Here is a 57671-nt window from a genome sequence, read left to right as displayed (position 1 = left end):
CTTATAAACATTGCCGTGGATGAAGACAAAGCGATTGAATCGACTGAGGCAATCAGAGAGATTATAGGTGAAGAGGCGGCCATGACCGGCTCTACCGTGAATACCGCCATCGCTACGACTAACTCGGTTAATGAGATCATCATCGTAACTATCATCGGTGTGCTATTTACAATACTGATACTGATTTTAACGACTGATGCATGGATTGAGCCCGTCATCATCATGCTTTCGCTAGCGACTGCCATACTTATAAATGCGGGCACGAACATCATCTTCGGAGAGATTTCATTCGTGACAAACGCCGCGGGCAACATACTTCTACTCGCCGTGTCCATGGACTACACTGTCTTTGTGATGCATAGGTTTAAAGAGGAAAAGCTCAAGACGAATGACAAGAAGGTGGCAATGATTGAGGCGCTTGATGTGTCGTTCTCGTCGATACTTTCGTCGGCTCTGACTACCATCATCGGTTTCTTGGCCCTTGTCTTTATGCAATTTAAGATAGGTCCAGACCTTGGTCTAGCGCTTGCAAAGGGCGTATTCATCTCGCTTCTGACTGTATTTACGCTTGCACCCATCATTATTTTGCACTTTGATAAGTACATCGACAAAACTAGCCACAAACGCTTCATTCCAAGCTTTGACGGCTTCGCGCGCCACGTTTTTAAGCACAAAAGAGCTTACATCATAGTCTTCTTATTATTAATAGTGCCAAGCTTTTTAGCGGCGAGCAAAAACTCATACTACTTCGGCACTTCACACATCTTTGGCCCAGATACCAAGCTCGGCCAGGACAATATCGCCATCGAGGAAAAGTTCGGCGCTGAAGATAACTACGCGATCTTGGTGCCTATTGGTAACTTAGAAAAGGAAAGGCGTCTTTCTGATGATTTGAGGTCCATGAGCAAGGTTAAGAGCGTTATCTCTTATGTAGACATGGTTGGAGAGACGATACCGACTAGCTTTTTGGACGAGAGCGACCTAAAGAAGCTAAACTCTGATAATTATACTAGGATGATAGTTTCGGTCGACGCGGACTTCGAAGGCGAAGACACTTACAAGCTCATCGACGATATCAAGGCCGCGATAAGTAAGTACTACGGCGAATACTACCTACTTGGCGAAGGCGTATCGACTTATGACCTTAAAAACACTGTAACAGCGGACATGACTACCGTTAATATCATAGCCATCGCCGCCGTATTTATAGTTTTGTTGCTTACAGAAAAGTCTCTTAGTTTGCCTATACTCTTGGTTGCAGCCATCGAGACAGCTATATATATAAACATGTCGGTGCCTTACTACCGCTCATCAAGCGTCTTCTACATCGCCTACCTGATCATTTCGTCAATACAGCTTGGGGCGACAGTCGATTACGCGATACTTTTGAGCGAGAGATACCTTGAAGAGAGAAAGTCCTTGAACAAGGCGGACGCAGCCATTAACACAGTGTCAATGACGGCCGTTTCGATACTGACTTCAGCTACCGCGATGATAGTTGTCGGCATATTGCTAGGAAAGTTCTCAACTCACGGCCTGATCTCGCAGCTGGGCTACCTGCTTGCGATAGGAACGACAGCTTCACTAGTCATAGTGCTCTTCGTTTTGCCGGGCCTACTATATAGTCTCGACGGACTTATTCAAAAAACTACGAAAAACATAGAATTTGTTAATTAAGAAAGGTGATATTATGGATAAAAAGAAAAGATTATTCGCGGGCGTTTTGTGCCTCGTAATGATATTTATGGCTACGGCGCCCATCTTAGCAGCGAGTGATAATGCGAAGGAAGAGGTTATCTACGCTAGTTTAGGAAGCGATGGCGAGGTCAATAGCCTTAGCATTGTGAATATTTTTGGTAAAGGCGCTAAGGAAGACTACGGACGCTACACTAAGGTCAAGGCCTTAAACTCAGAAGCTTCTGTGAAGATGAACGCTGATAAAATCACATTTGCCAGCGATAAAGATAGGTTCTACTACCAAGGCGACATGGACGACAAGACTCTTCCTTGGCTAATTAGCGTAAAATATTACATCGATGGCAAAGAAATGAGCGCTGACGAGATCAAGGGCAAGTCAGGCGAGGCCGAGATCAAACTTAGCATCAAAGAAAACCCTGCCATGGACAAGGAGTTCTTTGAAAAATACACACTTGAAGTCTCGACTAAACTCGACACAAAGAAGTTTAAGAACATATCTTCAGACAAGGCCTCTCTTGCAAATGAAGGCGAGATGAAGCTTATAAACTTTATCGCTCTTCCAAACACAGGGCTTGAAGCAAGCATAAACGCTGACGTAGAAGACTTTTCATTCGAAGGCTTCTCCATCAATTGTCTTGATTTAAAACTTAACATCGACCTTGAAAGCCTTGGACTTGAGGAAAAGGCAGACGATTTGAAGAGCGCGAGCCAAAAACTTAAGGACGCGAGCTACAAAATCAATAAAAATACAAAACCCCTTGCCAATGGCGCAAGAGATATAAAGGCGTCGTACGATAAGCTTGAGGGCGCAAACAGAGCCTACATCGAGAAGAGCGTAGAAGTTTTTGATGGCGTAGCAAAACTTGATGCTGGGCTTGAAGCCATTGACGCAAAGTCTGATGAATTAAAGGTCGCTTCAAAGAGCGTGGAAGATGGTCTTGAGAAGATCGCTTTACTTGCGCAAAATGACAAGAACATGGCCCAAGCCATTGCCATGATAAAAGAATCATACAAAGCCTTTGACGCAGGACTTAATGAATACGTGAGCGGAGTGAATGAAGCTCTCAAGTCAAGCAAAATGCTAAACGCAGGCGCAACAGCCATGAGCGCAAAAGCAATTGAGCTAATAAGCGCAAACTCTAGTATGACTAAGGGCATGGCGAGCTTCACGAAGAGCCTCTCAGACTACCTAGTCGCTACAGACAAGATTACAACAGGCTTTACGAAGCTATATGACGAGATAAGAACTAAAGAAAATGAAGTTAAGGACAAATTCGTGAAGAATGACAGCGCTAGCACTTATGTGAAGTCATTCGCTTCAGAGAAAAATGAAAACGTTAGATCCGTGCAATTCGTGCTAAAAACAGAAAAAGTGGAAGAAGAAGTCAAAGAAGAAGTCCACGAAAAGAAAGTAGACGAAAAGAAAAACGTCTTTAAGAAGTTTACAGAACTCTTTAGTAAATAGATTTAATTTATATATACTTGAAGGCAAGTCCTTCCAGATAAACCTCTCAAAAATAAAGGATAGAGAAAAGCAAAATCTCTATCCTTTGTTTTATGTGTTGAATTATTTGATTAATAGACAGTCTTATTAAAAATGGATACACAATAAAAGTGTATCCATTGAAATATTAAACCAAATTTTTACCACGTGTCAATTAATTATTCAATACTCTATATCTCTTCGCTCGAGCTTAGTTCGAAGAGAGAGTCGATGGATGGGACGAAGTTTAATTCCTTAATTATCTTGTAAAACAGTTTTTATAAATTTATCATCGCTTAACCCTTAGTTTGCAGATAAAACAAGATGATTTGACGTTGTGCAGAATTTTTTGGAGTGAGGTGTGCAAGTGCACTCCGCAGCGACAAAATAATTCGAAACTAGTCAAAGGGCTTGTTTTAGCGCGAAATAAGTTTGGCGTTCTTAATAATAGCTAGCGGAAACGGAATTTCCTCTGAATTATATACAGCCAATTCTCCCTCAACCGTTACCTCTTCCTTATCTTTCGGATATTTTGCGTTTTTATCCTCTAATATATACTGAAGGCCTTGTTGGCAGCAGGCTTGTCTATCGTTGATAAGGACGTAGTGATCGATGCCGGATGTATCTGTTGTCTCTAGATCTGTTGAGATGCCTTGTAGCTTGATCTTAACGCCTTCGAAGCTCTTTGGGTCTTCGGCTATCATGGCGACGATGACGTAGTTCATGTCTAGGTCATTGCCTGTTAAATCATAGTATTGGCCGCTTTCGTTTGCGTTTTCGCTTTCATCAGCACTATCATTTGTATCTGGGTTAATATTTTCATCAGAATTTTCATTTGTATCAATATTTTCATCTGAATTAGCATTTTCGTCTGAGTCAATATTTTCGTCTGCATCATCATTTTCAGTATTGGCATCAGCATTATCAGCATTTTTAGCTTTGGAGCTTTCTTTCATCTTGTTCACTGTCTCGTTGACGGTGCTATTGGGCATATAACGGTATATAACTTTTTTGTTTGTGAAAAATGCGAGTATCAAGACCAAAATCAAGGCCCCGACTATCCTCAAAATTCTCTTCCTTGTTTTATCCACGTTTCACACCTCCTACTATTGACATAATTATGAATATGACGAGATTCATCACGACGATTGTCGAGCCGACTGGCGTCGAAGCAAGTATTGCAAATATCGCGCCGCCAAGTGCTGAAATAAGCGAGATTATTGCCGAGGCGACGGCTATCTTTCTAAATGAATGGAAAACTTTCATCGCTGAAACTGCTGGGAAGACTATGAGTGCTGCGACTAGAAGTGAGCCCACGAGCCTGATTGCAAGTGTGATCACGACTGCGACGACCATTGACAAGACTGTGTTTAGCCTTTCGACTTTGATGCCTGAAGCGCATGCGAGGTCTTCGTCGAAGACTGTGATGTATATTTCTTTATAGTAGTAGATGAAGAAAAGTATCACGAGTATCGAGAGTGCCACGGATGTGATGACGTCTAGCTTTGTGAGTGTCAGGATGGATGTCGATCCGAAAAGTATTGTGCACACGTCAACTAAGACGTTTGGGCCGACTCTGAAGACGTTCATGACTAGGTAGCCCACTGCGAGTGCCGAGACTGAAACCATTGCGATGGCTGCGTCTGAGATGATTTTCTTGGAATTATTTCCTTGGAGTAGTATTAGCGCGAAAAATATTGTCATAGGTAGTGCTAGGACTAATTTTTGCGTAAAGCCAATGGCTGTCGCGATTGATAGGGACGCGAAGGCGACGTTTGAAAGTGAATTTGCGATGTAGGAGTAGCGTTTCAAAACGAGTATCACGCCCAAAAATGCTGACGCGAGCGCTATGAGTGAGGCGCAGACTAGTGCGTAGCGCACGAAGGGGTAGCCTAGGTAGAAGGTGAATTTGTTAATTAAGTCCATCTTTTTTGCCTCCTTCCTCGTAAATCGCGCGGCTGCCGTCAAGCTTAAGTACTTTGTTTGCATATTGTGTAGCTCTTTGGCTGTCGTGCGAGACCATGATGATGGCTGTGCCACTTGCGTTTATCTTTTCGAGCATCTCATAGAGGCTTCCTTGCGCCTCTGGGTCGAGGCCGGCAAGCGGCTCGTCGAGTATAAGTAGCTTCTTTTCTTCTACGAAGCTTCTTGCGAGCAAGACTCTCTGCCTTTGTCCGCCTGATAATGAGGAAAAGCGCCTGTCTTTGAGATTTGCTATGCCAAAATTATCAAGGCATTCAAGTGCTCTCGCCTTTTCTTCTTTTGTGTAGAAAAATCTTTTTTTGATCTTAAAGCCGGATAGAACGAGCTCCATCACTGAAGTCGGAAAATCGGCTGCAATTGAGAGGATCTGCGGTAGGTAGGCGATTTCGTCTTTTGAAATGCCATCTAAAACTATATCCCCCGATATTTTCTTATTAAGGCCCAAGATGGTTCTGATCAGGCTCGATTTGCCTGAGCCGTTTTCGCCTAGGATGACGATGTAGTCACCATCTGAGACCTCTAGGTTTATAAAGTCACTTAGGACTTGACCTTTGTAGCCAAATCCTAAGTCTTTTAGTATTAATTTCATTAGTTTAACGCCTTCTTTAAAGCGTCTAAGTTCATTTGCATGTAGTCAATGTATGTCTTGCCGTCATTTGAACTAGCATTTTCCATGGATGTCATCTCGATGATGTCTTGGTCCTTTGCCTTGCTTGAGTTTTTCACTGTGTCAGCGATTTTGCCATCTGAACCAGCTAGCTTAATTATGTGCTTTATATTAAGCTCGTCCACTTTTTGTGCTAGGAAGCTGATAGTTTCAAAGCTTGCTTCGCTTTCAGCTGAGCAGCCAACAAAGGCAGCGAAGTAATCAAGATCAAGGTCACTTACTAAGTAGCGGAATGGGAATCTATCCGCAACTAAGATAGTATCTTGCTTTGCAGCCTTTCTCATCTCGTCAAAATCATTTTGAAGCGCATCAAGTTTTGCTGCGTATGCTTCGTAATTTTTCTTGAATGTATCAGCGTTTTTTGCATCGATTTCGCAAAGAGCGTCAGCAATTGCCTTTGAAATAGTTTTTGCGTTCTTTACAGATAGCCAAACGTGTTCATCGTATTCTATTTCTTCGTGTTCGTGATCATGTTCGTGGTCATGTTCATGGTCGTGGTCGTCGTGGTCAGCATCTTCATGTTCATGGTCTTCATCGCCATGTTCGTGGTCGTGATCTTCATCCCCATGTTCATGCTCATGATCGTGTTCCATGCCTTCTTTTACTTCCTCTTCCTTAACAGCGTCACCTAAAATTTCAAGCATGTTAAGCACCTTGGCATTAGGCGCTTGTTTTGCTGCATCTGGAGCCCATTCGTCCGATTCACCGCCAACATACAAGAACAGATTTGATTTAGCAATCTTTTCGATGTCTTGAGCGGAAGGCTCGTAATTGTGTAGACTTACGCCATTGTCAGTAAGGTTAGTGACCTCTACGTCAGTACCTTCAGTGATATTCTTCACCCAATCATATGCTGGGAATGTGTTTGTTACAACGCTTACAGCGTCTCCGTCCTTTTCTACGCTGTCTGCTTTTTCAGCTGGAATAGCCTCAGGAGCTGGTTCGTCAGCCACTTCTGGCGCTTTATTTGAATTGCATGCCACTAGCAAAACGACTGCTAGTAGGCAGGCTATTAATTTATTTATATTTTTCATTTTAATCTCCTTTATATATTTTGTATATTTTGTATATATTTTGTATATTTTGTATATTCTACCGTTTATTAAATTTTGCCGTTATTATATAAAAAGAGATCTTTAATTGTTCATGCGCACCATAAGCTCGACTGGTGTCTTCGCCATATCCATAGTCATGGTAATGGTGATGAGCTTTATAAATACTAGTACTGCGAGCATGACTTGGGCTGCCGCGCGCGAATGGTTTAAGTGCTTTTCTAGGTCCGAGACCATATCCATGAAGCGGCAGATTGGGCAAGATGTGCGCTTGCAGACGTGGAAGGCGCTTGTGGCCGCGACGAAAAAGCTTAGTAGCGAGAATGCGACTAAGATGATGCAAAGTATTGATAATAGTTTTTTGATACGCTTTGGCATGTGGCCCTCCTTTTTTACATGCCTTATTATATAGCAGGGTTAATAGAAAGTCAATTTATATTGATTAAAATATATATGTAAAATTGTTTATACAACGTACGTAAAAAAAGAGAGCCGCAGCCCTCTTTAAAATAATTCTTCGTCAAATTCCACCGTCTCACCATTTTTATACTCATTCAAAACATCACGTTTTAATTTTTTCACCGAAATTGGCATGTTTTTTTTAATTCTTTTAAACTCATGAACTAGCTCTTCGCCTTCAAGACCTTCCTCAATAAGGTCTTTCATAATTAAATCATCAAACATCTCATCAACACTTTTATAAGTTTTGCCAATGGTCTTGTCCTTCTTCATCGCTTCAACTTCTTTTATAGCCTCGATAGTCTCAGCATTTGGAGCTTCATTTTGAATTTTATTTTTCTTGTCAATAGAATTAGTTTTAGTCTTTTTATTCATAATAGATCTCCTTTTCTTTTCAGAATTTTATCTATTTTCTCAATCGAGCCAAGCCAATAATTTTGTAGGAAAATTTGATGGATTGTGCGAAATGGAGCTTCGAGGCAAGCGGAATGTATAGTCATACCTGAGCATTGCCGAGAAGCGAATGAGCGCAAGGCGCAAATTTAACACAAAATTATAAACCCAGATTAGGATCAACCTCAAAAGCAAGATCCAGCCCCTGCTTATTCTTCAAAAATTCCAAATAGCCCTGTGCCCCTATCATCGCGGCATTATCTGTAGTATAAACGGCCTTCGGGTAATATAGCTTAAAGCCATGTGCCTGCTCTTCTTTAGCTAGCGCCTCGCGTAGCGCCTTATTATTCGATACGCCGCCCGCAAGTACTATCTTGTCATAGCCGAGCTCATCTTTCAAATCGACTGCCTTCTTTGCGAGTACATCGACTGCGGCCTTTTGAAATGAGGCTGCGACGTCGGCTTTATTCACTTCTTGACCCCTTTGCTCTTCGTAATGAAGATAATTCAAGACCGCTGTTTTTAGTCCTGAGAAACTAAAGTTGTAGTCGCCCGACTTCATCATAACTCGCGGAAGCTCGATGGCATCTGGATTTCCTTCCATAGCAAGCTTCTCTATCTCTGGTCCACCTGGATACGGTAGTCCCAAGGCTCTGGCGACCTTGTCAAAGGATTCGCCCGCTGCGTCATCAAGTGTCCTGCCGACCAAGTCATAGTCGTAGTAATCCTTCATATTGACAAGGTAGGTGTGACCGCCTGAAACGACTAGCGAGACGAACGGCGGCTTCAAGCCCTCTGTAGTTATGTAATTTGCTGCGATGTGGCCCTTCATGTGATTGACTGGCACTATCGGCACATCCATTGACATCGCTAAGGCCTTTGCAAATGACACGCCAACAAGCAGGGCTCCGATCAGTCCCGGTCCCCTCGTTACAGAGATAAATTCTATTTCGGATAAGTCAGTTTTTGCCTCAGCTAGTGCCTCTTCCAAAACTGCCGAAATCGCTTCGATGTGCATTCTTGACGCAATTTCAGGCACTACGCCCCCGAATTCTCTGTGCGTTGCTATTTGCGTTGCTATAACATTTGACAAAACTTCCAAATCGTCCAATATGGCGATCGATGTCTCATCGCATGAACTTTCTATCGCTAAATGTTTCACTTTCTCCTCCACATAATCGCCGCATCTTCACCATGGTAATAGTTTTTGCGGACGCTTTCCTTTTTAAAATCGTATTTTTCATATAAGCTTATCGCTTTAAAATTGCTTTCCCGAACTTCTAGGGCAATGGCCTTGCCTTCCGCTTCCTCAATCGCATGGGTCAATAGCCTTGCTCCTATGCCCTTTCCTCTCATTTCTTCCGAGACCGCTATGTGCATCAGGTCTGCCTCGTCATATAGAATCTTGATGTCTACAAAGCCTTGCACGGCTCCCTCTTCGTCCACGTATACAAAGGCCTTGGAGCTATCGCTTTTTAGCTCGCTCTCGACGACGCCAATGGTCCACGGATCGTCTGTCTTTGACAAAATCTCGTATATGGCCCTCGCGTCATTAGGCTTTGCCCGTCTAATCACTTTTTATCTTCCTCGGCTTGCGATGACTTCATATATATAGGTATCGCGCCATATCTATCTTCGGCTGTCATCTCGTCCAAGTGGTCTATAACGTAGTCAAGGACTTCCTTGGCGATGGGTTCGTTCTCTCTATAAACTCCAGAAATTACATTAGCCCCAAACTTTTCCTTATATTTTCCATAGAAATCGCCCGGCATAATGACAGTGCCTTCAAGTCCATTAACGAGGCTAATTAGCTCATCAAGCGTGTAAATCCCTTCGTCCTTTAGCATCTCAAATTGATTTTCATAGCTATAAAGCGCCGCGAAGGCTCTATCGCGTCTCGCGTCAATCGCTGGAACTATGTATTTAAGCCCCTTGTAGCGATAGCTCATCGCCTTAAGCGAAGACACGGTGTAAATTGGCTTATCGTCCTTGAAGCTAAAGGCCTTAATCATGGCGGCGGCTATCCTAAGTCCTGTGAAGGAACCGGGTCCCTTCGAAACGGCAAAGGCATCGATCTCGTCCACTTTTAGACCAAAGATGTCTAAAATCTCCTTGGCCATCAGGGCAAGCTTTTCGGAGGCGCTTCTGTCGTATGAAACGTTGAACTCGCCTCTCACAACGCCGTCAACTGCAAGCGCCGCGCTTATATATCTACTTGAACTGTCTAAACTTAAAATCTTCATATTACCTCTAATAATCAAAATTTGTTTCTAAAATTCGGCTCTCGCCGTCCTTAATTAGGCTTATCTTTTTCGCGTCTTTGAACTCATTTTCAATCACTTCAGGCCACTCAATTAGGCTCACTGCGCCACTATCGTATAGGTAGTCATCCAGTCCAAGCGTATCTATGTCGATGGACTTTGTTAGTCTATATAGGTCGAAGTGGTATATCGCCACGCCCTCTGCCTTATAAACGTTCATTATGGCGAAGGTCGGGCTTGTTACGTAGTCATCCGAGCCAAGCGCTTTGACTATGGTCTTGGTGATGGTCGTCTTGCCGGCACCCATTTCCCCTTTTAAAAGAATAATGTCGCCTATATCAATTTTCTTCGCTATACGCTCGGCGGCGCGCCTTGTATCATCCAGTGTTTTCAGTACTTCTCTCATATTACGCCTCCCTCACGTGATCAAGGTAGGCGTATATAAACTTGTCGATGTCGCCGTCAATGACTTTTTGCACTTCGAAATTCTCCACATCTGTCCTATGGTCCTTGACAAGCATGTATGGATTGAAGATATAAGAGCGGATTTGCGAGCCCCACGCAATCTGTGAGTAGTCGCCCGTAAGCTCATCTATGGTCTTTTTGCGTTCCTCTTCCTTCAGCTGAACAAGTTTGCCGTACAAAATACGAAGGGCTACCTCTTTATTTTGCTTTTGGCTCCTTTCGTTTTGGCAAGTTGCGACCACACCAGTCGGTATGTGCGTGATACGAACCGCTGAATCAGTGGTGTTTACGGATTGGCCGCCAGCACCTTGTGAGCGGTAGTAGTCTATCTTTAAATCCTCTTCCTTTATATCTATCACAATATTTTCATCTATATCAGGGAAGACGTCGACCGAGGCAAAGCTTGTGTGCCTCTTCTTTTGCGCGTCGAAGGGCGATATCCTAACAAGTCTGTGAACCCCGCGCTCCGCCTTTAAAAAGCCATAGGCGTAGGCACCTAAAACCTTGAAGTAAACGCTTCTTATGCCGCCCTCGGTGTCCGCTAGGTAGTCGATGACCTCAAGCTTGTAGTCATGATCCGCAGCCCATCTCGTATACATGCGGTAGAGCATCTCCGCCCAGTCTTGAGCGTCGGTGCCGCCAGTACCTGCGTGTATCGAGACGACCGCGCCATTCTTATCATATTCGCCGTCAAGTAGCGTTCTCACCTTGAGTTCTTCGAGCGCCTTGTCTATTGACTCCGCTAAATCATGTAGAGCCTTGTAATTATCAGGCCTTTCCTCTTCGTATAGCTCGATATAGACGCCCATGTCCTCAAGATTTGATCCTATCTCCTCGTAGCTATTTAGAGGCGTAGTAACGTCCTTAAGCTCGTCTATCACTATATCTGCGGCGTCCTTATCGTCCCAGAATGACGGCTCAGCCATCTTCCTCTCAAGCTTCGTCTTAGTCTCTCTTAGACCATCAGCGTCAAAGATAGTCCCCTAACTTGATGTATCTCTCATTAAAATTCGCGTAATCTTCCTTATACTCTTGTAATGTCTTCATTACTCATTCCTTCCACAGCAGTTTTTGTACTTCTTGCCGCTTCCGCATGGGCAAGGATCGTTCCTGCCAACTTTTTTAGTTTTTCTAACGTATGGCTTCTTCTTTTCGTCAGAACCCGCGCCTTCAAAACCTTCCTTTATATTCTTATTTTGCTCTCTTCTCTTAACCTTGCTTGGATCTTCAACGTGGAATAAAATCCTTAAAGTGTCTTCCTTGATCGCTTCATTCATCGCCTCGAACATGTCAAAGCCTTCAATTGCGTAGGCCCTAGCAGGGTCCTCTTGCGCCATGGACCTAAGTCCAATACCTTGCTTCAACTGATCCATCGCGTCGATGTGATCCATCCACTTGTCGTCAACAACTTGTAGAAGCACGATTCTCTCTATCTCTCTGAACTTTTCAGGAGTAAATTCATTTTCCTTCGCTTCGTATTTTTTAAGCGCGTGCTCTGTAAGCATGTCAATTAGCTCATCCTTGAGAATGTCCTTAGTGTTTAGACCCTTAATGTCTTCCATATCTATATCGAAAATGGCCTTAAGGTGCATGAATAAGCTCTTGAAGTCCCAATCGCCACAGTCTTCCTTTTCAAAAGTCATGGTATTTACAAAACCCGCTATGACATCCTTGATCATGGCAGTGATATTGTCCCTAAAATCAGCGCCTTCAAGGAGTTTCTTTCTCTCAGCGTAGATGACTTCCCTTTGCTTGTTCATTACGTCATCGTACTTAAGAACGTGCTTTCTGATACCGTAGTTGTTTCCTTCGACCTTTCTTTGAGCCGACTCAATCAGCCTTGTCAATACTGGCGATTTTATCGAGTCGCCTTCAGGCATCTTCATCATGTCGATGGCGTTTTTAAATCTGTCGCCGCCAAATAGACGCATTAAGTCGTCTTCAGCCGATATATAGAATGTCGATGAACCGGGGTCACCTTGTCTGCCGGCACGGCCACGGAGTTGGTTGTCGATACGTCTTGACTCGTGTCTTTCAGTACCGATGATGTGTAAGCCGCCTGCATCAATAACCTTAGCCTTTTCCTCTTGAAGTTCCTTCTTATATTGTTCAACGTATTCGTCGTATTCTTTTCTGTTCTTTAGAATTTCAGCATCCTTAGTGTCCTCGTGCGAGTCAACTTGCGCCATCTCTTCCTCAGATAGACCCTTTCTTCTCATCGCTTGCTTTGCCATAAACTCAGGGTTACCGCCTAAGATGATGTCGGTACCACGGCCCGCCATGTTAGTCGCTATCGTAACTTGACCCAAACGGCCCGCTTGAGCAACTATCTCCGCTTCTTTGTCGTGGAACTTCGCGTTTAAGACCTCATGCTTGATACCAGTCTTTTTAAGTAGCTTCGATAGCTCTTCAGACTTTTCTATGGATATAGTTCCGACTAGAACCGGTTGTCCAGTAGCGTGTCTAGCCTTGATATCATCAATAACAGCTCCGAATTTCTCAGCCTCAGTCCTATAAATCTCGTCAGGATTATCTTGTCTGATAACAGGCTTGTTAGTCGGTATCTCAATAACGTCCATGTGGTAGATGTCTTGGAATTCCTCCTCTTCAGTCTTTGCAGTACCAGTCATACCCGAAAGTTTTTTGTACATTCTAAAGTAGTTTTGGAAAGTAATAGTCGCCAAAGTCTTCGACTCGCTCCTAACCTCAAGACCTTCCTTCGCCTCAATCGCTTGATGTAGACCATCCGAGTAGCGTCTACCAAACATCAAACGGCCAGTAAACTCGTCAACGATGATGATCTCGCCATCTTTCACAACATAGTCCTTGTCCTTCTTCATAAGGCTCCTTGCCTTCATCGCTTGATTAATATGGTGAATGATCTCCATATTCTCAATGTCAGAAAGGTTTTCCACCTTGAAAAATTCCTCCGCCTTCTTAGTACCAAGCTCTGTTAATAGCACAGAACGGTCCTTTTCGTTGACAACGTAGTCCTTAGTCTCTTCCTCCTCTTCCTCTTGCTTAACAAACCTGTCAAGAGGGTCCACGTGCTCGTCAGGGTCTTGCACCCTAACCGATAGACGTGATACAAAAGTCTTCGCAAGCTCATAAAGATCAGTAGATTTGTCACCTTGACCAGAAATTATTAATGGTGTTCTCGCCTCATCTATTAATATGGAGTCCACTTCGTCGACAATCGCGTAGTTTAGCTCCCTTTGCACCATATTTTCTTTGTAGATAACCATGTTGTCCCTTAAGTAGTCAAAACCGAATTCGTTGTTAGTACCATAAGTTATATCAGATGCGTAGGCAATCTTCCTATCTTCCTTAGGCATGTCGTGCACAATGCAGCCAACAGATAGACCAAGATATTCAAAAACCTTGCCCATCCAGTCCCTGTCACGCTTAGCAAGGTAGTCGTTTACAGTAACGATGTGCACGCCCTTGCCCTCAAGCGCATTTAAGTAAGCCGGCATAGTCTCAACCAAAGTCTTACCTTCACCAGTTTTCATCTCAGCGATGCGGCCTTGATGCAAAATGATGCCGCCCTCGACTTGCACCCTGTATGGCGTCATGCCTAGAACCCTCTTCGAAGCTTCCCTAACAGTCGCAAACGCCTCCGGTAAAATGTCATCAAGCGTTTCGCCGCCCTTAAGTCTTTCCTTTAATTTATTAGTATTATCCTTTAATTCCTCGTCCGATAGCTTCGAGTAAGAATCCTCCAAAGCCATAACCTCTTCAACTTGTGATTTGTTCTTTTTAATAGCCCTATCCGAAGTAGAGCCAAATATTTTTGAGAATAATCCCATCTTTTCACCTTCTTTAAATTACTTCACCCTTTATTATACCTTATTTGAGATGAAATTACAAGAACTTGGAAAATATTTTATGAGTAATAGCCCTCACCACGTGCATGGCCTTGCCCCTTCGATTGATTTTGCTTGGCAAATGGCGGGCAGATGGTATACGCCGTGCAAATGGTGTATGACGGGCAGATGGTGCATAGACTTAACTGTATAAATGTACTCAAGCATTACACGAAGTAAATTTCTTCACATACACCGTTAGTTTGCAGAGCACTTGGATGAGATTGGCGTTGTACAGAATTTTTTGGAGCGAGTCGTATAAACATACGTCGCAGCGACAAAAGAATTCGAAACTAGCCAAGATCGCCAAGTGAATGCAAAATAACAAAAAAGAGAGCCCATAGCCCTCTCATAAACTATTTAATATTCAATTCCTTCTTCAAACCCTCAGTCAAAACCCTTGAGAAGTTAATATTCTTATTCTTAGCAAGCGCCTCAAGCCAAGTTGGTAGCGTCACCATCTTATTTTTGTAAACTTCCTTCACCAAAGAGAATTGATAAGGCAAGTAAACATTGACATAGACAGCTAAGTCGCCTTCTTTAAGATCAAGCTCATTCATATTAATGTCGTCTGGGTACTCAGTTTTTTCCTTCTCTTCATCGTATAGGCAAAGTGCAATGACCTCTTGTGCGTATCTTATGCCCTCTTCAAAAGTGTCCGAGCAAGTATAAGCGCCGTCAATGGCAGGCACGTCAATAGAGTAGCCACCATCACTTTCTTTGCTAAAAATAGCTAAATATGTTACACTATCTTGTTTTTTCATGTAAACACTCCTTTAACAAGTGATAATATTTACAAGACTATTATAACATATGTTAAACATTTGTCAATAGTTTTCAGTCGCTTACAAAATGTAGCCATCTCACCCCCCCCCCCCCACACACATAAAAAATAATCGCATATCAAATTGATATGCGACATAGTCATTAATTCTGTGTATTGCAACTTGCTGCAAGTTAAATTTTCTATTTTGACTTCATAAAAAGCTCTATTTCACTGGGTTTACATCATAAATCTATCCAAATAAATCATACATGTGCAACTTGCTGCAAGTTAAATCAAGCCCAAAAAGGAATATACTTCATATATCTCGGTGCTGTATTTTTATCAACAGGCTTAATAAGTTTTACTTCCAAAGTATCTTTAATAATTCTCGACGCTTTATATCTATCTTTATCATTTATATCAAATAAATCTCTAAGAGCATTATTTGTTACACACTCTCCATTAACATATAGAAAACAGGCTTGCATATAACAAGTTCTTATTCTATCTTCTTTACTTATCAAATCAAATGGAGCCTTCAGATATAAAGTTACTTTTGTAAATCTATCACTTTGATTTTCAATCTTAGGAGCAAGCATAGAATTTTTACTTGTAGCATATATTACTTTATCAAAGCCACTGCCTCTTTCTTCACAAATCCCACACTTATGCATGAATCCAGCAAGATTTTCATTCCTTGAAATCGGAACCGTATCTACAATACGATCTATTGAAACTAGTGGAGAACCAGCATTTGAAAATTCTATTCTATCCTTAAATAATTCAACCATCGGATTTGTACCTTTTTGTTCTATAGCTTGATGAATCATAATATTAGCAATCAGCTCACGTATAGCTATCTCTGGATAAGCAAACTTTGTTTTTCTTATAGATTTTTCAATTATTTCTTCCTGTGGAATGATAGTCAACACATATTCTACAATTTTATCATATGCTATTGCATATCCTTCACTAAATACTTTTTCTCTTATCGTGTCAAGTCTATTGTTCTCTTTGTACCAAATTACTCTTATAGACTTGTGCGATAGCCCCTCAAAGCTATTCAAGTCTTTAGAAATAAGTAATGCTCCCAAGTTAGTAATATCATAGTTCCCTGCATCATTTTTTCTTATAAATTTTTCATTAGTAAAATCATCCAATATCTTATTTTTATTTTCTGGTAGTGCAAATCCCACCTTGTCATAATATCCTGACACATTAAATAAGTTTAATACTTCATTAAACGAAATATTATCTTTTGCATTTCTTAATTCAAATGGAGTTGCATCAAATGCTTTCCATAAAGCTCTCTCTTTATCAGGAAACTCTTTCAAGTTCTTTTTGTTTGTTCCAATTCTAATATACTCTTCATTAGAAAACTTAATAGGTTGTTTTTCTGCACATGGAATCTCAAGCAAGGTTACATTTTTATCATCAATTTCTGTTTCATAAAATCTGAAATCTATTCTTGGATTTGTCATTCGAGATAGCCATGCTTCTAGTTCTTCTGAACCTTTTTTACTATTCCTATAATCAAATGTAGTTCCTAAAATTTTATGTGTACTATCATCAACACCCCAAATCAAATAGGCTTTAGGTCTTCCACATAAAGTCGCAGCATTTCCAAGAGCGGAAATATACTCTCCTATCATCTGAGGTTCACAATTATTGTGTTTAAATTCAACCCATTCTGTTTCATATGGTAAAGAAATCAACTCTCTGATTAAATTTTTAATATAATCTTGATTTTTTATTGCCATCTTCTTAATTCTCCTAACAATAACAAATAAGTTACTTATATTATAACATTTTTAGGGTATTTTTTCCACTCTAAAATTACTTGCCTATTACTTACAAAATGTAAGCACCTCACTTTTCCCCCACACACACACAAAAGAGAGCATATCATTTTGATATACCCTCTTCCTAATTACCTGCACTATTTTATTTTATCGACATGAGTATCAACTAAAATAGAACCTCTGTACTAGTTGTGATTATCTTAGCGGAATCCATCGCGTTAACCTCGCTGCCATCCTTATTCACAATAAGTTTCTTCTCAACGATACCAGCAAAAGCATTCTTCACAGCATCAGCGTCAAGACCCTCAGCAGGGTTTTGTAAACTCATGTTGTAAGCCTTACCATTCGCGCATTTGAACTTCATTTGTAGTCTCTTCATCATCTCACCCCCTTTCTAAAAATTCCCAAACACTATAACGAAATTACAGTGATCTTCTCAAGCTTAGTAATCTCCTTAGCTAAAAGCGTTCCAAACGCAGTTCTAAACATGCCAAGGTCTTCTTTGCTCGCATCCTTATTGATGTAGTTAACAGTTCTAGAGTAATTTCTCTTAGATCCGTCGCTGCCTTCACCAGTGAAGTACACCTTTACACTAATCTTATCCATCATCTCACCCCCTTCCGTGGGCCCTTGCCCTACACTTAATATATACAAAATCATGATATTATTTCCCATACATTGTCTAACCATAATTATGGAAATGGTGCAGCCAAACGTCCAATTGCACATCCATATGTCCAAAAATTGCATCAGTTTCCAAAATTTACGCACGAGATTGCGTTTGCCATGCCAATGGTCTTGCAGATATAATCGTCTTAACAATAGAGAAAGGAGAAAGACAGATGCAAATCAACTACGACAAAGTTGCGATGGAATACCAGTCGAGTGGACGAGTCGATCCCGTGGCAATGGAGAGGCTCAAACCCCTCATGATCACGATGATTAAGCGCTACTACCCGAACTTTAAAGAGTGGGACGACCTCATGCAAGAACTTAGAGTCATAACACTCGAGGCACTACTGGACTTCGATCCCGCACATGGCGCACACGCACTCGCACACATACAGTCACGCATGAAATACCATTTGCTCGGTAAGTATAAAAAACAAGTCGTCACCACCCCACTAGACGATGCCTTTTTAATAGAAGACGAGACCAGCATGGACGACTTCGAGGCACTATTCTACAACGACACACTCGGCGAAGTCTTTAAGGAGCTCACATACGAAGAAGAAAAGCTCATCTATTTAAGGTATTATACAGAGATGAACTACGAAGACATCGGCCGCGCACTAGGCTTTTCAAGAAACACCGCAGCAAGAAAGATAAACGCCCTCTTGAAAAAGCTAAGGCGCCTATATAAAAAGCAAAATAAACATACACCTAAAGTATGATTTTTAAGAAATTTCCATGAAAATGGTAAAAATTAGAACAAAGCTATTGACATAGCATGTATAAAAGACTATAATAGACTTAGTAATTAGGAGGTATAATATGAACACAAATAAGTCGTTGGCAGCCTTGATACCAGCTTATGATAAAGATGGAATGAACACGACGGTTGCCATATACGAGGACATGAGTGCAGAGAATTTGCACGTATCAATCAGAACAGCCATCTCGAGACTGTTTCAGGAGAAATTAGCAGACGAAAAAGGCTACAAAAAGTGGGCCAAGACCATCGCCAAGAAAAAGACCGGCCTCGCGCTTATGATCAAAGACACAAAGCTAGTCGGCATCAGGTGTAGAGAGGTTCGCTCCAAAGGCGACGGATCCATGATCTACCTAAACAGAGACCTAATCTACGACACAGAAGACGGCTACGTCTACATAAGAGGCCTAACAAGGATACCAGTTTTGGCGAAGAAAAGGACAATCAGAGACAGGATCAAGGACTGCGACAGAATCAGTAAAGCATACGAAGAGAAGATGCAAGGGTGAGTACAAAGGTGCCACCCCTTTTTTATGCCTTGAGATGATGATTATGGCTATGCTTATGGTTATGGCAATGGCAATGGCTTTGTGCCGATAAACTTGAGGTCGAAAAATTCGTCCTCAAGATAAATTGAAAGAAGAAGGGGAAACTGGACTCCTTGTTTCAAAAAAAGACGAGTTTCTGAAATATGAGAATAAAAAGAAGACCATTGTTTCAATAGTCTTCATATTCATAATTATTCAATTTAAAATAAACCACGCTTCAAAACTTTTCATAAAAAGCCAAAATTAAAACTAATGAAACTTCATATCTTGAGTCTCATCCTTATACTTTGTAGATAAGTACTTAATTCTGTTTTCAAAATCAGGGAACATATCCTCTTTAGTATAGTAAAACTCATACAACTTTTGACTTAGCTCATCATTTATATGTTGTAAACACTTTATTTGTACTTCATCCATGTGATCCTTAATAAAAGTTACCTTTTCTAAAAACTCATCAACTTCCTCAGGATCATTAACTATTTTTTTTAAATCCTTATCATTCTTAAGATCATTCTTAAAATCATTCAATAAATCAAACTGTTTATCAATAGCATTTTTATATTTTTCAGATTCAAGATGTAAAACTATCTTCACATAAGGAATTGCTTCAACTTCTTTTGTGCCACTTTTATTTAAAATAGCTTTTTCAAAATTTAAAAATGCACCCTTTTGCGCCAAAATTCTGTCATTAATATGACTTTTTTTAACCTCAGTAAATAAATTTAGCTTATTATCATCATCATAGTTGTTATTTATTTTAAATAAATAAAGCGTAGGCTCTTTATATTTGTCGATACTATCTCGTAGCATAAATAACATTGCGATATATGGATTTCTTGTTATATCTAAAAGAGATGTTTTTAAGCCAAAGTGTTGTAACAAAGATAAATCACTTTCTCTACAATTAATACTCTCGTCATCAACGAGCTTTGTATAATTAACCATATCAGGAAATTCAAAGGACATTCTTTTATATATGTTTTCAAAGTTTCTAAGATAGTACTTCGTTGTCTCCGATCTTAATACACCAGGTAGCAACGGATAATCACCCGCTTGTCCCCTGAAATAATTAAAATACAAATCGTCACCCAATAAAGTTTGTAATAATTCTTTATAAAGGTAGAAAATTTGCCATGATCCTCTGCTTAAATTGCGCTTAATAGATAAATTGCATCTCTTAATAGTATTGTTTAGTTTTTTATTATCAGCATATTTGCCATTATCAATTAATTTTATCCCTAATAGCTTATATTTTCTTTTATCATTAGGCTCCATGATATCTATATCAGGGCAATAAGAAATAACGATGGTGCTAGCAGAAAAATATTTCGACTCTTCATAAGAGCTCATAAAATCCTCATATATGCTTTTTTTTACATCTTCCATAACAGTTACCTAAATATATTTAAGTTTTTAAGTCTATACTTAAAAGACTCAAGCGATACATTCATTTTATTTGCAGTATTTACTGCTATATAATCAATGTCACTTTCAGAAAATTTACCTTCAGCGTTATAATCAAGCTCTGTCATCGTATCTAGCAAAGCCTCCCTGAGTAATATTTCAGGCATTAGTAATTCAGCAGCAAAACCGTTAGCACTTACTTCGTTCATCCTTTCAATAATGCCTTTGTAAACTGTATAGCTAGTGTCTCTATGCGAAACACCTTCATGGCCTAATAATATATGGCCAATCTCGTGTGCTATGGTAAAACGTTGCCTAACTTCAGGATCTAGTATATTAACATATATTGTCCCTATGTATAGGTCATTATTATGCTCACTTTTTTCCTTATTAGTCGAAGAATGTGAATTCACGCAAGATCCTGATACATTTAATATGTCACGTTTTATTCTTATCTCGCAAAGTTTTGCAATTTTTTCTACATCTACTTCAAACTCTTTTTCTAATTCCTCTCTTTCTACATCTCTTCTGTACTCACCAAACTTTTTTAAAAACTCTTCATCATAAATGTCACCATAAGTTTTTAATTTATCCATTTTTAATTTATCCATAACACTTTCACCTACTTTTAATTATACATTATAGCAAATTATTTACTACTTGTATACATATTATACCACAAAAGATACTAAATTTAAGCACTTTACAGTCAAAATTTTAAATTTTAATACTTTGTGCATAGAATTTATTTAAATTTCTTATTTAAACAAACAGCAAGATTTATTCTAGTGAACTTTGCTTTTTTTATAAAAAAACTTTTCTGACATATATATACCAGAGGCAATGACGCCTCTTTTTTATTTATGGAGGTGAGACCGTGGCAGAGAAACTAATTTCCCTACTTGCTATGACTTTAAAATTCATGTTCAAAGACAGTGCAAAAGACAAAGCAGAACTCGTGATGGCAGTAGCTAGCTTAGTACGTGAAATAAAAGATCTAGTCAAAGAATTGCGTAAGCAATATTAGATTAAATTCTTTGCTTAAATGAAAGAAGACCTATAGTGCCACTTATTTTATTAAGAGGTACTATGGGTCTTCTTTTCTAAATAAAACGCGTAGAGAGAGATTTGATGGGTGGGTTTTGAGTAAATCAATGGTTTTTATTTAATTTAATTTTATAATTCCTCAGTTATATTATTTCTCGAAAATATTAAATTGATCCTAAATCTTTTTGAATTTCATTTAAAAGCTTTATCTTTATTTTTAAAAATTCATTTATACCCTCTACATTATGATCTTCAGGTATAACTTTTGTAACACACACAAATCCTGTACATCTTTTATCAAAGGCATTTGTTACCATTAGGTTCAATTTTGTAAATTCTAATTGAACTTCAGCGCTAGAAAATTCATAAAAAGCATCTATATAGTTATCAACAAAGTAATTATATAATTCAACAGCTTCATCAATCTTATCTTCTATAAGTATCAATGCTTCCATAAGCTTCTCTAACCTATTTATTTCATCGTTATTAGTTTCTCTATTATTAGATAATTCAGTAATTCTATCCGTCAAAATTTTATGAACATCTCCGAATTTACAACCTATATAATCATAAGGATTATCTATTTGTAATAATATTTCTCTTGGTGATAACTCAGGCAAAGCTCGAACATATTTTCTTAAATTTTGATATACAGGTTCTAGCTTCTCTCTCCGTAATAACTTTTTCTCTTTCTTTTCCCTAATTTTATCGTTGATTAATGAGAATCCAAATTGAATAAATCCTCCGAGCATCAAAGTTATAACAGGAAAAACTTTTTCCCAAAATGCCTCATTCATGAATAGTCCTCCATAGTTTTTATAAGTATAATTAATATTATATCAACTCATAAACAATATTTAATTAATTACTAAATACATTTGCTTTTTAGAATTGATAGTTGTATTACATGTGTCTACCTGATTACTACGCCAATCACCAGCAATAACTATTATTGGATCATTTTGAAGATTATTATTAATATACTCTTTATATCTTTCATATAAATAATCTGTTTTAAATCTTAAAATAAATTTATATTTTATTGATTTACCTGTCGATTTGATAGGGATACCTTCTTTGATTGGAGCTTTTAAATAAATCTCTTTCTTATAATCATCATAAAAGTCATCACAAGCCTTTGCTTCAACTACCTTTTTATAAAAACAACCTCTAGGATACATATGCTTAGTTCTCTCATCTAGTATCATAGATCCAACTTTAGTATCACCATAGTATTTATCAATATCAGTTTCTTTACACATTTGATAAAGTTGCAAAATTGTATTTATTGTTAGCTTATGATTAACTAAATCACCTTTGTTATTATTTTTTGATTCGTCCACAGTATTTATGTCCTTATCTTTATCTTTATCTTTATCTTTATCTTTATCTTTATCTTTATCTTTATCTTTATCTTTATTTTTGTTTTTCTTCTTTTGTCTATCTGGTGCTAATATATTATCCATAGTATTTTCAAACTTAAACAGTGAATCATCAAATATACTTCTAATAAAAGGTACAGTATCGTTTTTATAAGGACAGTTTTTTATATGTCCTTTCGTAGGTAACGCTCTAAAATACGGCACTTTTAACCCCTCTTTTGAGCATAGGCGCATCTCGGCATTACACTCTTTATTCAAGCAATAATACGTAAATTTTCTATCATCCACAGCTGCTTGTTCAGCTGTTAATGCATGATTTCTTTCTACATCTCTAAAGGCACACTTAGCCATATAATCACTCCTTAATTTTATATTTTCTTAAATCTTTTACCCATATATCAATTTATCTAAACAAACTATTCTATGTACAAAAAAGGAAGGTCATACGACCCTCCTCTTTTATTCTAGTTAATTATTAACTATTTTGCTAATATTTTTACTTCTCCAGTAGCTACGTTAGCTGAACCATATTCTACTGCAACTTTGTATTCTTTTCCAGAAACTAGTGTTACAGCTGTAACTTTTACAGATTCAGTTGGATAAGTTTTTTGGATTTCTCTGTTAACATAAGTTTGTACATTAGCTACAGTCATTTCAGCTTCAGTTAATTCAGAAGCTGGAGATACTAATGCTAATAATTCTGGTAATCTCTTATCATTTTTAGCTTGTTCTTCTTGTGCTGCAGTTAACTTAGTAACTTTTTGGTTTGCTATAGTTACTACAGGTAAAGTAGCATCTTCTCTGCTTGATACTTTAACTGTAAATGGATTATTTGTGTCAACGTTTAAGTGAATCTTACCATTTTCAGCTCCGTTGGCATCTGTGCTAAATAAACCTGCTTTCTTAAGTTCATCAATAATTAAGCTTACATAAGCTTCTCTTTCAGATTTAGTTTCAGTTGAAGGGAAAACAATTTCATTATTAGTTGCTAATCCCTTAACTATATCTTCAGCTTTCTTTAAGTTAGCTTTTGCTTGTTCTTTAGCTGTAGGTGGTACAGCTGCACCTTTCTTACCAATAACTTTTGAAGCGTTATTGTATCTATCAGCTACAACTTCTACTTCACCGTTTAAGAACATAGTTTCGAATATTGCTAATCCAGCATATCCTCTGCCTACAAATTCTTCATGCATTCTGCCATCCATATCACGAACTATTCTAGTGTATTCAGTTCTAGGATCTACAGTGTATGATTTGTAGTAACCATTTTCTCTAACTGTAATATAAGAAGTTGAAGAACCATTGTTCTTTACATCTGTTAATATAGTTAATGTTGGAACGTCGTCAGGTCTAACAAATCTTACTACTTCTAGATAAGTTTTAGCATCATCTAGGTAATAAACTTGTGCGTAATCTCCATCGTTGTTGTTGAAGATTGTTGTTCCGCTGTACATATAAACTTCTTTTGTACCAATCTTAAATGTATTTCTTCCATCAACTTTTACAAGTCTGTCAGGTGTTTGTCCTGATGGAATTACAACATCAGCAACTCTACCAGTAAGAACTTTGTCCTTATTGTCTATAGTTTCTTTTACTAATTCTAGTAATACTATGTCATCAACACCGAAGTCTTTAGTACTTGGAAGTAGATTTACTACATATTCTTTTCCGTCTGCGTCAACAAATCTTGCATCAGTTAGTCTCTTGTTTTGAAGAGCTGCATATTTGTCTTTTGCTACAGCGTAAATTTCTTTAACAGCTGTTTTGTTAACAGCGTTTTGGAATATTACAACGCTTGCAATACCATCGTTATTGCTTAAGAATTTATAGTGTTCTATATCAAGGTTATCTAACTTTCTAGCAAACTCACCTTCGCTTAGAACATAAGCTCTTAGTAAAGTATTATTTTTGTTATCTTCGATAAACTTGTTGATATCTTTAACTTGTGTTAATTCGTTGTTCTTATTTAATGAATAAGCGTGTAGGTTTTCGAAGTGTCTGTATTGCATGTTACCAGCTTGAATGTATCTATAGTTAATAGATGCCTTCATTAATTTTAACATGTAATCTTGTCTATCAAGAATAACTCCCATACAGCCTATTTCTTCTTCTCCAGCTCCTTCGTAATAAACGATATCGCCATATTCAAAAGTATTTTGTAATGTATGGTTATTTAATATCTTATTATCTTCAAAGTAGTAAGTATTTCTACCTTCTTTAGCCCAGAAAGCATCTTCGCTTGAAGGTAATAATTGTACTTCACCGTTTGATCTAATTCTATTTACAGCATAGATACCATCTTTCCAAGACTTAGCTGATTCAACTAATTGAACTGAGTTGTCAAGAGCTAATAAAATCTTAACATCATCTTCAATAGCTAATCTTAAGTCATGTCTATCATCTACTACAAAGTAGTTCTTTCCTTCTAAGCTATAGATAGCTTTTAGGTATTTAGCAAATTTTAATAGATATTCAGCATCTTTAGTTACAACATAGCTTCCGTATGGATGTTGAACAGTTTTTTCAAATTTTGCTTTTACTGTAGCATCTTTTCTAACGATAGCGTTTTCATAGTTGTTGTAGAAGTGGATAACATCGTCTTTAACGATATCTTTTACTTTACCAACTGTGTAACCGTTCTTGTCATGGAATACAACTCTTTCATCTAAGTCAGATGCTTTTGATACTCTAGCGTCTCTTGAATCGTCTAGGTAATAAACAGTTTCATCTTTAACTTCTGTAACTGGTGCTACGTCGTTAAATTGATAAGCATCGATAAATACTACTTTACCATTCTTAATAGTTGCTCTAGCAAAATCGTATCTTACTGATTCATATTTTGCAGCAAAATCTTCATATTTGTAGTCCTTATTGTTTAGATATGTTCTGTAGATTCTTTCATCTTCATTGTCATATCTTTCATCAAATAAAGCAGTATATCTTCTGTCACCATTTAATTCAAACTTTTTAGAATTAACATCAACAATCTTACCTTCTACATAGTCGTAAGTCTTATCAACATTGATTTCAATAACGTTGTTATCTTTATCAGTTGTGATATCGATTACTTTACCAAGTAATTCTTCAGGGTCTCTCATTAATTCTTTGTCAAGTTTATATTTGTGTTGGTCGCCTCTCTTTGATCTAGTTGCGCCTACCCAGTTAGCTTCTTGAACAGGTTTAATAACTTCAACAACAATTTCGTCGTCATTCATCTTTTCAACTCTAGAGTTTTCTAGAACGATTGCTTTATCAATCTTTCTTTCGCCAAATTCTTTACAGTTAATCATGTTGTAAAGCATCTTGAAAACGTCTCCTCTAGTAGCCATGTCAGTGTAAGCTGGAACTTTTACGTCGTTAAATAGACCTAGTTGTTGAGCTTTTACAATGTATCCTGCTGGATATACTGTACCAACTTCTGCTTGGCCAAGAGCGATAGTTAACATTGTAGCCATGTCTTGGTAAGAGATTTGTCTGTCTGGTCTGAATGTTCCGTCTGTGTAACCGTTTACAAAGCCTTGTTGTTTAGCAACTGCGATGTAGCCGTTTGCCCAGTGGTTTGTAGGAACGTCTTTGAATCCTGTAGGAACTGTCTTAAGAGCTTCAGCTGATTTTTCAAGATTTTTTGCTCTAACAATCATAGAAGCAAATTCTGATCTCTTAACGTTCTTTTCTACCTTGAAGTCGTCTGAATCTGCTGAATAACCAGTGATGAAACCAGCCTTCTTAAGAACTTTGATAGCTCTTTCTAGAGCTTCGTCCTTAACAGGTTCTTCTTCCTTCTTTTCTTCTGTCTTTTCTTCAGTTTTTTCTTCGGATTTTTCATCCTTCTTGTCTTCTGTCTTTACTTCTTCTGCTTTTTTATCGTCAGCAGGAGTAGTAGTTTCAGCTAGAACTGAAGTAAATGAGCCTACTATCATGATCATAGCAAGTAGTAGTGCAAGTAATTTTTTACTCATGTCTAATGACCTCCTTTTGTATTTGTGTAGGATAAGCCTACACTCTTAATGTATTATACCACCTAAAAGTGAATATTGCAAGAACAAATCAACTTCTGTAATATAACTGTAACAAATGGTTAAATTATCTAATGAAGAAATAATAGCTTATGTGTTCTTTCTTTAGAAATATTCATAAGATACTAATCCATTTGTTGCGAGCTTGTAAGCGAGTGCCTTGGGTAAGGCCGCTCTAAATATAATTTGCAATAATTATTTCAGTTGATTGCGAGCTTGTTAGCCAGTTTCTTTTGTAAATCTGCTCTAAATACAGTTATTACAAATGTTATAAAATTTGTTTCTTGCTTCAAAACAATTCTAGTGGTACTTTATTTACAATTACATTATAACACAGAAAAAGCGTTTTGTTTGTTAAGAGTGTGTTACAAAAGTCGATTCGCGTGTAAAACGACTTTTGCGTTTTGCCTTTTACGCGCGCTTGACATATGCCGGGCGTATGACATATGCCAGGCGTATGGTATATGACGAGTGGATGATATGTGTCGGGCGATTGATATATGCGCTTGGGCGACCATTATCAGGGAGGGTCTATATAAAAGAAAATTTATTTATATAAATTTTCTTGCGATTCAAAATACTTACGTATTTTAAATCTAAAAATGGAAGATATATATTTGAATGTTTGGTATTAATAATTCAAATATTAGCTAAGTATGTGTATATTGCTTATGTTTACGAAGTGGCAAAACCATTCTCAAAGAATATTTACTCTATGTGGCTTGACAATGTCTTCCTTATATAATATAATACACTCTGTAGTTCGAAGTAGTTGCTAGTACACTGAACTACACGGAAAGTAATCTAGGGGGTTCTCCTTCGTAGGCTGCATGCTGGTCTTGATCGGTTTTGGATACGCATGTGGCTACCCAAGTCTCGCATCACGAACTTTTTACTTAAATCGAGGCTCTCGGGCAAGGGCTAGGCTCGAGTTTGGGTTTTTAAAGAAATCCTCCTTCATTAATAGATTTCTTTGCCCCTGAAATGGACTTTGGGGTCCTTGATTGCTTTCTTGTTTACTATTACCATCCCCAAAAGCAGTACGCCGTGTGTGTGCTGCTTTTTTTATGTGTATGGGTGGGGTGCGAAGTGGCGAGACCATTCTACACGCAAAAAAAGACGCCTCGTGTGAAGCGTCTTGATAATTGATTTATTTTGTTTTGATTTAATTTGTATTATATATATACAAAGGAAGATAGTTACTCGTCTAGTTCCCAGTGGCCATTGCTACCGCGGCCAATGTATTTAAGATTGTCGATTTCTTTTATTATTCTCTCTACAGTCTTTTTGCTTACGCCAAGCTTATCAGCTATGGATTGTCTAGTAACTTTATTATTATCCCTTATTTCTTGTTTGATAAATTCAATAATTTTTTCATTTTCCTGAGCGACATCCTGGGCGACATTTGCGGGCGACATTTTGTCTCCATTTTCCTGTGATGTAGTTATATGCTCATTTTCCTGAGCGACATCCTGAGCGACATTTACATTTCCATCGCCATTATCCTCTTCTTCTGAACCAACTTTTTCTGTAGCTATCCTCTTAAGTGGAACTATGGTTCTAAAGACATCGCCTTCCTCGAATATTGGATCTGTAGCGGAATATAGTCTTGTGTACTTATATGTGTTACGCATGCCTGAACCAAGCTCGTCTGCTAGGCCTATCTCTCTAAAGACTTTGGATATTGGCGGATTTTTGGGGAATGGCTCGAACTTTTTAATATCTAAAGCGCCGATGCCATGTGCAAGGTTACTGTTCTCAACAACTATTTTCTCGTCATCTATAATCATTTTAGCTGGAAAACCGCTTGAGTAATCTCTGTGAGCGAGTGTATTTGAGACTATCTCTCTAAGTATTCTGTCTCTGGCGCTCACGTTGACGATGCCATCTAGCACAAAGAGGTCGTTTAGGTGTTTTTGACCGAAGGCTATGAGCCTGTCGTATGAATCGATAAGGTTTGTGGTGATGACGTCTCTGTCGTCGTAACGGTCTTTATTAACTACTCTGAAGATGGCGTCTGTCTTATGCTGCGGGAGTACTGACATGATGGCGTTGTCTTTGCCAAAAAGCAGTATGGCTGCTAGTGTAAGGCCGTCTCTACCTGTTTGTGGGTCGATGAGTATCAGATTGGCACTTCTAAGTAGTTCCTCGTCTGTCATGTCTTTCCACGAATGATTTTGATTTCTAATTGAGGCTCTCTTTCTGACTCTGGCAATGATTGAGCTGTCTAGACAATCAAGTGTCAGATTGGGGAAGACTTTGTTAACGAAGTAGCTGCCTTGTTTACGAGCGTACATCTTATAAACTAGCTCGGAGCTATCTGTGATGTTGACGTCGCCCTCGTATGACCTGTCGAATATCTTCGAGCCGTGTCTACAAACTTGGTAGCCTTCGGGAACTTGTATGTGGATTATGTCTTTGCCATCGATCACTATGTGTTCTGGTGTGAGGTATAGGGGCGGATAGATCTTTTTAGGATTGTTTATGGCTGTCGTGAAATCTTTGATCATCTTATCTACTTTTGCTGGATTGACGCCGACTATCTCTCTTTTGTCATTAACGCCTAAGATTATATGGCCGCCTGTCCTATTATTAAATGAAGCAACTGTATCGTAGATGTCTTTATTGAGTGCATTTTTCGACTCTTTTAGCTCGACGTCTATCTTCTCTCCTGTTGCGATAAACTTTTTTATCTCTTCTATTGTCATTTTGACCTCCTTTCTTTAATATTGTCTTAATATTTTGAAAAATTGACGCTCCACAAGTGAAGCGCCATACAATTTCAGTCTTAGATTAAAATACCTCCGTATTTTAATCGCAGGATAATTTTAAAATAAAATTATCCTACTTAGTCAATCTATCATATACTATGCCAAGTGTTTCTTCTTTATATTTCTTGGAAGCGGCAAGCATGTCGTCGACTTTTTTCTTTGTTTCTGCTCTGAAGGCTTCGTCTTTAAGTGATTTTAGGTTGATTGTAACGTTTAGTAGTGCGCCTTCAACGCCTGTTTGTAATAGTAGGCAGCCTACGCCAACGTCTGTGATAGCGTTGATATTGCCGTTTTGCGCGAAGATCTTTTGCATCTTCATGGCTTCTAGGCCTAGTTCTGCGCATCTGAACGGTATTTCAAGTGCTACTTTATATCCTTCTTGGATCTTTTCTGATCTGATTTTCTTTTCTTCGTCTGTTTCTTTTGGCATCTTAAGTGCTTTGATTACGTCATTGAATGCTGTTGAGTCTGTGTCAACGATTTCTTCTAGCTCGGCTGATAGTTCTACTAGCTTTGCTGAGTAGTCTTTCATTGTGTTTTGGTCTGCTTCGGATAGTTCCCCGAAAGCTTTTTTGCCTTCTGTTAGCGCCATGACCATGTTTGTTAGGGATGCGCCTAGTGCTGATGAATAGGCTGCAACTGAGCCACCGCCTGGTGCTGGTGAGTCTGATTTAACTTCTTTTAAATAATCTCTTAGTGATTTTTCGATTAACATAATTTTCCTCCTTGATATTGTTTTGTTTGTGGAATGGCTGGGCCACGATAATAGCTGAGCCACTGTGTATATAATTTTCTTTTGTAAAAAGTTATCTTCCTTTAATATATATTAGATATTCAAGATACCATCCAAAGAAATACGTGCCGTCCCCATAACCGTAATAAACGCCGAATCCTTATCCTCAAGATAGCGCGTTTGTACTCTTGACGGTCTATTCATGGTCTCGCCTTGATGCATCCTAGCTTTGAGCTTCGTCGTTAGCTTATTCTTTATCAAATAGTATTGCAGCGCCGCATTAGCGTATGCGGAGGAGCTATCCTCTTCAAAAGCGAGGTCTTTTGTGTAATTCCTTACGTAGTAAAAACCATCTTCGGCTTCATTAAACAGGTGAACGTTGTCCACGCCTATGGTCTTGGCTGCATCTTTGAATTTAAATTCGTCTATTGTGTAGCCGTAAAGTGCCTGTATCGTCTTAATTGGTACTATAAGTGTCTTTTCTTCTGCTTCGACCACCATGGCCCTCGCGTCAAGACCATTCGCAAGGCCGATATCGGCTGTTGAAAGGCTCATGGCGCTGAGCATATTTGTTATGTCGGGCGAGCTATTTACAATTGCTGGACGGCTGACCTCTATCTCCAAATTCTCTATCTTGTAGTCTTTGTAATAGATGTAGACTTTTTTCTTTGAATTTTTATCGACTTCGTAGACGAGCTTGACACCATTCTCAATGGCTTTGATATAACCAAGGTTTGTAAGTACGTAGAATAGCGCAAGTGAGCCTTGTCCGGAGCCTTCGAGTTCTGTTTTACTTGTGAAGTATCTGGTTCTGAAGACGTCTTGGTCTACTGGCTCTGCAAAGGCTGTAAGGCCGGCTCTGAGCTCGTTTGCGATGATTTGGTAGTCTTCTTCTTTGAGGCCTTCTGCGTCGGCAACTACGCCGATGGGTGTTCCGCCGAAGCGGCATGTTGCGAAGGCGTCAACGATGTATACGTGTAGATCCATACTAATCCTCCGTGATTAAGTCTGTAAGCCTTGTTAGGTCGTCGTCTGTGTAATAATCGATGGTGATGGAGCCGCCGCGCTTTGTGTGCTTGATGGCAACTTTTGTTGAAAGAAATTCCTCAAGTCTCTCGCGGATGTCTTTGATGTAGATGTCTTCTGGCTTTGCCTTCTTTGGCTTACGTGTTCTTTCCTCTGTATGCCTAACTGTTAGGCCTGCGTCTTTTATTTTATGAGCAAGTTTTAAGCGCTCTTCCTTTGTATCTAATGATAGTATAAGTTTTGCGTGTGATACGGTGATCTCGCCATTCTTAAGCATTTCAAGTATCTCGTCTTCTAGGGATAATAGTCTTGTCATGTTCGAGATATATGGGCGTGATTTGCCAACAGCTTTGGCGATGTCATCTTGCTTTAGTCCGTACTTTTCCTTTAATTTTAAATATGCAATGGCCTCGTCGTATGGGTTTAGGTCCTCTCTTTGAACGTTTTCAACGAGTTGAAGCTTGTCGACTTCTTCGTCTTCATAGTCTCTGACGATGGCTGGGATCATGCTCTTGCCAAGCTTTTTAAAGGCTCTGTAACGTCTTTCTCCGGCTATGATTTGATACTTGCCTCCATCCATTGGCCTGACTACTATTGGCTGAAGTAGACCATTCTTCTCTATGGACTCTGCCAGCTCTTTGATGGTATCTTCCTTAAAAGACTGACGCGGCTGTGCCTCTGTTGGCACGACCATTGCCATATCTATATCCATAAGCTCGTTCTTAGACTTTTCTGTGATTTCTGTGATGCTTTCAACGCCTAGGAGGCTGCCTAGGCCCTTGCCAAGTTTCTTCGCCATATAATCACCTTCCTTGCTTTTGTAAAAATTCTTCGGCTAGATTCATGTAATTTTCGGCTCCTTTTGAGGCTTTATCGTACTCGAAAATGCTCATCGAGTAGCTGGGCGCCTCTGCAAGACGGATGTTGCGGTTAATGACCGCTGTGTAGAGCTTCGCGCCAAAGAAGTTTTGAACCTCGGAGAAGACTTCGGTGTGAAGATTATTTCTCGCGTCAAACATGGTAATCAGAACGCCTTCGATTGTAAGGGCCTGATTGTAATTTTCTTTGACTAGCTCTATGGTCCTAATGAGTTTCGAAACGCCTTCAAGTGCGTAGTACTCTGCCTGTATCGGGATGATGACTGAGTTTGCGGCCGCGAGACTCATGATTGAAAGGATGCCAAGTGACGGAGGCGAGTCGATGAAGATGAAATCGTAATCATTTTTGATCTCGTCCAAACGGCGCTTTAAGATCTCTTTCCAATCGCCTTTTTGTGCAAGCTCTATCTCAAGTCCCGCGATGTCTGTCGATGAGTCGATGACGTGGAGCTTATCTAGCTTAGTCGGCTTAATTAGTGATCTGATGTCTTTTGTATCGTCTGTAAGGAGCGTGTATGTGGACGAAGCCGCCTCGCTGTAGTCCTCAAGCAGGCCACTCGATAGGTTTGACTGAGCATCCATATCGACGCACAAGACCCTCTGGCCAAGCTTTGCAAGCGCATAGCTTAGGTTGATGGCTGTCGTTGTTTTGCCGACGCCGCCTTTTTGATTAAATATGACAATAGTTTTGGACATGAAATCACCTCTGATTTAATAATAGCACAAAGTGCCGTAAATATCAATAGCAATTTATGGACAAGTCAATTCTATAAAAATTTCGCCTAGAACTCGAACGCCCTCGTCACAGCTCCAATGTACTACTTGTACTATTTCGCCGTGAACGCGTTCTTATCTTCGTCCTATGCATAAATTTTTCCGACGAATTGATCTTGTCTTTTGGGGTGCGGTGAGTTTTTAAGAGGAATGTTCCACGTGGAACATTTTTTTGGAAATGGATTTGCGTCGATAGATGTTCCACGTGGAACATTTTGATTGAGCTGATATAATAGTTTTGTTTAAGAGATGATACTCGAAAAGTGATTTTTCTTTATGACTTATTTATTTAAGATCAAAATTCTGTTTTCACTATCAAATGACAGAAAAGTGTTATTAACGAAGTGACGCATCTGAGCAAATTGTGAAATTTATTAGCGAAACGAACTGCCCGAAAATCCATCTAGCTGAGCGTAGCGAACGAATATGGATTTTCAAGTGAGTGAGCTTTTAGAAATTTCCAATTTGTGAAGCCTAAGTCACGAGTAATACACTTTTCGTTAAATATTGCAAATAAATCACTTTTCGTTATTGAGCCAAACAAAAAAAGAGACCATATCAAATATGATCTCTTATATTATCATTCTCTTGACTACTTAGTAGGTCCGCTTCTTACAACGCATATAGAGCCATCTGGGTAAGTAGTCTTTTCATAATGTTCAGTCTTTATTTGTGGTTCTAGGTCGCTATACTTAGGGTTCATTGAATCCCAAAGCTCGCCATTTTTTAGTTTAAGTATTAGTTTATCTGCTGTTTCTTCATCGACGTCATTCTTTAATAGATTCTCTTTTACTTTGTCTAGTAGTTCTTGCGGTATATCTTGTGGGCCAGCACTAAAATTATCTAAGTCTGCTAAATCAAACTCACTTGCTTCTTCTGCTTCTTCATTTGTCTTTGCGCATCCAACGCTAAACGCCATTACTAAACAAAGCGCAAGTACTAAAAATAATCTCTTTTTCATAATTACATCTCCTTCATAATAATTAGACATCCTTATTATTAATATACCCAAATAAAGCAGTTCTTATTCAGCATTAATATTTCGTTTATTTATACTAAGGCAGCTACATTTATAAAATAATCAATGCTAGTCTTCTTATTATATAGTAGCAAGCACAAAAAAGAGACCCATAGGTCTCAATTATAAAATATAAATTCATTACGTAGCTTGGTTCGCAACGCAAATCGAATGCGAACTAGATGATTGGATTACTCTTTGCTAAATTTTTTCCCCTCGGATACTTCTTCGGTGTCGCTTTAACTTTTTTCACAATCACTATCGATCGATCAAACTCATCAAAGAGCCTATACTTGTGTATATCAACAATCTCTCCACCCATTGCCGCTATAGCTTTCTTTGCCTCCATAGCTTCTTCATCTATATCGCCAGACTTCATAGATAGCATAAATCCGCCAACTTTCACGAAGCCCATCATATACTCTGTAAGTGTGGATAGGCGAGCGACTGCTCTTGAGATGGCTACGTCGTAGGCCTCGCGATGACCACTCACATGAGCAAGGTCTTCGCTCCTTGCGTGAACTGTCTCTATATCTTTTAAATCCAAATCCATAATCACTTCGTCCAAAAATTTTAATCTCTTCAATAAACTATCGTTAAGTAAAATCTCTTTTTCTGGAGCGAGTATCTTCAGAACAATGCCAGGGAAGCCGGCGCCAGTGCCGACGTCTATTATCTTCTTCGCATCTTTTAGCTCTGAAAGAGTAAGAGGGTAGGCGCTGTCGGTGAAGTGGAGCCTGTCGACCTCATCTGACTCGGTGATGCCAGTTAGGTTCATTACCTTATTTTTCTCCACGAGCATATCCTTGAAGCGCTCTAGCTCAGCTATTTGCCCATCTGTAGCGTTTATATTAATCTCATTCAAATAATCTTTCAGCATATTTATCCTTTCAAATGTTCCACGTGGAACATTATTTTCTTAAGTGTAGTAAAACCATCTCGGGCGGGTTGTTTAGCCGCGGCACGAGCTTTAGTCCGCGCGCTAGGCCTCTCGAAACGACTTCGCATCTGCCGTTCGCCTCATATACGCCGCCAGCATACTTTGGAAATATTCCTTGGTTCGGCGCAAAAACTCCGTTATTTATAGGAGGCAGGCGCCACTGACCGCCATGCGCATGGCCCGCGATAATTAAATCTGCGTTTAAGTCCTTAAACTGATCCTTCGTAAGTGGCTTGTGCGAGAGAACGATGCGATAATCATTAAAATCCGTATCCGCATCGAGCCTCTTAGCCACATGCGCCGCGTAATCCTTCATTCGCCAAGGGTGCCTGTCTCTAAAGCCCCAAATTTCTATTTGCTTATCGTCAGCTTTGTAAATGGCCTTGCCATCATCCAAGACTGTGATCCCCATGGACGCAAGCTTATTCATGTGCAGCTCTGCCTTGCCGGAGATGATCTCGTTATTGCCTAGGATGTAGTAGCACTTGTATTTTTTGATGCCATCCACAAATTCATAGCCTTTTTTATCGTCGATCTTGTCATCAAATATATCGCCCGGCATTAGTATTGCGTCAAATGGAATGCTATCGACTATATCAAGCAGCTCTCTTTGATTTTCGCCAAAGTCCATCGAATGCAAGTCACTGAGCACGAGCAAATCCATATCCATGGGTGCCTTTACTGTGTACTCACTCACAACTAATTCTTTCTTCCACATAGTGAATAGGGCGAGTGCCATTAGTGCGGCGATTGCTATAATCACATAAATCATTTGCGTTTATTTACTTCCATATATATAATGATGTTGTTGATGTCGGCTGGTGTAACGCCGCTGATTCTCGAGGCTTGGCCAAGGTTTAACGGTCTAAACTTTTCGAGCTTTTCCTTCGCTTCGGTCTTTAGGCCCTTAACGAGGCTATAATCAAAGTCCTTAAGTGAACGCTCTTCCATCTTTAAAAAGTTCTCTATCTCTTTATTTTGCTTCTTGATGTAGCCGTCGTACTTGACAATTGTCTCGAGCTCAAGTATTTCGTCCGGCTTATCCATAGATAAATCCATAAACTTAGCTAAATTATTGTAATGTATCTCTGGGCGGCGAAGTAGCTCTTCAAGTGTTACTGCTGTCTTTAGTCCAGTCGTGCCAAGGCTTTCAAGGTAAGCGTTTGTCTCTTCCTTTGGGCCAATGGACTTCGACTTCAATTTTTCAAGCTCGCCCTCGATGCGTTTTTTCTTCTCAAGCATTCTATTGTAACGCTCTTCGCTCGCAAGACCAATCCTATAAGCATAGTCAGTGAGCCTCATGTCAGCGTTGTCCTGACGTAGACTTAGCCTATATTCACAGCGGCTCGTCATCATACGATACGGCTCGTTTGTGCCTTTCGTAACGAGGTCGTCGATCAAAACGCCGATGTAGCCCTCGCTCCTTTTGATAATGAAGGGATCCTTGCACTCAAGCTTTAGGTAGCAGTTGATGCCCGCCATGATGCCTTGTGCGGCGGCCTCTTCGTAGCCCGATGAACCATTGATTTGGCCCGCGAAAAATAAATTCTCATGCTTTTTGGACTCAAGGCTAAGCTTTAGGGAAGTGGGATCGATCGCGTCATACTCAATCGCGTAGGCGCTCCTCATAATTTCGGAGTGCTCAAGCCCCTGAATCATCCTATACATCTCAACTTGCATCTCCTCAGGAAGCGCCGTCGAAACGCCTTGGATGTACATTTCATCAGTGTCCGTGCCCTCTGGCTCGATGAAAACTTGGTGCTGATCCTTGTCCTTAAAACGAAGCACTTTATCCTCTATACTTGGGCAATAGCGCGGACCTTCGCCAGTTATGTCGCCAAGCGTCCTCGCCGAGCGATCCATGTGCGCTAAAATATATTCGTGCATTGGCTTAGTAGTGTATGTTAGGTAACAAACCTCTTGTTCTTTGAGAATAGCATCCGCCTCATTCATAAACGAGAAGGGGACTATTGTTTTGTCGCCCTCTTGTACAGCCATCTTTGACGTGTCAATGCTACGCCTATGGACTCTAGCTGGTGTACCAGTCTTCATCCTACGTAAATCAATGCCATGCTCATTTAACGATGCCGATAGATATCGAGCAGGGAAGCGGCCATCGGGGCCCGACTCGTAATTTAGCTCGCCCTCAAATATTCTTCCTTTAAGATAGGTGCCTGTCGCCAAAATGACTGCCTTCGCCTCAAGTACAGCGCCTGTAGTCATTCGTACGCCAGTGGCGCGGCCATTATCATCAAAAATGACTTCGTCCACTTCGCCTTGGATTATGGTAAGGTTCGGCTCCTGTTCAAGTGTCTTCTTCATCTCGCGGTGGTAGGCCTGCTTGTCGGCCTGAACGCGCAAAGAGTGCACGGCTGGGCCTTTTGAGGTATTCAGCATACGCGACTGAATGTAGGTTTTGTCGATGTTTTTCGCCATCTCGCCGCCAAGCGCGTCAATCTCGCGAACGAGGTGACCCTTGCCAGTGCCGCCAATGTTAGGATTGCAGCTCATTGCAGCGATTGCGTCGAGGCTGATGGTGATGACAGCAGTTTTCTTGCCAAGGCGGGCAAGTGCTAGCGCCGCCTCGCATCCAGCGTGTCCAGCGCCGACTACGACTGCATCGAACGTGCCTCTAATATATGTTTTTTCTCTTCTTTGCATAAAATCACTTCCTTTAGTCTATTTGCCGATGCAAAAGTTTTGGAAAATCTTATCAAGTATCTCGCTGTCGAGCTTCTCGCCAAGTATTTCAAGAAGGCTATCGAGAGCGGCTCTTATGTTGACTATGAGTAGATCGTAGACTTGTTTGTGCTGAGCATCATTTAATGCCTCGCTTATGGCTGTGTGTGCCTTATTAAGTAGATCCATCTCCCGTAGATTAGCGTAAACTAGGTCATCTTGAGTAATTTCGCCACCTAAAAACATCTCCTTAATCATGTCTTTAAGCGCTTCAAAGCCTTCGCCAGTCTTTAGGCTCGTTAAAATGTATTTTGCATTTTGCTCGAAATGGTCTAGGTACTCGCCATTCTCGCCTTCGTCTACCTTATTTAGTATATATATGTGTTTTTTCTCTTGAACCATGTCAATGATCTCTTTATCGCCCTCGGTCATAGGCTTTGAGTAATCAAAAACTGCTAGAACGAGGTCAGCGTCCTTGATTGCCTTCTTCGATATGGCGACGCCCATGCGCTCAATTTCATCCGATGCCTCACGAATGCCGGCCGTATCCATAAGTTTAAGGCTGATGCCCTCAAGGTCGATGTACTCGGTGATCATGTCACGTGTAGTGCCCTCGATATTCGAGACGATGGCCGTTTCTTCGCGGGTAAATGTGTTTAGAAGCGAGGATTTGCCTACGTTTGGTACGCCGACTATGGACGTTTTGATGCCGTCCTTAATAAGCGTCGATGTAGATGCGCGCCTGATGTGCTCTGCTAAGCTATCTTTCACATCTGTCAATGTATTCGTGATGCGCTCGTAGCTGATCTCCTCTATGTCTTCTTCTGGATAATCGATGGCGACCTCGATATTTGCAATGAGCATCTTAAGGCTATCTGCAAGGCCATTAATAAAGTCACGGACTGATCCATCAAAGGCTTTTAGAGACAGATTATAGCTCATGTCGGTCTTGGCGTTGATCATGTCAGCGACAGCCTCAGCCTGTGTGATGTCGATTCTGCCACCAATAAAGGCCTTCTTCGTAAACTCGCCGCGCTCAGCAAGTTCCGCGCCATTTTTCAAAAGCAGGTTAAGTATCCTTCTTTGACTAATTACACTACCGTGCGAATAAATCTCGACCATGTCCTCTGTAGTGTAGGTATTTGGCGCCTTCATAAAGCATATCAAGACTTCGTCGACAAAGCCCGCGCCGTCATAAATCCTGCCGAAGTACATATATTTATTTTTAAAATCATCTTTGCCGCTTGCCGAGCGAAAAATTTTCTTCGCAATAGCAAAACTATTCGCCCCGCTCATCCTGATGATGGCGATGGCGCCCGGCTGCATAGCAGTTGATATTGCACAAATCGTTCTCATTTCTTCTCCTTTGTATATTGTTTTTAGATTTTAAATATGTGAATATTTAAAATCGCAAGAAAAATTACGTAAGTAATTTTTCTTTTGTATTTTCAATTAGGCTAGTATTCTTGCCATGTCAATCAAAATCAATATCTCTAGTATTTTTGCCTTGTCTAGCAAAATCACTTTCTCTAGCATTCTTGCCTCGTCTAGTAAAATCACTTTCTCCATCAATTTTGCCTTGTCTAGCAAAATCACTTTCTTAAGCAATTTCACTCAGCATAGCATTTTCAGTCATCGTGGCAAGGCCATTGCCATTACCATAATCATAAAGATAAATAAAAAAGAGGCTATATAAGCCTCCTAATTACTTCGCTATGATACAAACTCTTCTGTGAGGCTCGTTGCCCTCAGAAAATGTTTTTACGCCTTCAATACCTGCTAAGGTTTCGTGAACGATACGTCTGTCATAGCTAGTCATGTACTCTAATGAAACCTTAGTACCATACTTTCTAGCCCTTTCACAACCTTGTATAGCAAGCTCTCTAACTTTCTCTTGTCTTTTCTTTCTGTAGTCGCCAACGTCGATGTAAAGCCTCTTAAACTCAGCCAGCGACTTGTTTAGCTGAATTTGCGCTATCGTGTTCATAGAGTCCAAAACCGCACCCTTCTTACCGATCAGTTTCGACGTGTCATCCGATGAGTCCCCATCAATCAAAACCTTGATCATATCGTCAGACTCATCAATCTTGTACGAAGCCTTTACCTCAAATAGCCTAAAGAACTCGTCCAAGAAGTTTTTTAATATAATTATATGTTCAGCGTCAGCACCATTGCCATCATCATGGATTTCGTGATTTTCACAGCCATGTTCATGGTCCTCGCATCCGCAGTGACACTCACTTACTTCTTCATAAGTAACCTCAATCACAGCGTCCTTTGCGCCGATACCTAAAAAACCTTTACTATCTTCATTTATTACATCAACAGTGAAGGCGTCTCTACTCATGCCAAGTTCAGTCTCAGCCTTGATTATAGCGTCTTCAATAGTCTTTGCTTCAAATCTACTTTTCACTTACAATTACCTCCTCTTTCTTAATGATCCTATTTTGTACAAATTGCTGAATTGCAGCAAATAGGCTTGATACAGCCCAGTACAAAGCTAGGCCAGCTGGATATTTAACTGTAAAGAAAAATGTCATTAACGGCATAAAATACTGCATCATATTCATAGACTTGGCTTGCTGCTGGTCAGTCATACCGACCCTTGGCGTAGTCACACTCATTAGAAGCGTTACAAGCGTTGCAATTAGTGGAAGACCATACCAATATGGGTCAGCTAAAGTTAAATCCTTGATCCAGAAAAAAGTCTTGTCCATCGCAGCGTACTTAGCCGCGCCAAACGCGTATATTGACGGATCCTTACATACTTGGAAGAAGGCAATCAAGATAGGGAACTGAATAAGCAGAGGCAAGCAGCCGCCAGTGATTGACGCGCCTTCTTGTCTGTAAAGCTCCATAACCTTTTGAGAGGCGATCTGTTGATCGTAGCCGTACTTCTCTTGAATTTCCTTAACCTTAGGCTGTAAGTCCGCAGTCTTCTTCATCTTCTTAGTAGAAGAAATTTGTAGTGGCAAAACCAGTAATTTCACGATAATAGTCGAGATAATGATAGTCATTGCCAAAAACGAGAAGTTTGCAGGCTCCGCGCCCATGCTAGCAAGCTGATCATATATGAAATTAAAAAGGTAACCTAAAATTTTACCTAACATATAAATCCTCCTTACGATAAATAAAGCCTAAAGGAAAACTATACAAGCGGGTCATAGCCGCCCTCTGACCATGGATTGCAGCGAAGCACACGCTTCACAGATAAATACAAGCCTTTGAAAAAACCATATTTCTCAAAAGCTTCTATCGCATACTCAGAGCAAGTTGGCGTGAAAATACAGCTGGGCCTCTTGTGAAAAATCTTATGTGCCACAAAGCGGTAAAACTTCACAACCATAACCATAATCCTACTCATAAGCTTTATCCTTTAAAACATTTATTTTTCTTAACAAAGAAAGAAATCTTTTTCTAATCTTGTAGAAATCGTAGTCAATAACCGTAGGCTTCACCGAAATCACAATGTCATAAGGCTTATCAAAATCCCCTGCGTGCGCCTCGATGATGGCCTTGAGCCTTCTCTTTAGTAAATTCCTCTTATTCGCCTTGCCGTACTTTTTACTAATAGCAAAACAAAACCTAGGGTGATCTAGGTTATTATAGCGGTAATATACCGTAAAAGACTCGTTAAAGGCCTTCTTCTTCGACAAGAAAACCCTGTTAATATCTACTTTCTTTCTTAAACTCAAATACCTTTGCATAAATTATGCAGTTAATCTCTTTCTTCCTTTTAATCTTCTTCTCTTTAAGACATTTCTACCAGACTTAGTTGACATTCTTTTTCTGAAACCATGTTCAACTTTTCTTTGTCTTTTCTTAGGTTGATAAGTTCTCTTCATTTATATACACCTCCTATAGTACATAAACTCCTATAGTAATTATAATTAATTAAGAGGCCTTTGTCAAGAGAAAATTATGAAAATATTAATATAATAGATAAATTAGTACTTTTACTATGTTTATAGAGTAGTTTTGTGGATAAAAAAGAACCTCACACATAAATGGTAAGATTCTTTAAGCTACATATTATGTAGAATTTTTTGGAGTGGCCGCAAATTTAATAAAATCTACGTTCACTTCGTTAATTTGCAAAGAAATTTAGATGATTGAAGAACCTCGTCCATAAATGGCCGAGGACCTTTACGCTACGCTTTTGTACAGAATTTTTTGGAGAGGCCGTAAGTTTAATCAAATCGACGTTCACTTCGTTCCGTCTCTTTGTAAACTCTGGCATAAATCATACATTACCAATCGAACTTAGCTTCGCTTGTTCTCTTGGTGTATGAAATTAACGTGTGCTAAATGCACTCCGCAGCGACAAAATAATTCGAAACTAGCGAAAGGGCTAAATTTAATGCGAATTAACATTAATCTCTTTTTAAAGACGCTTTGTAAATGGCATCAAACACTTGACTCATTGTGAATATACTCATAAGTAGAGCAGCGCCTCTGCAGATGATTAGAGCATCTGGATAAGTTGCAACACCAGGGATTTTAAAAGCAGCCGGCTTCAAATATAAGAAAAAGAAAGTCCCAGCTACGATGATCTTTAGTATAAAGTAATCCAAAAATGTCATCTTCTTCTTGTTGTTCATGATAAACCTCCTTTGATTATAAGTTTATTATAACACAGCAGGGGAAGTAGTTCAAGATGATTTTAGGCACAAGCCTTTTATAAAAAATTCCGCTTGAATTGAAAATATTGATTGCAGTTAAAAAATTTAACCGAGCATAATTAAGAAAAGTGATTTTTATTATCTAATTTTATATTTAAGATGAAAATTTTGTATTCACTATCAAATAACAGAAAAGTGCTTTTACAGAGCGAAGCCTTCGGAGAAAACTGTTTTAATTTCTTTGCGAAGTGAGCCGACCGTGGGCTCATCTAGTTGAGCGAAGCGAACGAATATGAGACCACAGGCGAACAAGCTTAGAAATTATCAGTTTTCGTAGACGCAGCGAGCTATGAAAGCCGTAAGTTTAATCAAATCGACGTTCGCTATGCTCCGTCTCTTTGTAAACTCTGGCATAAGGCATGCATAGCCAATCGAGCTTCACTTTGATTGCTCTCTTGGTGCATGGACTTAACGTGTGCTAAACGCACTCCGCAGCGACAAAATAATTCGAAACTAGCGAAAGGGCTTGATTCAATGCAAATTTTTATATTTCATCCAAAAACTGAGTATAATACACCGGCAAATACTCTATATCTCCCTCTTTAAGATAATCTTTTGTGTATATAACAAAACTTTTTCCTATCCTTGACCTATATTTGTCGATAAACACATCTAAGGATTTATGCGCTTTATAGCCAGATGACTTCACTTCTATAGGGTAGATTTTATTGCCACTTGAGATAAGAAAGTCAAGTTCATAAGTCTTTTTAAGCTCTTCATCGTAGCAAGTATTGAAGTAAAGGTCGTATCCTAGAGATCTAAGCGACGTTGCAACTGCATTTTCGTAGAGCATGCCAAGATTTACTTCTGACTTATTAGATAGCAATTTTTTATAAATTTCATTCTTTGTAAATGGCTTATCCATAAACATTAGCGTAACAAAGAGTCCTGTGTCTGACAGATATAGCTTGAACTTATTTATATCCTTAGTCAAAGCAAGCGAGGCGCCTGGATCGGTGCTGTTGTATGAGGCTAAAACCGTTTTTGACTCAATAAGCTCTCTGATCTCGTCTTGAACCGTGCTTGGCCTTTCATTTTTCAAAACTGATGATATTTTATATGAGCTTGTGTGCCTAGACAATTCTGACGGTATATTCTTATATAGATCAGAAGTAAAGCCTCTCGTGTCAAGTTTATAAAAATCGTCCAGGTACAATGTAATTATATTTCTCTTTACCATATCAACTTCTTCAAGATTATTGCTCTCGATGTACTTAAGTACAGCTTGAGGCATGCCGCCAACAAGCATATAAAGCCTAAATTTTAGAAGCATCTTGCGGCTTGCAGCTTCACCTAGACTAGTGCCATTCAAAAAGCACTCCCTTAAAATGTCGTTGCTAGCCGTATCACCCGTAGCCCACAAAAATTCTTCAAAGTCCATAGGATACATGCTTAATTTTTCTTCCTCGCTCGGTATTAGGATGTTCTCAACATTCTTCCTGATAGATATAAGCGAACCCGTCTCGATGTAATCATATTTGCCGTCTTCAACTAATAGTTTAATAGCTTGTCTAGCCTTTGGGCAAAATTGCACCTCGTCAAAAATAATTAAAGATTTTCTCTCAATAAGCTTAGTATTGAACAATAGTTGGAGCTGCATGAATAGATAATCAGTGCTACTTAAGTCCTCAAATAGATCTTTCAAATCTTTACCAGCACGCGAAAAATCTATAAGGATATAGCTTTCATATTCATTCTTTGCAAATTCTTCGACTATAGTAGATTTTCCGATACGTCTTGCACCCTCAATAAGTAGAGCAGTGCTGCCTTTTGACCTTCTTTTCCACTCAAGCATCTTAGCATAAATTTTTCTTTTAAACATAGTTTCACCTCAAACCCGACAATTCTTTTTCGCGTTTATACCACAAACCCGACAATTCTTCTTGGCACTTTTTCTGCAAACCCGACAATTCTTTTTCTTAATTATACCACAAACCCGACAATTGTTCAAGAAATTTTATGGGGATTATGGTGGGGCGGGGATAATAGTTGAATCAGATTAGTCGATTTTCTTAAATCGTTTTACGCGTGAATCCACTTTTCTAATTTTCCTTTTGCGCCTAGATTGATTTTTCTAATAATCATATGACGCGCGCTTGATGAAGCAGGCTTACCTTAAAATAATTTCCTCTTAGCCATAGCAAAATGACTTTCAAAAGTAAAATAGCTATCAATAGTAAAATTACTTAAGAAGTCCTCCTTGTAAGTTATAGCAAAATGCATATGATTTTTTATTTTGTTATATCTTTCAAGGCTAATAGGGGAAGTGAAATTAATTATCGAAGCAAAATAAATATTCTTAGCAAATTTAGAAAAGTGATTTTTCTTCTCTAATTTTATATTTAAGATGAAAATTTTGTATTCACTATCAAACGACAGAAAAGTGTATTAACGAGCGAAGCATTCGGAGAAAACTGCTTTAATTTCTTGGCGAAGTGAGCCGCCCGTGGGCTCATCTAGCTGAGCGAAGCGAACGGATATGAGACCACAGGTGAACGAGCTTAGAAATTATCAGTTTTCGTAGACGAGCAAGTGAGTTAATCACTTTTCTTTATCAATGGCAAAACTATAAACATTTGCCAGACACTGTCTGTTAAATTCATTTTTTATATCGAATAAGTAGAAGTTCAAAACCATTATCATGGAAGTTTATAAACAGTCTTTCCACAGCTTTAAAAAATAAATGTTGATAATTTTTTTATTTGTTGATATAATATAAAAGACATAGAAAATAGCGAAGATATTATCCTAGTTCTTGTTAATAAACTGTGGATATCCTGTGGAAATGTTGATAAATTTATGGACTTATCCACAGAAAAGGGCTATTATTCTATGCACAATGCGATTCGAGTAAATATACATATATAGACAGATGCCTGTGGATAAACTATCCACATAGGACGGAGGTAAAATTATGAACAACGCAAAGTCTCTATTTGCATCGTGTGTGGAGGCGCTTAAGGAAGACATTCCTATCAATAATATCGACTTGTGGATCAGTGTTTTAGAGCCGGTCGGCTTGGAGGATGATGTTTTGGTACTTTTGGCTCCAAATATATTCATAAAGAGTATAGTTGAGTTCAATTACAAGGACACTATCAAGAAAAAACTTGTGTCGATGGACGAGGGTGTGAGTGATGTCAAGGTTTTGGACCCTTCTCAAGGCTACGATTACAAGCAAAGTGTTGAGGAGACGTCGAAAAAAACTGGGGATATAATTCCAAATTTGAATCCATATTTCACGTTTAACAGATTTATTCCGGGGGATGCGAACCTTTATGTTTTTGAAAATTCTAAGAGAATAGCGGAAAATCCTGGGCTTTTATACAATCCATTCTTCCTTTTTGGTAAGACTGGTCTTGGAAAGACGCATTTGATTAATGCGATAGGCAATAAGATGCTAAAGGATCACAAGGATTTTAGGCTTTTATATATCACGAGTGAGGACTTCACAAATGAGCTTATTAGCTGCTTACAGAACAGAACGATGCGCGAATTTAAGGAGAAGTATCGCTCTTTGGACTGCTTGATTATTGACGATATTCAGTTTTTGTCGTATAAGGATCAAACGCAAGAGGAGTTTTTCCACACTTTTAACGCGCTTTACTCTATGAACAAGCAGATAATTATAGCGTCGGATAGGTCACCTAGTGACATTAAAAATATTCAAGACAGAATTATTAGCCGTTTTGAAAGTGGCTTAACTATTGAGGTTAAGCAGCCGCCTTTGGAAACGCGTATTGCCATTCTAAAAGCGAAGGCGGATGAAGAGAACTTAGATGTCTCTGATGATGTGCTTGAATACATCGCGAAACGCGCTAAGCAAAACATTCGTCAGCTTGAGGGAGCTCTTATGGGTGTCAAGGCTGCTTCTGAACAAGAGGACGGTACAAAGCTTGAAATTACTGTACCTTTAGCGAAGAGTGCGCTTGATTTTATGAGTCAAAGTGAGGAAAAAGAGATCACTATCGACTCGATTAAGGAAGCGGTTGCGAAGTATTTTAACATTTCGATTGAGGATATAAATTCGAAGAGGAAGCACTCTGATATAGCAATTCCAAGGCAGATAGCGATGTATTTCGCACGCGTTAATACTGATTTGTCGTACCCGAAGATTGGGGAAGCTTTTGGTGGACGCGATCACTCTACTGTGATATATGCCTACGAAAAGATTTTGAAGGAAAAGAAGACTAAGGCGAATATTAGGGACGCAGTTGAGGCTTTGGAAAAGATCATCTGTGGATAAGTCTTCTTTACTGAACATTTTATTCAGAAGACCTGTGGATAAATATTGATGATAAATATGGATTTGATAAACTTATCCACAATTATACAGGACCTACTACTATTACTCTTTATTTATATTATTATTAAGGCGAAAAGTAGTTTTAGTAAAAAAATAGAGATGAGAAAAATTTTCTTATATATATGATAAAAATAAAATTTACTAATATAAATTTTATTGCGATATCAAATACTTCATATTTGATATCTAATGCAAGGTTCCCGGGTACCCATCCAAAACGAAGTTTTGTGATAGGGTGGGGTTCTTTATCTTATTATATAGAAAATAGAGTTCAGGTAAAAATGGTAGAAGAACAAAACTATTATCATAATGAAAAATATTTTAAATGTTATATATATATGGAAGACCATTTCCATTAACAAGAAATAAATGAGGTGAAAAGATGAAATTCATTATCGACAAGGATGACTTTTTAAAACATATTACAATCGCTCAAAGGGCTATCTCTCAAAGAAGTCCTCTAGAAATTCTTGAAGCGATTAAGATAACTGCAGCAAATAACAGAATCAGGCTCGTTTCGACTGACACTGAACTAACTATCATCAGTGAATGTGAATGCACTGTGGTCGAAGAGGGCACTTGCTGCTTCTCAAACAAACTTCTTTCTGATATAGTTAGAAAGGTGCCATCTGGCGAGATCAGCTTTACATCAAACGGAGATGACGTCGAGATCAAGGCAAAGTTCTCGAAATTCAATCTAAAGAGCATGCCTCACGACGATTATCCAGAGATTGACACGCACTACAGCTTGGATAAGTCTGTGAAATTAACTATGAAAGAGCTTAATAAGATTATCAAGAAAACACTGTTCTCAACTAGTCAAGATCAAGCGAGACCAACGCTTTGCGGCGTTTACTTCAAGTTTGAAGATGGCCTTTTAAGCGCGGCAAGTCTTGACGGCTACAGAATTAGCTCTTTAAAGTTCAAGGTGGCAGTTGAGGAGAATAGCTCATTTATCGTGCCTTACAGAACTTTAGCTGAAATACAAAAGATGCTTGACGACACAGACGATATCGTGGAAATATCTTACGCAAGGGACAAGGCTGTCTTTAAAATAGACAGTGCACTTCTATATACAAGGTTAATAGAAGGCGACTTCTTCAACTACGAAGAAGTCTTTGCAAGTGAGGACTACACTACTGTTGAGATCAATAGGATGGATCTAGTGAATGCCATCGAAAGGGTTTCCTTAATAGGTTTTGAGGACAGAATCAGTCTTATTGTCATGGACTTTAAGGACAATAACCTTAACATTGCCGCGTCAAACGAGCTAGGCAACGCGACTGACGACATCATGGTAGAAAAAACTGGCGATGACATCAAGATCGGCTTCAACGGCCGCTACGTTCTTGAAGGTCTCAAGGCCATGAGCGCGGATAAGCTTACACTAAAGCTTTCTGAAAGCATCAGACCTATGAAGATTTACGAGGGCGAGGAATATCGCTACCTTGTTTTACCTGTAAAAATGCAAGCATAAGTGAGAATATATAATAATAGTAGAGATTAGGTGAGAATTATGAAGTTTAAGCTAGAAGACGAATACATTCAGCTGCAAAATGTTTTAAAAGTTTGCGCAATTGCCCAAAGCGGTGCCATGGCGAAAAACATCATTCAAGATGGTCTAGTCAAGGTCAATGGCGAGGTAGAGACTCGCAGGGGCAAAAAGATTAGGCAAGGCGACGTGGTCACTATATTTGACGAAAGTATCGAGATATGTTAAAGAGTTTAAAGCTTGTAAATTACAGAAGCTTCTCAAAGTTATATTTGAAGTTTCATCCAAAAAAGAACATAATTTTGGCGAACAATGCCAAGGGCAAATCGAATGTGATTGAATCGATTTATATGCTCAGCTTTTTGAAGAGCTTTAGAACTGAGAGAAATGCGGAGCTGATCAAGTTTGGAAACGCATCGGCCTATGCCTCTTTTGAGTACCTTTACAAGGATATTTTAAATCGGGTTGAGATCACGATTGAGCCCAAAGGCAAGCTCGTTAAGCAAAATGACAAGATGATCAAGAATGCCAAGGAGTACAATCAACGCTTTGAGGCGGTTCTCTTTGAGCCATTCGACTTAAACATCTTAAAAGGCGCTCCAGGACTTAGGCGTAAGTACATTGACAGCATATTAACAAGGCTGTCGCCATCGTATCGCGACGAACTACTTAGCTACAATAAAGTGCTTATGAATAGAAATAAGGCACTTAAAATGTACAAGGATAAAAATTCTTTAAAGGCAGTACTAAAGTCCTACGATACACAGCTCATCACGCTTGGCGCGGCTCTCGTAGAGAAGAGAAAAACATTTACCGAGAACTTTAACGCCATTTGCAAGGCCATACATATGGACTTAAGCGGCGGAGACGAATTAAATATCGAGTACAAGACTAATATTGACATAGATAGTGACATAAAAACGGCTTACGAAAATGCTTTCACTGCCAATCTTGACAAGGATATCGAGAGAAAGACGACTGCGCTCGGCCCTCATAGAGATGATTATCCCATAAGCATAGGGGGCAATGAGGCGAGGAAATTCGCTTCGCAAGGCCAATTAAGAACTGTGATGCTCGCTATGAAGATTGCTGAACTTAAGATGATTAGCAGTTTTAACAAGGATGTGACCCTGCTTTTGGATGACGTTTTTAGTGAGCTTGACAAAAAAAGAAAGAAATACCTTCTTGATGCGGTGGGTGATATGCAAGTAATATTCACGCTTCAAGACATGGATGATATAAAAGATTTAATTGATGACGACTATTTACTTATAAAGTTAGAAACGAATGAAATGATTTACGGAGGAAGAAATGGAAGATAAGAATTATAATGCGGGTAGTATTCAGGTCCTTGAGGGACTAGAACCCGTTAGAAAAAGACCGGGTATGTACATCGGATCAACTGGCACAAAGGGTCTACACCACTGCGTTATGGAGGTTATGGACAACTCCATCGACGAAGTTTTGGCCGGCAGAGCGGATACGATAAATGTGAGGATTTACAAAGACGGAAGCATCTCTGTTGAGGACAACGGCTCGGGTATACCGGTTGAAGTCCATCCTAAGACTGGCAAATCGACTTTGGAGACAGTTCTTACTGTGCTTCATGCGGGCGGTAAGTTCAATAACGACGCATACAAGGTATCAGGCGGTCTTCACGGTGTTGGTGTTTCATGCGTTAACGCTCTTAGTGAATGGCTGATAGCGACTGTTAAGCGCTCGGGTCACATATATGAACAGCACTTTGCTAGAGGCAAGGCGCAAGGCGACATCGAGGTCGTTGGCGATACTAAAGAATCGGGTACTACTATACAATTTATGCCGGATGAGGAAATTTTCGACACGACTGAATTTTCAAAGGAAGTCCTTGTTAATAAGTTTAGAGAAACTGCCTTCCTTAATAAAGGCGTTCGCATCACTCTAATTGATGAAAGAGAAGAAGAGCCACAAGAGGAAGTTTTTCACTACGAAGGCGGTATCAAGAGCTTTGTTGAGTACATCAACCGTAGTAAAAACGCCATCACAAACGATATCATCTACTTCGACAAGTCCATGGACGACTGCGAGCTAGAGATTGCAATGCAATATACTGACGGTTATTCGGAAAACGTTTTAACCTTCGCAAATAACATACACACAACAGAAGGCGGCTACCATTTGACAGGTTTTAGAAACGCTTTAACAAGGGCGCTTAATGATTATGGTAGGAAAGCCAACATTATAAAGGAAAAGGAAGAAAATCTTTCTGGCGATGACGCGAGAGAGGGTCTGACAGCCATTGTCTCGGTTAAGCTTAAGGAGCCACAATTTGAGGGACAAACTAAGTCAAAGCTTGGTAATAGCGAGGTTCAAGGCATAGTGAACTCTGTAGCTTACCAAGAGCTTAATGACTACTTCGAACTTCATCCGCAAGAAGGAAAGAAGATTATCGAAAAGGCAATATCGGCGCAAAGGGCGCGTGAAGCGGCTAGAAAGGCTCGTGACCTATCAAGAGGCAAAAGAAGTGTCTTGGATAATACTACTTTACCGGGCAAATTGGCGGACTGCCAATCGAACGACAATACTGAGACAGAGATCTTCATAGTCGAAGGGGACTCAGCCGGCGGATCAGCTAAGCAAGGCAGGGACAGGAAGTTCCAAGCAATACTGCCACTTAGAGGTAAGATACTTAACGTAGAAAAGGCGAGACTCGACAAAATACTTGCTTACGAAGAGATAAAGGCGATGATCACTGCTTTTGGTACAGGTATTGACACAGAATTTAACATAGAAAAGCTTAGATATGGCAAGATCATCATCATGACCGATGCCGACGTCGACGGCGCTCACATAAGGACACTTCTACTAACATTCTTCTTTAGACATATGAGAGAGCTTGTTGACGATGGACACATCTACATCGCTCAACCACCACTATATATGGTTAGCAAAAATAGAAAAGAGTACTACGTATATGACGATGACGAGCTTGAAGTGCTATTAAAAGAGATAGGCAGAGACAACTACACAATTCAGCGTTATAAAGGTCTTGGTGAAATGAACCCTGAACAGCTTTGGGAGACTACCATGGACCCAGAACATAGAATTTTACTAAGAGTCAATGTAGATGACGCTGTTAACGCCGACGAGATATTCTCCATGCTCATGGGGGACAAGGTCGAACCGAGAAGAGAATTTATTGAAAAGAACGCAAAATACGCGTCGAACTTAGATATATAATGAGGTAAAAAGATGACAGATGAAGTAATTTTAAAAGATAAACAATTTAAGGATGTCAATGTCGAGCACGAGATGAAGTCGAGCTACTTGAGCTACGCGATGAGCGTTATCGTCTCAAGAGCGCTTCCTGACGTAAGAGACGGACTAAAACCGGTTCACAGAAGGATACTTTACTCGATGAACGAACTAGGCATCACACCGCAAGGTCAGTACAGAAAGTCCGCCAGAGTAGTCGGCGACGTGCTTGGTAAGTACCACCCACACGGTGACTCAGCCGTTTACGACGCTATGGTTAGACTTGCGCAGGACTTCAACACTAGATATTTACTTGTTGATGGCCATGGTAACTTCGGAAGCGTCGATGGCGATGGCGCTGCTGCGATGCGTTACACTGAAGTAAAGATGACAAAGATCGCCATGGAGATGCTTCGTGACATTAACAAAGACACAGTCGATTACATGCTAAACTTCGACGAGACAACGAAGGAGCCAGTTGTGCTTCCATCACGTTTCCCGAATTTACTTGTTAATGGTTCAGCAGGTATCGCCGTTGGTATGGCGACAAACATGGCGCCACACAATCTAAAAGAAGTTATCGACGCTTGCGTTGCCTACATCGATGACAAGGACATAGATGTCGAAGGACTTATGAAGTACATCAAGGGACCAGACTTTCCTACAGGCGCCTTGATTATGGGTAAAGACGGCATCAAAGAGGCATACAGCACAGGCAGGGGCCGCATCGTACAAAGAGCACTTTGTGAGATAGAAGAGAAAAAGGGCAGAGAAAAGATAGTTATCAGAGAGCTGCCATATCAAGTAAACAAGGCAAAACTTATACAAAAGATAGCCGAACTCGTAAGAGATAAGAAGATCGAAGGCATATCAGACATCAGAGACGAGTCCGATAGAGATGGTTTAAGAGTAGTTATAGACATAAAGCGTGATCAAAGCGCCAACATTGTTCTAAACAATTTATATAAGCAAACTCAAATGCAAAACACTTTTGGTATAATCAACCTAGCCCTTGTAAATGGCGAGCCAAAGGTACTTACACTAAAAGAGTTAATTGAATACTACATTATGCATCAATATGAGATAATAACTAGAAGAACACGTTATGATCTTGCAAAAGCTGAGGCTAGAGCGCATATCGTCGAAGGACTTCGTATTGCACTTGACCATATCGATGAGATTATAAAGGTAATCAGAGGCTCAAAAGACGACAAGACTGCTGCTAATGAGCTGATGACTAGATTTAAGCTAAGTGAAATTCAAGCAAGTGCCATCTTGGAGATGAGACTTAAGAGATTAACAGGACTTGAAAGAGACAAGCTTGAAGAAGAATACCTTGAACTGATAAAATTAATTAATCAATATAAGGAAATACTTGGCTCAGAAAGACTGATCTACGGCATCATCAAAGATGAGCTTATAGAGATCAGAGACAAGTACCAAGACTTAAGAAGAACAAGAATCATGCCAGACCCAGGCGAGATCGATACCATAGACATGATAGAGGACGAAGACGTTGTAATCACTCTAACACACTTTGGTTATATCAAACGTATGCCAGAGGGCGCATATAAGATGCAAAAGAGAGGCGGCAAGGGCGTTCAAGGCATGCAAAGACGTGACGAGGACTTCGTTGAGGACATCTACGTAGTATCGACTCATGACGACTTACTATTCTTCACAGACAAGGGCAGGGTCTACGCCATCAAAGCCTACGAAATACCAGAAAGTTCACGTCAAGCGAGGGGACTTGCCATAGTAAATCTAGTTCAGCTTGAAAAAGACGAGAAGATCTCAGCCATCATCCCAATAAAGAGAGATGAAGAAGGTGGCTATTTATCAATGCTTACAGAGCAAGGTATATACAAGAGAACTAGCCTTGACGAGTTCAAAAATATCAAGAAGAGAGGTCTTAAGGCGATAAATCTTAAGGACGACGACAAGGTTATAGGCGTTAGAAGGACTGCTGGAGACGAGAAGATTGCCTGCGTTACTAAGATGGGTAAGATACTGATCTTCGACGAAAAAACTACTAGAGCCATGTCAAGAACAGCGATGGGCGTTATTGCGATGAAGCTAAACAAGGACGACTGCATAGTCTCAATCGAAGTCGCTGACAAGAAGACAAGCCTTTTGATGATCACTGAGAATGGTTATGGCAAGAAGACAGCCTTTGATGAATTTAAGGTACAAGCAAGAAACGGCAAGGGCATGATCTGCTACAAAGTCACAGGAAAGACAGGACCGATAGTCGTTGCAAAAGCTGTAGAAGAGGAAGATGAGATCATGATCATCTCACTTAAAGGCGTTATAATCAGGATAGACAGTGACAGTATAAATGAATTAGGAAGAAACACACAAGGAGTTATACTTATGAAGCAAGCCGACGACAAAGTTGCCAGCGCATCAAAGTTTGTCTCCTCAGTTGAAGAATAAATATAGGAGGGCCATATGTTTGATTTAAACTTAATCGACCAAGGGGATCACTACCTTATCGAGCTGATAGGGGACCTCGACATTTACAATAACAAAAAATTCAAAGAAAAGCTAGCCGACATCTACGAAGAGCTTGATAAGGACCTAGTTGTAGATTGCTCGCGTCTTGAATACATTGACTCTACAGGCCTTGGTAGCTTTATAAGTCTACTAAAATTGACAAGAGACGAAGAAAAAGAAATCACAGTAAAAAATTTAAAGAAGAACATCAAGAAAGTCTTCAAAATTACTGATTTAGATAAATTATTTAACCTAGGAGACGACGAATGATATTTACACTAGATATTGAAAATAAGGAGAATTACCTTTCAATCTTTAGACTCATGGTCAGCAAGGTCATGGCAGAGGAAAATTACAAGTTTGACGATATAGAAGACACAAAAGTCGCCGTTGGAGAGATGGCTTTGGTGGCTCATGCCATTAACAAAGACAGAGTCAAAATGGATATCAAATTCAAAGAAAAGTCGATGATCATCACCATCTACCTAGATAAATATCCAGAGGGCGATGACTTCGAGATGAACATAGACATCATCAATGCACTTTCCGAAGCGATGCTCATTCAAGACGATAGGATTGAAATTATAAGGAAGAGACCATGACAAAGGCGAAGAAGAAGGACGACGTACAAAAGCTTTTTGAAGAGTACAGAAAAACTGGCGACCAGGCGCTTAGAGATGAGCTAATCGAGAGGAACCTCTACATTGCCGAGATACTTGCGAAGAAATTCGTCGGCAAGGGCATCGATTACGACGACATCTTTCAGATAGCGTCACTTGGGCTGATACTGGCAGTTGAAAGATACGAGCCAGAGCGCGGGTTTAAGTTCTCTAGCTTTGCTACGCCTACTATCTTGGGCGAGATCAAGCGTTACTTCAGAGACAAAGGCTGGACAATCAAGGTGCCGCGCCGCGTTCAAGAGAACACGAAGAAGGTCAAAGACGCCTACCACCACTTAAGCATGGTTAATGGCGAAGTGCCCACAGTTAAGGAGATAGCAGAGTACCTAGGCATTGAGACCGACGAAGTTTTGCTTGCGATGGACGCGGGCAAAGTTTATACGCCTCAGTCAATAGACTTTGAGATAGGAACTGATGATAAGAAGACCGCACTCGCTGACATCATAGGCGACGACGACCAAAGCTTTAAGGACTTTGAAGATAGAGAGCAGCTCGATAGCTGGATGAAAAACCTTTCAAACACCGAAAAGGAAATAGTGAGAAAGAGATTCTTCGAGCAAAAAACTCAGCTTGAGATAGCGGGCGAGATGGGCCTATCGCAGATGAGCGTTTCGCGTATAGAGAAAAAAGCGATTAAAGAGATCAAAAAGCATGCGAAAAGGGAGGACTTTTATTGATATTCGTAGACAACAAATCCCGAGATGGCGCGTATAATCACGCTCTCGAAGAGTACCTGATCAAAAATGTGAAGAGAGAGCTCTTCATGATTTGGCAAAACGAAAACACAGTACTTTTAGGCAGAAACCAAAATCCTTATAAGGAGATAAATATAGATTACATGAACGAAGTCGGCGCAAAGCTAGTGAGACGCCCCTCAGGCGGCGGCTGCATCTACACCGACGCAAATATAGTGCAGTACACAATAATCACGAAGAAAGAAGAAAATTCTTTAAGAAAGTTTACCGAGCCAGTCGTTCGCTACTTGAATGGCAAAGGCGTTAAGGCAGAGTTTACCGGCAGAAACGATATTATTGTTAATGGCAGAAAAATCTCCGGCAACGCGCAGTACAAGGACAGAGAGCTCATGATACACCACGGAAGCATCATTTATCAGGACAGCCCCATCGACATAGGAAGATTGCTTACGCCAGCCAAATTAAAGCTTGCGAAGAAGTCATTAACAAGCGTAAAGAGCCGCATCACAAGCCTTAAGTCCATGATGAATATGGATATATCCATGTTTATAGAAGAGCTGAAAGACTATATCAAGGACTATTACCATATAGATGAAGAATATATTTTAAGTGATGACGAATTAAAAAAAATAGAAGAGATAAGGAAAAATAAGTACGCAAACGACGAGTGGACCTACGGCCGCTACGGCAAATTCGATAAAGTGCACTCATTTGCGAGCGATGCCTGCGTCGTGGATATCTATTTGAAGAGCCATGACAATGTGATTGAAGACATTCGTATAGACGGCGACTATTTTGGAGAAAAAGCAAAAGAGGACTTGGAAGGACTATTCAAAGGCGTAAAACTTGAAAAAGATGATTTAATTAGGGCGCTCTCGGGTATTGATATGAGTGAATACATCGAGGGCATCACAAAAGATGAACTTGCAGAAAATATTTTAAAAACGAAATCAGGTGATTAAATGCAAGAGAAAAACTATATTAAAAAGCCAGATTGGCTAAGAATAAAGGTTACAGGCAACAAGAATAACGACGAGATCGAGCACATGCTAAAGGATTTGAAGCTCAACACCGTTTGTAAAGAGGCGAACTGCCCGAACAAGATGGAGTGCTACAAGTCGAGGACAGCGACATTCATGATACTTGGGGAGAATTGTACCCGCAATTGCAGGTACTGTAACGTCACTACGAAGAGGCCAGAAGAGGTCGACCCGCATGAGCCAGAGAATTTGGCAGAAGCGGTGAAGATACTTGGGCTTAAGCACGCAGTTATTACCTCAGTTACAAGAGATGACCTTGCAGACGAGGGCGCTACTCAGTTTAGAGACGTAATCAGATGGGTGAGAAAGCTAAATCCAGACACAACAGTCGAAGTCTTGATCCCAGATATGCACGCGAAAAAGGAGCTTCTAGACATAGTTATGGACGAGAAGCCAGATATACTAAACCACAATATCGAGACCATAGAAAGACTCTTCCCAGAAGTGCGTAAAGAAGGAAGCTTCAAGGACTCCATCGAAGTCATTAAGTACGCCAAAGAGAAGGGCTTAAAGACAAAGAGCGGATTTATGGTAGGACTTGGCGAGACAAAAGAAGAAGTACTTGCCTTAATCAAAGAGCTTTATGAAGCAGGCTGCGATTATATTACCATCGGACAATATTTGAGACCAAGTTTGAAACATTATGAAGTCAAGAGATATGTCCATCCGGATGAGTTTAAGGAGTATGAAGAATACGCTTTGAAAATAGGGATTAAGAAAATAGCTTCAGGACCGTTCGTACGTAGCTCGTATAGGGCCGCAGATATGATAGAGAAATAATTAGATAAAAATTTATTCACATAAATTTTCTTGCGCTTCAAAATGCTTGCGCATTTTAAATCTAAAAAATAATGGATATAGATTCACTTCTATATCCATTTTTCTATGTCTATCGCACGACGTATGTCAAACACCCGTCATATCTTTAGCAAAATCACTTACTCACTCACTCGTAATATGATTATTAAATTTACTTATTCAAACGCCCGTCATACGCTTAGTAATTTTACTATATCAAACGCATGTAAAACGATAAGCAGAATTTTTATTTCTCTTCTATTATATATAGGGGGCAAACTTATAAATAATATAAATACGATTCGCGCGTGAAACGATATTTGCGTTTAATGAATTGAATTAATTGTAAATAATCTATTATCTAAAGCAAAAGTAAAACGATTTTAAAAGAGTTAAGAGCGACGATGATTGGACTAAGTAAGTATTATACACTACTTGTAGTATTAATTTTATAAGCAATACACAAGTGTTAAAAGAAAATTAAAAAAATTTAAATTTTTTCAAAAAAACCCTTGACAAATAACTTTTTAAATGGTAGAATGGATAAGTCATCTGGAAAAACCATATGGCAAGCAAAACTGAATAAAAGTGAAAAGAACGATTTAAACCAATCAATTTTTTTATTGATAAATAATTTCGAATTTAAGAGCCAAGGATAACTTGGGATTAAATAAACCATTTAATCGAGAGTTTGATCCTGGCTCA

General features: G+C 39.6%; 56 protein-coding genes (1 of these 56 running past the window's edge). 17 read left to right on the top strand and 39 right to left on the bottom strand.

Annotated features, from left to right (window positions below; all coding sequences use genetic code 11):
* Together AC1EJ0_RS07490 and AC1EJ0_RS07485 are read left to right on the top strand one after the other, a co-directional pair.
* Window positions 1-1677 carry the 3' portion of an efflux RND transporter permease subunit gene (locus AC1EJ0_RS07490; protein ID WP_480023821.1) on the top strand. It extends 375 nt beyond the left edge of the window, so only the last 1677 of its 2052 coding nucleotides appear in the window; its start codon lies beyond the left edge, outside the window; it ends in the stop codon at window positions 1675-1677.
* Window positions 1678-1690: 13 nt separating this feature from the next.
* Complete coding sequence (locus tag AC1EJ0_RS07485; protein ID WP_480023822.1) at window positions 1691-3163, top strand: hypothetical protein; 1473 nt, start codon at window positions 1691-1693, stop codon at window positions 3161-3163.
* Window positions 3164-3597: 434 nt separating this feature from the next.
* Here the strand turns inward: AC1EJ0_RS07485 and AC1EJ0_RS07480 are convergent, their stop codons facing one another.
* The 12 genes from AC1EJ0_RS07480 to secA all read right to left on the bottom strand — a co-directional run bounded on the left by AC1EJ0_RS07480 (window position 3598) and on the right by secA (window position 14270).
* Entirely contained in the window at window positions 3598-4272 is a 675-nt protein-coding gene (locus AC1EJ0_RS07480; protein ID WP_480023823.1) for a hypothetical protein, read from the bottom strand.
* Window positions 4265-5107, bottom strand: coding sequence for a metal ABC transporter permease (locus AC1EJ0_RS07475; protein ID WP_480023824.1), 843 nt, complete (start codon window positions 5105-5107; stop codon window positions 4265-4267). The genes AC1EJ0_RS07480 and AC1EJ0_RS07475 overlap by 8 nt, the downstream gene beginning before the upstream one ends.
* A complete protein-coding gene (locus AC1EJ0_RS07470) occupies window positions 5094-5753 on the bottom strand; it encodes a metal ABC transporter ATP-binding protein (RefSeq protein WP_480023825.1) in 660 nt (219 codons plus the stop codon). The genes AC1EJ0_RS07475 and AC1EJ0_RS07470 overlap by 14 nt, the downstream gene beginning before the upstream one ends.
* Entirely contained in the window at window positions 5753-6865 is a 1113-nt protein-coding gene (locus tag AC1EJ0_RS07465) for a metal ABC transporter substrate-binding protein (protein ID WP_480023826.1), read from the bottom strand. The genes AC1EJ0_RS07470 and AC1EJ0_RS07465 overlap by 1 nt, the downstream gene beginning before the upstream one ends.
* Before the next feature lie 102 nt (window positions 6866-6967).
* On the bottom strand, window positions 6968-7261 hold the full coding sequence (locus AC1EJ0_RS07460; RefSeq protein ID WP_480023827.1) for a hypothetical protein: 294 nt from the start codon (window positions 7259-7261) through the stop codon (window positions 6968-6970).
* 126 nt (window positions 7262-7387) lie between these two features.
* Window positions 7388-7717 (bottom strand): hypothetical protein, encoded by a 330-nt coding sequence (locus AC1EJ0_RS07455; RefSeq protein WP_480023828.1) that lies wholly within the window; start codon window positions 7715-7717, stop codon window positions 7388-7390.
* 178 nt (window positions 7718-7895) lie between these two features.
* Window positions 7896-8909, bottom strand: coding sequence for a tRNA (adenosine(37)-N6)-threonylcarbamoyltransferase complex transferase subunit TsaD (tsaD, locus tag AC1EJ0_RS07450; RefSeq protein WP_480023829.1), 1014 nt, complete (start codon window positions 8907-8909; stop codon window positions 7896-7898).
* Window positions 8894-9310: a ribosomal protein S18-alanine N-acetyltransferase gene (rimI, locus tag AC1EJ0_RS07445; protein ID WP_480023830.1), complete on the bottom strand. Its 417-nt coding sequence runs from the start codon at window positions 9308-9310 to the stop codon at window positions 8894-8896. Before rimI ends, tsaD begins: the two co-directional genes overlap by 16 nt.
* The gene (tsaB, locus tag AC1EJ0_RS07440; RefSeq protein WP_480023831.1) at window positions 9307-9978 is read right to left on the bottom strand and encodes a tRNA (adenosine(37)-N6)-threonylcarbamoyltransferase complex dimerization subunit type 1 TsaB; all 672 of its coding nucleotides are present in this window, start codon (window positions 9976-9978) and stop codon (window positions 9307-9309) included. The genes rimI and tsaB overlap by 4 nt, the downstream gene beginning before the upstream one ends.
* Window positions 9979-9985: 7 nt before the next feature.
* A complete protein-coding gene (gene tsaE / locus AC1EJ0_RS07435; RefSeq protein ID WP_480023832.1) occupies window positions 9986-10402 on the bottom strand; it encodes a tRNA (adenosine(37)-N6)-threonylcarbamoyltransferase complex ATPase subunit type 1 TsaE in 417 nt (138 codons plus the stop codon).
* Between the two features lies 1 nt (window position 10403).
* Window positions 10404-11508 (bottom strand): peptide chain release factor 2 gene (gene prfB, locus AC1EJ0_RS07430; protein WP_480023833.1). Its coding sequence is split into 2 segments (ribosomal slippage): window positions 10404-11432 and window positions 11434-11508, totalling 1104 coding nucleotides; the frame shifts between segments, so codons are not numbered across the junction.
* On the bottom strand, window positions 11508-14270 hold the full coding sequence (secA, locus tag AC1EJ0_RS07425) for a preprotein translocase subunit SecA (protein ID WP_480023834.1): 2763 nt from the start codon (window positions 14268-14270) through the stop codon (window positions 11508-11510). The genes prfB and secA overlap by 1 nt, the downstream gene beginning before the upstream one ends.
* A gap of 79 nt (window positions 14271-14349) precedes the next feature.
* Between secA and AC1EJ0_RS07420 the strand changes: the two genes are divergently transcribed.
* The gene (locus AC1EJ0_RS07420; protein WP_480023835.1) at window positions 14350-14481 is read left to right on the top strand and encodes a hypothetical protein; all 132 of its coding nucleotides are present in this window, start codon (window positions 14350-14352) and stop codon (window positions 14479-14481) included.
* A 202-nt stretch (window positions 14482-14683) separates the two neighbouring features.
* On the opposite strand, the gene AC1EJ0_RS07415 is transcribed toward AC1EJ0_RS07420, so the two are convergent.
* From AC1EJ0_RS07415 to AC1EJ0_RS07400, 4 genes are all read right to left on the bottom strand, one after another.
* The gene (locus tag AC1EJ0_RS07415) at window positions 14684-15091 is read right to left on the bottom strand and encodes a type II toxin-antitoxin system HicB family antitoxin (protein ID WP_480023836.1); all 408 of its coding nucleotides are present in this window, start codon (window positions 15089-15091) and stop codon (window positions 14684-14686) included.
* Between the two features lie 295 nt (window positions 15092-15386).
* The gene (locus AC1EJ0_RS07410; protein WP_480023837.1) at window positions 15387-16853 is read right to left on the bottom strand and encodes an RNA-binding domain-containing protein; all 1467 of its coding nucleotides are present in this window, start codon (window positions 16851-16853) and stop codon (window positions 15387-15389) included.
* A 208-nt stretch (window positions 16854-17061) separates the two neighbouring features.
* Window positions 17062-17277 (bottom strand): DUF2922 domain-containing protein, encoded by a 216-nt coding sequence (locus AC1EJ0_RS07405; protein ID WP_480023838.1) that lies wholly within the window; start codon window positions 17275-17277, stop codon window positions 17062-17064.
* Between the two features lie 29 nt (window positions 17278-17306).
* Window positions 17307-17501 carry a hypothetical protein gene (locus AC1EJ0_RS07400; RefSeq protein WP_480023839.1) on the bottom strand — a complete coding sequence of 65 codons (195 nt, stop codon included), beginning with the start codon at window positions 17499-17501 and terminating at the stop codon, window positions 17307-17309.
* Between the two features lie 236 nt (window positions 17502-17737).
* Between AC1EJ0_RS07400 and AC1EJ0_RS07395 the strand changes: the two genes are divergently transcribed.
* Both AC1EJ0_RS07395 and AC1EJ0_RS07390 read left to right on the top strand, forming a co-directional pair.
* On the top strand, window positions 17738-18289 hold the full coding sequence (locus tag AC1EJ0_RS07395) for a sigma-70 family RNA polymerase sigma factor (protein ID WP_480023988.1): 552 nt from the start codon (window positions 17738-17740) through the stop codon (window positions 18287-18289).
* A 100-nt stretch (window positions 18290-18389) separates the two neighbouring features.
* A complete protein-coding gene (locus tag AC1EJ0_RS07390) occupies window positions 18390-18836 on the top strand; it encodes a hypothetical protein (protein ID WP_480023840.1) in 447 nt (148 codons plus the stop codon).
* Between the two features lie 288 nt (window positions 18837-19124).
* On the opposite strand, the gene AC1EJ0_RS07385 is transcribed toward AC1EJ0_RS07390, so the two are convergent.
* Together AC1EJ0_RS07385 and AC1EJ0_RS07380 are read right to left on the bottom strand one after the other, a co-directional pair.
* Complete coding sequence (locus AC1EJ0_RS07385) at window positions 19125-20261, bottom strand: FRG domain-containing protein (RefSeq protein WP_480023841.1); 1137 nt, start codon at window positions 20259-20261, stop codon at window positions 19125-19127.
* 5 nt (window positions 20262-20266) lie between these two features.
* Window positions 20267-20890, bottom strand: coding sequence for an ImmA/IrrE family metallo-endopeptidase (locus AC1EJ0_RS07380; RefSeq protein WP_480023842.1), 624 nt, complete (start codon window positions 20888-20890; stop codon window positions 20267-20269).
* Window positions 20891-21156: 266 nt separating this feature from the next.
* Here AC1EJ0_RS07380 and AC1EJ0_RS07375 point away from each other — a divergent pair, with 266 nt between their 5' ends.
* Window positions 21157-21306, top strand: coding sequence for a hypothetical protein (locus AC1EJ0_RS07375; RefSeq protein ID WP_480023843.1), 150 nt, complete (start codon window positions 21157-21159; stop codon window positions 21304-21306).
* A 184-nt stretch (window positions 21307-21490) separates the two neighbouring features.
* Here AC1EJ0_RS07375 and AC1EJ0_RS07370 read toward each other — a convergent pair whose 3' ends face one another.
* The 21 genes from AC1EJ0_RS07370 to AC1EJ0_RS07270 all read right to left on the bottom strand — a co-directional run bounded on the left by AC1EJ0_RS07370 (window position 21491) and on the right by AC1EJ0_RS07270 (window position 44047).
* Window positions 21491-22123, bottom strand: a complete 633-nt coding sequence (locus AC1EJ0_RS07370) for a hypothetical protein (protein ID WP_480023844.1) — start codon at window positions 22121-22123, stop codon at window positions 21491-21493.
* A 60-nt stretch (window positions 22124-22183) separates the two neighbouring features.
* Complete coding sequence (locus AC1EJ0_RS07365; protein WP_480023845.1) at window positions 22184-23059, bottom strand: hypothetical protein; 876 nt, start codon at window positions 23057-23059, stop codon at window positions 22184-22186.
* A 128-nt stretch (window positions 23060-23187) separates the two neighbouring features.
* Window positions 23188-26667 carry an S-layer homology domain-containing protein gene (locus AC1EJ0_RS07360; protein ID WP_480023846.1) on the bottom strand — a complete coding sequence of 1160 codons (3480 nt, stop codon included), beginning with the start codon at window positions 26665-26667 and terminating at the stop codon, window positions 23188-23190.
* Window positions 26668-27923: 1256 nt separating this feature from the next.
* Window positions 27924-29432 carry an RNA-binding domain-containing protein gene (locus AC1EJ0_RS07355; RefSeq protein ID WP_480023847.1) on the bottom strand — a complete coding sequence of 503 codons (1509 nt, stop codon included), beginning with the start codon at window positions 29430-29432 and terminating at the stop codon, window positions 27924-27926.
* Between the two features lie 136 nt (window positions 29433-29568).
* Window positions 29569-30210: a cyclodeaminase/cyclohydrolase family protein gene (locus tag AC1EJ0_RS07350; RefSeq protein ID WP_480023848.1), complete on the bottom strand. Its 642-nt coding sequence runs from the start codon at window positions 30208-30210 to the stop codon at window positions 29569-29571.
* 111 nt (window positions 30211-30321) lie between these two features.
* Window positions 30322-31215 carry a PhzF family phenazine biosynthesis protein gene (locus AC1EJ0_RS07345; protein ID WP_480023849.1) on the bottom strand — a complete coding sequence of 298 codons (894 nt, stop codon included), beginning with the start codon at window positions 31213-31215 and terminating at the stop codon, window positions 30322-30324.
* 1 nt (window position 31216) lies between these two features.
* Window positions 31217-32053, bottom strand: coding sequence for a ParB/RepB/Spo0J family partition protein (locus tag AC1EJ0_RS07340; protein WP_480023850.1), 837 nt, complete (start codon window positions 32051-32053; stop codon window positions 31217-31219).
* Window positions 32054-32057: 4 nt separating this feature from the next.
* On the bottom strand, window positions 32058-32828 hold the full coding sequence (locus AC1EJ0_RS07335) for a ParA family protein (RefSeq protein ID WP_480023851.1): 771 nt from the start codon (window positions 32826-32828) through the stop codon (window positions 32058-32060).
* 670 nt (window positions 32829-33498) lie between these two features.
* Entirely contained in the window at window positions 33499-33867 is a 369-nt protein-coding gene (locus AC1EJ0_RS07330) for a hypothetical protein (RefSeq protein ID WP_480023852.1), read from the bottom strand.
* A gap of 235 nt (window positions 33868-34102) precedes the next feature.
* On the bottom strand, window positions 34103-34804 hold the full coding sequence (gene rsmG, locus AC1EJ0_RS07325) for a 16S rRNA (guanine(527)-N(7))-methyltransferase RsmG (RefSeq protein WP_480023987.1): 702 nt from the start codon (window positions 34802-34804) through the stop codon (window positions 34103-34105).
* A 31-nt stretch (window positions 34805-34835) separates the two neighbouring features.
* A complete protein-coding gene (locus tag AC1EJ0_RS07320) occupies window positions 34836-35636 on the bottom strand; it encodes a metallophosphoesterase (RefSeq protein WP_480023854.1) in 801 nt (266 codons plus the stop codon).
* Complete coding sequence (gene mnmG, locus AC1EJ0_RS07315) at window positions 35633-37525, bottom strand: tRNA uridine-5-carboxymethylaminomethyl(34) synthesis enzyme MnmG (protein ID WP_480023855.1); 1893 nt, start codon at window positions 37523-37525, stop codon at window positions 35633-35635. Before mnmG ends, AC1EJ0_RS07320 begins: the two co-directional genes overlap by 4 nt.
* A gap of 18 nt (window positions 37526-37543) precedes the next feature.
* Complete coding sequence (gene mnmE, locus AC1EJ0_RS07310) at window positions 37544-38899, bottom strand: tRNA uridine-5-carboxymethylaminomethyl(34) synthesis GTPase MnmE (RefSeq protein ID WP_480023856.1); 1356 nt, start codon at window positions 38897-38899, stop codon at window positions 37544-37546.
* Window positions 38900-38995: 96 nt separating this feature from the next.
* Entirely contained in the window at window positions 38996-39151 is a 156-nt protein-coding gene (locus AC1EJ0_RS07305) for a hypothetical protein (protein ID WP_480023857.1), read from the bottom strand.
* A 97-nt stretch (window positions 39152-39248) separates the two neighbouring features.
* Window positions 39249-39956: an RNA-binding cell elongation regulator Jag/EloR gene (gene jag / locus AC1EJ0_RS07300; RefSeq protein WP_480023858.1), complete on the bottom strand. Its 708-nt coding sequence runs from the start codon at window positions 39954-39956 to the stop codon at window positions 39249-39251.
* A complete protein-coding gene (locus AC1EJ0_RS07295; protein WP_294796727.1) occupies window positions 39946-40653 on the bottom strand; it encodes a YidC/Oxa1 family membrane protein insertase in 708 nt (235 codons plus the stop codon). Before AC1EJ0_RS07295 ends, jag begins: the two co-directional genes overlap by 11 nt.
* Before the next feature lie 38 nt (window positions 40654-40691).
* Window positions 40692-40907 (bottom strand): membrane protein insertion efficiency factor YidD, encoded by a 216-nt coding sequence (gene yidD / locus AC1EJ0_RS07290; protein WP_294984057.1) that lies wholly within the window; start codon window positions 40905-40907, stop codon window positions 40692-40694.
* Window positions 40900-41250 (bottom strand): ribonuclease P protein component, encoded by a 351-nt coding sequence (gene rnpA, locus AC1EJ0_RS07285; protein WP_058259631.1) that lies wholly within the window; start codon window positions 41248-41250, stop codon window positions 40900-40902. The genes yidD and rnpA overlap by 8 nt, the downstream gene beginning before the upstream one ends.
* Window positions 41251-41253: 3 nt before the next feature.
* Window positions 41254-41388 carry a 50S ribosomal protein L34 gene (rpmH, locus tag AC1EJ0_RS07280; RefSeq protein ID WP_294984052.1) on the bottom strand — a complete coding sequence of 45 codons (135 nt, stop codon included), beginning with the start codon at window positions 41386-41388 and terminating at the stop codon, window positions 41254-41256.
* A 528-nt stretch (window positions 41389-41916) separates the two neighbouring features.
* The gene (locus tag AC1EJ0_RS07275; RefSeq protein ID WP_480023860.1) at window positions 41917-42144 is read right to left on the bottom strand and encodes a hypothetical protein; all 228 of its coding nucleotides are present in this window, start codon (window positions 42142-42144) and stop codon (window positions 41917-41919) included.
* Window positions 42145-42709: 565 nt separating this feature from the next.
* Window positions 42710-44047 carry an ATP-binding protein gene (locus AC1EJ0_RS07270; RefSeq protein ID WP_480023861.1) on the bottom strand — a complete coding sequence of 446 codons (1338 nt, stop codon included), beginning with the start codon at window positions 44045-44047 and terminating at the stop codon, window positions 42710-42712.
* A 1092-nt stretch (window positions 44048-45139) separates the two neighbouring features.
* Between AC1EJ0_RS07270 and dnaA the strand changes: the two genes are divergently transcribed.
* The 11 genes from dnaA to lipA all read left to right on the top strand — a co-directional run bounded on the left by dnaA (window position 45140) and on the right by lipA (window position 56948).
* Entirely contained in the window at window positions 45140-46471 is a 1332-nt protein-coding gene (dnaA, locus tag AC1EJ0_RS07265; RefSeq protein ID WP_480023862.1) for a chromosomal replication initiator protein DnaA, read from the top strand.
* Window positions 46472-46913: 442 nt separating this feature from the next.
* A complete protein-coding gene (gene dnaN, locus AC1EJ0_RS07260) occupies window positions 46914-48008 on the top strand; it encodes a DNA polymerase III subunit beta (protein WP_480023863.1) in 1095 nt (364 codons plus the stop codon).
* Window positions 48009-48047: 39 nt separating this feature from the next.
* Window positions 48048-48251, top strand: coding sequence for an RNA-binding S4 domain-containing protein (locus tag AC1EJ0_RS07255; protein ID WP_480023864.1), 204 nt, complete (start codon window positions 48048-48050; stop codon window positions 48249-48251).
* On the top strand, window positions 48245-49345 hold the full coding sequence (gene recF / locus AC1EJ0_RS07250) for a DNA replication/repair protein RecF (protein WP_480023865.1): 1101 nt from the start codon (window positions 48245-48247) through the stop codon (window positions 49343-49345). Before AC1EJ0_RS07255 ends, recF begins: the two co-directional genes overlap by 7 nt.
* A complete protein-coding gene (gene gyrB, locus AC1EJ0_RS07245) occupies window positions 49335-51242 on the top strand; it encodes a DNA topoisomerase (ATP-hydrolyzing) subunit B (protein ID WP_480023866.1) in 1908 nt (635 codons plus the stop codon). The genes recF and gyrB overlap by 11 nt, the downstream gene beginning before the upstream one ends.
* Window positions 51243-51254: 12 nt before the next feature.
* Window positions 51255-53693 (top strand): DNA gyrase subunit A, encoded by a 2439-nt coding sequence (gene gyrA / locus AC1EJ0_RS07240; protein ID WP_480023867.1) that lies wholly within the window; start codon window positions 51255-51257, stop codon window positions 53691-53693.
* Between the two features lie 15 nt (window positions 53694-53708).
* Window positions 53709-54023: an STAS domain-containing protein gene (locus tag AC1EJ0_RS07235; RefSeq protein WP_058259641.1), complete on the top strand. Its 315-nt coding sequence runs from the start codon at window positions 53709-53711 to the stop codon at window positions 54021-54023.
* Window positions 54020-54355: an ATP-binding protein gene (locus AC1EJ0_RS07230; RefSeq protein WP_294796784.1), complete on the top strand. Its 336-nt coding sequence runs from the start codon at window positions 54020-54022 to the stop codon at window positions 54353-54355. Before AC1EJ0_RS07235 ends, AC1EJ0_RS07230 begins: the two co-directional genes overlap by 4 nt.
* Window positions 54352-55110: a SigB/SigF/SigG family RNA polymerase sigma factor gene (locus tag AC1EJ0_RS07225; RefSeq protein WP_480023868.1), complete on the top strand. Its 759-nt coding sequence runs from the start codon at window positions 54352-54354 to the stop codon at window positions 55108-55110. Before AC1EJ0_RS07230 ends, AC1EJ0_RS07225 begins: the two co-directional genes overlap by 4 nt.
* Entirely contained in the window at window positions 55107-56090 is a 984-nt protein-coding gene (gene lplA / locus AC1EJ0_RS07220) for a lipoate--protein ligase (protein ID WP_480023869.1), read from the top strand. Before AC1EJ0_RS07225 ends, lplA begins: the two co-directional genes overlap by 4 nt.
* The gene (gene lipA / locus AC1EJ0_RS07215) at window positions 56091-56948 is read left to right on the top strand and encodes a lipoyl synthase (RefSeq protein ID WP_480023870.1); all 858 of its coding nucleotides are present in this window, start codon (window positions 56091-56093) and stop codon (window positions 56946-56948) included.
* The last annotated feature ends 723 nt before the right edge of the window (window positions 56949-57671 follow it).

This window comes from Fenollaria sp. C0166D3 (assembly GCF_056590255.1).
This window is presented reverse-complemented; position numbering and strand designations above follow the sequence as displayed.

Bases quoted from the DNA above. Each gene is read 5' to 3' on its own strand.
- AC1EJ0_RS07485 (WP_480023822.1), top strand. From the start codon at position 1,691: ATGGATAAAAAGAAAAGATTATTCGCGGGCGTTTTGTGCCTCGTAATG.
- AC1EJ0_RS07475 (WP_480023824.1), bottom strand. From the start codon at position 5,107: ATGGACTTAATTAACAAATTCACCTTCTACCTAGGCTACCCCTTCGTG.
- AC1EJ0_RS07470 (WP_480023825.1), bottom strand. From the start codon at position 5,753: ATGAAATTAATACTAAAAGACTTAGGATTTGGCTACAAAGGTCAAGTC.
- AC1EJ0_RS07465 (WP_480023826.1), bottom strand. From the start codon at position 6,865: ATGAAAAATATAAATAAATTAATAGCCTGCCTACTAGCAGTCGTTTTG.
- AC1EJ0_RS07460 (WP_480023827.1), bottom strand. From the start codon at position 7,261: ATGCCAAAGCGTATCAAAAAACTATTATCAATACTTTGCATCATCTTA.
- AC1EJ0_RS07455 (WP_480023828.1), bottom strand. From the start codon at position 7,717: ATGAATAAAAAGACTAAAACTAATTCTATTGACAAGAAAAATAAAATT.
- tsaB (WP_480023831.1), bottom strand. From the start codon at position 9,978: ATGAAGATTTTAAGTTTAGACAGTTCAAGTAGATATATAAGCGCGGCG.
- tsaE (WP_480023832.1), bottom strand. From the start codon at position 10,402: ATGAGAGAAGTACTGAAAACACTGGATGATACAAGGCGCGCCGCCGAG.
- secA (WP_480023834.1), bottom strand. From the start codon at position 14,270: ATGGGATTATTCTCAAAAATATTTGGCTCTACTTCGGATAGGGCTATT.
- AC1EJ0_RS07420 (WP_480023835.1), top strand. From the start codon at position 14,350: ATGAGTAATAGCCCTCACCACGTGCATGGCCTTGCCCCTTCGATTGAT.
- AC1EJ0_RS07415 (WP_480023836.1), bottom strand. From the start codon at position 15,091: ATGAAAAAACAAGATAGTGTAACATATTTAGCTATTTTTAGCAAAGAA.
- AC1EJ0_RS07410 (WP_480023837.1), bottom strand. From the start codon at position 16,853: ATGGCAATAAAAAATCAAGATTATATTAAAAATTTAATCAGAGAGTTG.
- AC1EJ0_RS07405 (WP_480023838.1), bottom strand. From the start codon at position 17,277: ATGATGAAGAGACTACAAATGAAGTTCAAATGCGCGAATGGTAAGGCT.
- AC1EJ0_RS07400 (WP_480023839.1), bottom strand. From the start codon at position 17,501: ATGGATAAGATTAGTGTAAAGGTGTACTTCACTGGTGAAGGCAGCGAC.
- AC1EJ0_RS07395 (WP_480023988.1), top strand. From the start codon at position 17,738: ATGCAAATCAACTACGACAAAGTTGCGATGGAATACCAGTCGAGTGGA.
- AC1EJ0_RS07390 (WP_480023840.1), top strand. From the start codon at position 18,390: ATGAACACAAATAAGTCGTTGGCAGCCTTGATACCAGCTTATGATAAA.
- AC1EJ0_RS07385 (WP_480023841.1), bottom strand. From the start codon at position 20,261: ATGGAAGATGTAAAAAAAAGCATATATGAGGATTTTATGAGCTCTTAT.
- AC1EJ0_RS07380 (WP_480023842.1), bottom strand. From the start codon at position 20,890: ATGGATAAATTAAAAATGGATAAATTAAAAACTTATGGTGACATTTAT.
- AC1EJ0_RS07370 (WP_480023844.1), bottom strand. From the start codon at position 22,123: ATGAATGAGGCATTTTGGGAAAAAGTTTTTCCTGTTATAACTTTGATG.
- AC1EJ0_RS07365 (WP_480023845.1), bottom strand. From the start codon at position 23,059: ATGGCTAAGTGTGCCTTTAGAGATGTAGAAAGAAATCATGCATTAACA.
- AC1EJ0_RS07360 (WP_480023846.1), bottom strand. From the start codon at position 26,667: ATGAGTAAAAAATTACTTGCACTACTACTTGCTATGATCATGATAGTA.
- AC1EJ0_RS07355 (WP_480023847.1), bottom strand. From the start codon at position 29,432: ATGACAATAGAAGAGATAAAAAAGTTTATCGCAACAGGAGAGAAGATA.
- AC1EJ0_RS07350 (WP_480023848.1), bottom strand. From the start codon at position 30,210: ATGTTAATCGAAAAATCACTAAGAGATTATTTAAAAGAAGTTAAATCA.
- AC1EJ0_RS07345 (WP_480023849.1), bottom strand. From the start codon at position 31,215: ATGGATCTACACGTATACATCGTTGACGCCTTCGCAACATGCCGCTTC.
- AC1EJ0_RS07340 (WP_480023850.1), bottom strand. From the start codon at position 32,053: ATGGCGAAGAAACTTGGCAAGGGCCTAGGCAGCCTCCTAGGCGTTGAA.
- AC1EJ0_RS07335 (WP_480023851.1), bottom strand. From the start codon at position 32,828: ATGTCCAAAACTATTGTCATATTTAATCAAAAAGGCGGCGTCGGCAAA.
- AC1EJ0_RS07330 (WP_480023852.1), bottom strand. From the start codon at position 33,867: ATGAAAAAGAGATTATTTTTAGTACTTGCGCTTTGTTTAGTAATGGCG.
- rsmG (WP_480023987.1), bottom strand. From the start codon at position 34,804: ATGCTGAAAGATTATTTGAATGAGATTAATATAAACGCTACAGATGGG.
- AC1EJ0_RS07320 (WP_480023854.1), bottom strand. From the start codon at position 35,636: ATGATTTATGTGATTATAGCAATCGCCGCACTAATGGCACTCGCCCTA.
- mnmG (WP_480023855.1), bottom strand. From the start codon at position 37,525: ATGCAAAGAAGAGAAAAAACATATATTAGAGGCACGTTCGATGCAGTC.
- mnmE (WP_480023856.1), bottom strand. From the start codon at position 38,899: ATGAGAACGATTTGTGCAATATCAACTGCTATGCAGCCGGGCGCCATC.
- AC1EJ0_RS07295 (WP_294796727.1), bottom strand. From the start codon at position 40,653: ATGTTAGGTAAAATTTTAGGTTACCTTTTTAATTTCATATATGATCAG.
- yidD (WP_294984057.1), bottom strand. From the start codon at position 40,907: ATGAGTAGGATTATGGTTATGGTTGTGAAGTTTTACCGCTTTGTGGCA.
- rnpA (WP_058259631.1), bottom strand. From the start codon at position 41,250: ATGCAAAGGTATTTGAGTTTAAGAAAGAAAGTAGATATTAACAGGGTT.
- rpmH (WP_294984052.1), bottom strand. From the start codon at position 41,388: ATGAAGAGAACTTATCAACCTAAGAAAAGACAAAGAAAAGTTGAACAT.
- AC1EJ0_RS07275 (WP_480023860.1), bottom strand. From the start codon at position 42,144: ATGAACAACAAGAAGAAGATGACATTTTTGGATTACTTTATACTAAAG.
- AC1EJ0_RS07270 (WP_480023861.1), bottom strand. From the start codon at position 44,047: ATGTTTAAAAGAAAAATTTATGCTAAGATGCTTGAGTGGAAAAGAAGG.
- dnaA (WP_480023862.1), top strand. From the start codon at position 45,140: ATGAACAACGCAAAGTCTCTATTTGCATCGTGTGTGGAGGCGCTTAAG.
- dnaN (WP_480023863.1), top strand. From the start codon at position 46,914: ATGAAATTCATTATCGACAAGGATGACTTTTTAAAACATATTACAATC.
- AC1EJ0_RS07255 (WP_480023864.1), top strand. From the start codon at position 48,048: ATGAAGTTTAAGCTAGAAGACGAATACATTCAGCTGCAAAATGTTTTA.
- recF (WP_480023865.1), top strand. From the start codon at position 48,245: ATGTTAAAGAGTTTAAAGCTTGTAAATTACAGAAGCTTCTCAAAGTTA.
- gyrB (WP_480023866.1), top strand. From the start codon at position 49,335: ATGGAAGATAAGAATTATAATGCGGGTAGTATTCAGGTCCTTGAGGGA.
- gyrA (WP_480023867.1), top strand. From the start codon at position 51,255: ATGACAGATGAAGTAATTTTAAAAGATAAACAATTTAAGGATGTCAAT.
- AC1EJ0_RS07235 (WP_058259641.1), top strand. From the start codon at position 53,709: ATGTTTGATTTAAACTTAATCGACCAAGGGGATCACTACCTTATCGAG.
- AC1EJ0_RS07230 (WP_294796784.1), top strand. From the start codon at position 54,020: ATGATATTTACACTAGATATTGAAAATAAGGAGAATTACCTTTCAATC.
- AC1EJ0_RS07225 (WP_480023868.1), top strand. From the start codon at position 54,352: ATGACAAAGGCGAAGAAGAAGGACGACGTACAAAAGCTTTTTGAAGAG.
- lipA (WP_480023870.1), top strand. From the start codon at position 56,091: ATGCAAGAGAAAAACTATATTAAAAAGCCAGATTGGCTAAGAATAAAG.